Here is a 57,671-nt window from a genome sequence, read left to right as displayed (position 1 = left end):
TTACTTCGTAGTTACCTTCTGCGTTTTTCACGATGGTACCCGTTAGCAACGAATCAACACCAATGGATGTCCACGCTTCAAAGTTAATGTCTGACGCATCGTATGGCGTTTGCGGCATTTTACTGGTTGCTACAGGACTAAACTTACCACTTCGTTGTAAGTCTGATGCAATCACGGCCGAAACATCATGAGGAAGTTTTCCCTCACCTTCCCATTTAAATGGGACAATAGCGATAGGTCTTGCGGAATCAATACCGTCGGTAATGACAAGTTCTAAAGCGGCATTTGCAGTCTGAGCAGCGAAGCTCAGCACTAATGCCATTCCTAATAGTATTCGCTTAATCACGAGGTCTTCCTTTTTACTCTGGAACTACGGTCAGATTAATATTTTTAAGTTGTTGGTTCACATCCGCTTCTTTTGAAAGCGGGAAGGTCCCAACCTGAGCTATCGCACGCTTAGTCGCGGCACAAAGTCTGCTATCTCCATCGAGTACTGCAACTTGACCAGCGATAGCGCCGTTACCCGCAGGTATCAGTTTCAAGTTAACTCGACATTGCTTTCCCCGAAAGCTGTCCTCTAGAAGCAGCTTTTGTTGAATCAGCTGAGTGTAGATGGCGCCCATACGTTGTACTTCTGATGCAACGTGTTTTGAGCGCGCACTAGTATTCAGAGCTGCTTCACTTTCAAGGCCAGAGAAAATGTTATCTAGAGCGGCTTCTTGCTCCTTGCGCTCACGCTCAAGTTGCTGCAAACGCTCCTTCTCAATTCTGGCTTTTTCTGCTGCTTCTTTGGCGGCTTTCTCTTTAGCAATACGGTCTTTTTCGGCACGCTCAGCGGCTTCTTTCTCACGCTGGGCTTTTTCTTGTGCTTCTTTGATCGCTCGTTCTTTTTCTAAACGTTCTTTCTCTGCCTTAGCTATCGCCGCTTCTTTAGCGACTCGTTGTTGCTCAGCAACACGAACAGCTTCTTCTTTGGCTTTACGTTCAGCTTCAGCTTTTGCAGCGCGTTTCCTTTCCACTTCGCGGCGTTTCTCTGCCTCACGTGCTGCTTGAGCATCTTTCGCTTGTTGCTGTTTCAACTTGCGAATGCGCTCTTCTTCCGCTTTGCGATTACGCTCCAGTTGCTCACTTTCACGGCGTAACTTATCAAGGCGGTCTTGTTCTTTTTTAGCTGCGGTTTCGCGCTGCTTGCGAATCTCTTGCGCTTGTTGGCGCACTCTAGCAGGGTCGATGACCACCGCTTGCACCATGCCTGTTGGCTCCGCTTTATTCATCGTGAAGTCTGTCCCCCACAATAAAGCAACAACCAGCATCAAGTGAGCAAACAAAGAGATCGCTATTGGCTTTCCGTAGCTAGAGTTATTCTTCTTATTGCTTTTCATACCGTTGCGATGACTATTCCCTGATATCGGTTAGTAGGCCCACTTTTGGAATACCGGCCTGACTTAACTCATCTAACAACAACACTACCTCTGCGTAAGGGGTAGCTGCATCACCGCCTACTGCCACTGGCGAGTTTGGATTGATCGACAGTTCAGCTCGAACGCGAACAATAATGTCTTGTAAGCTAAGGCCTCTTTGCATGTCTTCGTTATTAACGCTCAAACCAAAATTCCCATCACGGTCGACTTCAACAATGATAAAACTTGCGTCGCTGTCACCGGCTAGCTCTGTTGCTGGCTTGGCGTTGGACGTTTTTGGTAGTTCTACATCCACACCTTGAGTGACGAAGGGTGATGTCACCATAAAAATGATAAGTAGAACTAGCATAACGTCGATATAAGGAACGACGTTGATTTCACATGTCAGCTTGCGTTTCTTTGGTTGGTAGCCAGCCATTACTGCTCCCTACCCGCCATTGCTTGTCTATGCAGGATACTGTGGAACTCTTCTGAGAAGGTCGCATAGTTGTGCTCCAACTTGCCTACTTTATTGCTGAGTCGGTTGTACGCCATTACTGCTGGGATAGCTGCAAATAAGCCCATTGCTGTTGCGATCAGTGCTTCTGCGATACCAGGTGCTACCATCGCTAGTGTGGCTTGCTTTACTTCACCCAATGCGATGAACGCATGCATTATGCCCCAAACGGTACCAAAGAGACCGATATATGGAGAGATAGAACCAACGGTTGCTAAAAATGGTAGGTTTGTCTCTAGATCTTCTACTTCGCGAGAAACCGCAACACGCATCGAGCGCCCCGTTCCTTCCATAATGAAAGCCGGTGATTCAGCGTTGGATTTACGAAGTCTCAAAAACTCAGTAAAGCCGCTATAGAAAATCTCTTCCGTACCAGAAAGGTCGTCTTTTCTTTTCTTCACATCTTGGTAGATCTGTGAAAGATCAGCACCTGACCAGAACTTATCTTCAAACTCGTCTGAGTCTTTAGTAGCCTGTTTCAGCACCTTGCTGCGTTTGATGATCATCGCCCAAGATACGACTGACATCCCAAGCAGAATCAACATTACCAATTGAACCAGTAGACTTGCCTCTAGAATGAGGTCCACAAACGAAATATCAGCCGTCACTGTTTTTTTAACTCCAATAAGATAGTCGAAGGGATAGCCTTCGGCTTCATTTTTATATTATCGATACATGCCACTTTAACGAGAGCCTTTGCAATTGTCACATTTTGCTCATCAACAATTTCTTGTTGAAATGTTAATGACGCTCGTTTGAATTCAGAAATATGTGTCTTCACTGTGAGGTGGTCGTCTAGCCGTGCACCGCGGATAAAATCAATATCGATATGACGTACGACAAAACCTACTTGTTGGTCAAGCAACTGACGTTGGTGTACGTTTCTGCTACGAAGCAACTCGGTTCTGGCGCGTTCAAAGAAATTGAGATAATTCGAATGGTAGACCACACCGCCTGCGTCGGTGTCTTCATAATAGACAGTGATGGGGAATTCGAAATACGGTGATAACTGAGACAAACTGGTAACTTCCTAATGAATACTGCGCTCTAATATAACGCAAGTGATTGTGTTTGTTATAAGAGCTGACAAAAAATTTTGAATAAAGTGCCAAAATTTACACTCAACTGATGAAGTTATTAGCAGTTTCGAAAGTTTGTTTGTTTCAAAAGGTAAAAAACCCGAGCATAGCTCGGGTTTTCTTTAGATAACGTACATTAACGTTAAGTAACTCAACACAGTTAGTGACAAGTACGGACTGAACACCGCTTGCCAGAGCCAGAACCTCGGTCGGAATCCGACTCCAAACACCATGCTGGCACAAACAGACAATACAAATAACAATCCTAAGAATGGCGAGAAGCCACCAATGGCGTCAGCGTATTGGTCTGGACTCCACATAAACAAACCGACATTAACAAAGCCGAGTATCAGAGATAAGACGCGCAATAGCGTCTTATCTACAGGTTTGTGGAGTTGCTCTAACTGTTGGTTAAGATTACTCACTGTCTTCGTCCATCATCTCACTGTGCTCTAACCAAAGAGCGTTGATGATGCCGAATGCACACGCAAGTAATACACCTAAAATCCAAGCGAAATACCACATATCAAATGCTCCCTAGTAAAGTGAATTTTTGTTTTCTTCGATGAACTTGTCATCAAGACGACCAAACATCTTGTAGTAAGTCCAAGCTGTGTAGCTAAGAATTACTGGAACCATTACGAACGCTACTGCTGTCATTAAGTTCAGAGTCAACTCACTTGAAGTCGCATCCCACATAGTCAAGCTATGGTTAGGGTTTAGGCTACTTGGCATTACGAATGGGAACATTGCAAAACCAGCCGTAAAGATGATGCCGCCGTTCGCTAGAGAAGAAGCAATGAACGACACTGCACATTTCTCTAGACGCGAAGCCAGTACCGCTAGAAGTGGCATCACCACACCTAGTGCTGGAGCAATCCAAAGTAGTGGGTACTTCTCAAAGTTCGCCATCCACGCACCTGCTTCACGAACCACTTCTTTATTAAGTGGGTTCGATGCTGCATTGCCGTCAATTGCGCTTACGATTGAGTAGCCATCGATGTTTTGAATCCAGAAACCTGCTGCTACGAAAGCCGCAACAACCAATAGGCCCATTAGCTGTGCTGTGTTGCGAGCACGAGTATGGATATCACCTGTTGTCTTCATTTGTAGCCAAGTTGAGCCTTGTAGCAAGATCATGAACAAGCTTACTAGACCGCAAAGTAGCGCAAATGGGTTTAGTAGACCAAAGAACGAACCATGATACGTTGGCATCATGAATTCACTCAGTTGGAACGGTACACCTTGTAGCAAGTTACCAAACGCCACACCAAAGATGATTGGTGGAACAAAACCACTGATTGAAATAGCGATATCCCAAACGTTACGCCATTTGGTGTCTTCTAGCTTTGAACGGTAGTCCAAACCGATTGGACGTAGCCATAGCGCTGCTAGCGTCACAATCATTGCAAAGTAGAAACCGGAGAACGACGTTGCATAAACAAGTGGCCATGCAGCGAATAACGCACCACCAGCAGTGATCAACCATACTTGGTTACCATCCCAGTGAGGGGCAATCGAGTTGATCATTACACGGCGTTGGCTGTCCGTTTTACCTAGGATAGGCACTAGAGCACCTACCCCCATATCAAATCCATCGGTGATTGCGAAACCAGCCAATAGTACGCCGATCAGAATCCACCAGATGAGTCGTAAGACTTCGTAATCAAACATTCTTTTTCTCCTTGCTTACGCTTCTACTTGGCGACTAACTTTGTTCTCTACCGTTTCGTCATTTTGTTCGAAATGGTAACGACCAGTCTTCAAGCTACTTGGACCTTTACGTGCGAATTTCACCATCAAGTAAACTTCAGCAATTAGGAACACAGTATAGAGGGCGATGATTGCGAACAGTGAAGACCATAACTGGCCTACCGTTAACGCTGACGCGGCTACGTGAGTCGGTAGAATTTCACCAACAGCCCACGGTTGACGTCCGTATTCAGCAACAAACCAACCTGCCTCGATAGCGATCCAAGGTAGTGGGATACTGAATAGCGTTGCTTTGAGAATCCATCTCTTCTGTTCGATTTTTTGACGACATGTTTGTACAAACGCTGCGCCGAATACGAATAGCATGATAAAGCCACAGGCAACCATGATACGGAATGACCAGAATAGTGGCCAAACTTTAGGGATAGAGTCATCCGCTGCTGCTTGGATTTGGTCTTCAGTCGCATCAACAACTTTGTCTGTGTAGCGTTTAAGTAGTAGACCGTAACCTAGGTCATCTTTCACTTCATCAAACGCGGCAACGTTAGCTTCGCTGCGGTCACCTGCACGAAGTTTTTCTAGCAGCTCGTACGCATACATACCGTTACGAATACGATCGACGTGCTCTTCTCGTAGGTCACGAAGACCAGTTACTGGAGTATCTAGAGAACGCGTTGCGATAATACCCATTACATATGGGATCTTAACCGCGAAGTCGGTGTGCATTTCTTCTTGGTTTGGTAAGCCAAACAGAGTAAATGCTGCTGGTGCTGGCTCAGTGTGCCACTCTGCTTCAATAGCTGCGAGTTTCACTTTTTGAACATCACCCAGCTCGTAACCTGATTCATCACCAAGTACGATTACCGATAGGATAGATGCCATACCGAACGAGGCTGCGATAGCAAACGAACGACGAGCAAATGCAACATCACGACCTTTAAGTAGGTAGTAAGAGCTGATACCTAGGATGAACATTGCACCCGTTGTATAGCCTGATGCTACTGTGTGAACAAACTTAACCTGAGCTACTGGGTTGAGTACTACCTCAGCAAAGCTCACCATTTCCATACGCATGGTTTCAAAGTTGAACTCAGCGCCTACTGGGTGTTGCATCCAACCGTTCGCAACAAGGATCCAGAGTGCAGAGAAGTTCGAACCAAGTGCAACTAACCATGTAACGGCTAAGTGCTGACGTTTTGAGAGCCTATCCCATCCGAAGAAGAAAAGTCCGACAAAAGTGGATTCGAGGAAGAAGGCTACGAGGGCTTCGATAGCAAGCGGGGCACCGAATATGTCGCCAACATAATGGGAATAGTAAGACCAGTTGGTACCAAACTGGAATTCCATAGTAAGACCGGTGGCAACACCTAGAGCGAAGTTAATACCAAATAGCTTACCCCAGAACTTTGTCATGTCCTTGTAGATTTGCTTATTGGTCATTACGTAGAGGGACTCCATGATGGCTAGCAGGAATGCCATACCGAGAGTCAATGGAACGAACAAGAAGTGATACATTGCCGTGAGTGCAAATTGCAGTCTCGACAGATCAACAACGTCTATCATGGTAACTCCTTTTGTGTCAGCTGAACGACACTTTCTACATTTAGCTTCAAGGACTTTGTTTAATAGACATTAAACTTGTTGAGCAAATCATCATCCTTGTTGCAAAAATGTACCTCAATGGTTAGTTAATTGTTAAGCTTGCGCTAATATAGCTGGCGCTAATATTACTGGTAAATTGAGTCGGTTTCAAAAGGTTTATTTGTAGAGTTGCTTTGATTTACATCAATAAACACAAAGAGTTGATTGTACGATCTTTAATCACATTGATGCAGATCAATTTCAATGAATTTATGTAAGCAAATTAAGGGAAGTGTGAAGGGAAGGAAGAATTGGGAATACCCCTTTAGTAGCAAGGGATTATAGCGTGAAGTGTTAGCTATATGAAACAAAATTGGACTTCAAATCACACAAAACCATAGGTATGGCAAATAAAACAAAGCCGCATATTTGCAATATAAATTTACAATAATGCGGCTTAATAATTATTCACAAAAAGGAACTATTTGGATGAAATCTGACAATTATCAATGTTTGTCGATACCGAAGTGTAAATAAGCTCGGTCAGACGCGATACGACCACGTGGTGTACGTTGCAAATAGCCTTGCTGTATCAAATACGGCTCAATCACATCTTCGATGGTGTCTTTCTCTTCACCAATGGCTGCAGCTAGGTTATCGAGGCCTACAGGACCACCTGCGAACTTCTCCATAATTGCTAGCAAAAGCTTTCTATCCATGTAGTCAAAACCTTGATGGTCGACATCAAGCATGTTCAGTGCTTTGTCTGCGATGTCTGCACAAATATGTCCATTGCCTTTCACTTCCGCATAATCTCGAACGCGACGTAGTAGACGGTTGGCAATACGAGGTGTACCACGAGCACGACGAGCAATCTCCAACGCGCCCTCTGGTTCCATTGACAAGCCAAGGCAAGACGCGCTGCGTTGCACGATCTTTTGCAGATCAGCAATTTTGTAATATTCCAAGCGCTGAACAATACCGAAACGGTCGCGAAGTGGTGAAGTTAATGAACCTGCTCTGGTTGTCGCGCCAATCAAAGTGAACGGAGGCAAATCAATCTTAATAGAGCGTGCAGCAGGACCCTCGCCAATCATGATATCCAGTTGGTAGTCTTCCATCGCGGGATACAAAACTTCTTCAACCATTGGACTTAGACGGTGAATCTCGTCAATGAACAAGACGTCATTTTCTTCGAGGTTGGTCAACAGCGCAGCCAAGTCCCCTGCTTTCTCAAGCACCGGACCGGACGTGGTGCGAATGTTCACTTCCATTTCATTGGCGACGATATTGGCTAAGGTTGTCTTACCCAGACCCGGAGGACCAAATATCAACAGGTGATCAAGCGCCTCATTACGCAGTTGTGCCGCTTTGATGAAAATTTCCATCTGGTCACTAACATGCTCTTGGCCTTCATAATCGGCCAGTTTTTTAGGACGTATTGCTCGGTCAATCACGTCCTCATCTTTGAAAACAGGATTTTCAGGCGCTATTAAGCGATCGGCTTCAATCATGTCACGCTGTCTCTTTGCTATTCATTCAGCTTATTTAATAAAGGTGAGATTTGAATTCCCACTACTTAAACCATAGCACGCAGTGCTTCACGAATCAGCGCTTCGCTGGTCATATCTGGTTTCGCAACTTGAGAAACTACTTTTGATGCCTGAGTAGGTTTATAGCCCAACGCAAGCAGTGCACTGACCGCTTCTTCTTCCGCGTTGTCAGCATTCATAGCACCAACACTATCAACTGGTGCAGCGTCAGTCGCAGGCGTAAACAAGTCACCCGCACCCCAACCTTTCAAACGATCTTTCATTTCAACAACTAGACGCTCAGCTGTCTTTTTGCCGACACCAGGTAGCTTAACCAGAGTAGAAATGTCTTCACGCTCTACACACGCAACAAACTGAGTAGCCGACATGCCGGATAGGATACCAAGACCAAGTTTTGGACCAACACCATTGGCTTTGATGACCTCTCTGAACAGTGCACGTTCACGGACGGTATTAAAGCCATAAAGTAATTGCGCATCTTCACGTACTACAAAGTGAGTGTAAATGATCGCCTCTTGGCCAATTTCAGGTAGTTCGTAGAAACAGCTCATCGGCATTTGAATTTCGTAGCCAACGCCGCCCACTTCAATTAACAGTTCTGGCGGTTGCTTTTCGATTAGAGTTCCACGTAATCGTCCTATCACAGTTCAATGTCTCATGTTAGTTGCAATAGGGCTTAGGATATAGAATAACTGGATAGGTATCCAGTTATTCTAAGTAAAATTTAAGGCATGACAGAGCGTAGGCGCTCGGAGAGTTCTGTGCCCTCATGGATTTGCTGACCAAGCTGATCACTAATCGTCTGAATGTCTTCGGCAATCGCTTTACTGCCGACAACAGACTCCGCCACATCACTGCTTGCTTGGTCTAATTCGCCAATGGCTAAATTCTGCTGAGTGACCAACTCACTGAGCTCGGTAATTTCTGAAGAGATGGTTTGCACCTGTTCTATCATCATACTCAACTCAGAGACTGTGGTTTGAATGGTTTTTTGTCCGGAGTTGATTTCTTGCTGACTGTTGTTGATAAGAGTGCGAATCTCATCCACTGAATTGCTAGTTTTAGACGACAGTTCTCTGACCTGCTCAGCAACGACGGCGAAGCCACGACCGTGTTCACCTGCCCTTGCGGCTTCAATAGCAGCGTTTAACGCAAGCAAGTTGGTTTGTTCTGCCACGGAAGTAATCAGCTCAATAACCGACACCACTTTCTGATTACTGTTATCGATATTGGTGATGGCTTGCGTCGAAGCATTCAGCATTTCCGAGCTGCTCTCTGCTTGCTGCTTTATTGAATCGGTTTGGGTAATCACTTGCTCCATAAAGTTCACCGACTCTTGGGTGAACGACGACAACTGTTCCAATTGCTGACTCATTTCCTCTGCGGCACTGGCTTGAGAAGCGCTGTTAAGGCTCAGTGACTGTACGTTACTTGTCAGCTGTGTGGATTGCGTGTTCACTTGATGAATCACTTCATCTAACTCTTGAACACTTTCGTTAACAGCGAGTAGCATGCTATCGAGTTTCTTCTCTCCTTCTGAGGCTTTTTCTGCTTGTAACGCACTCTCTTTTTGCGCTTTTTCAGCGCGTGAAATCGCACTTTCTTTCTGTTTTGAAGTGAAGTTTTGTGCGAAGCAAATGACAAAGAGCGGCAGTAACATGCCAGACCAAATCTCTATATTCTGCTTAGATGCCGACAAGTTAATCGTTGGGAACTGATAGCCGGAAGTATGCAAATAGGTCATCACAGCGGATACCGCTAGAATCCCGACGCTCCACGTTAATGCCATAATACGAGATGCGGAAAGATAGAAGGCTACGATCAACAGCGGGGCCCAGAACGCCTGCGTCGAATCAACGATGCCACCGCTTTGGAAAATAATATTCACCGCATGCAACACCATACCAAAGAAACCGATATTCAGTGCAGGTGTGATCATCTTACTAAAACGAAGCACTGCTAAAGCAATAACTTCGACCAAGATCAACGCGATAGAGGTGAGAAATAGAGACGCATGACCATTGGATTGCCACTTAATCGCGCTGTATAAACCAACCACCAAAGCCACAACTGAGAAGACCGCGGTGATTTCCGCTTTACGAAGGGTGTTACGAGAAAGGCTATCCGAATTATTGATAAAATAATGCCACATGCCGTTGGAGTTCCTTGTTATTTGATTATTCGGACATTTGGTCCTTTGAATTGACTCATCGGACCAATATTAGGAAGTTAACAAATAATTAACAAGGCGAATTAGGCGAAAAGCTCTAAAAGTGTGGACTGGCTATCGTTAAAATTATCGGTATGGCGTTTATATCGCCACGCTTCCTTAATGGCTTCATGCGATTAATTTAATTAGCGATAACGCCCTTTTTTTGCGCCTGTTGCTTTACCCGCTAAAGCAACAAGTGTTTTGTTGGTGTTTGCATGACAGATTGCAACACCTAAGGCGTCAGCCGCATCAGCTTGAGGTTTGGACGGCAATTTCAGCATTGCCATAACCATGTGCTGAACCTGTGCTTTATCTGCTCCACCCGTGCCCACTACCGCTTGCTTGATTAAGCGTGCTGCGTATTCGTAGACAGGCAAGTCATTATTCACCGCGGCAACAATTGCGCTGCCTCTGGCTTGTCCTAACTTAAGCGCTGAATCAGCGTTTTTAGCCATAAACACCTGTTCAATAGCAAACACGTCTGGCTGAAATTGAGTAATGATCTCACTCACACCTGCGTAGATTTGTTTGAGTCTGCCCGGTAACTCTGCTTCTGATGTACGGATACACCCGCTACCGAGGTATTGCAAATGGCGACCCTGCTGACGAATTACACCATATCCGGTGATACGTGAGCCAGGGTCGATTCCTAGTATTATTGACATGATTTCTCGTTAATTACTCAAGGCTTGCTGCGACTTCGTCAGAGATATCACCGTTGTGATAGACCTCTTGCACATCGTCAAGGTCTTCCAGTGCGTCAATCAAGCGCAGTAATTTTGGTGCCGTCGTCTCATCAAGCTCCGCTTTGGTTGACGGCACAAGTGTCACTTCTGCATTGGCGGCTTGGTACCCAGCGCCATCTAGCGCATCTTTCACTGCACCAAAGTCAGCAGGTGTGGTGTAAACATCAATAGCGCCATCGTCTCCGGTTTCAATATCATCAGCACCACCTTCTAGTGCGACCTCCATCACTTCGTCTTCATCCAGACCTGGAGCATAAGAGATGACGCCCTTTTTATCGAATAGGTAGTTCACACTCCCGTCAGTACCAAGGTTGCCCCCTGCTTTAGAAAATGCGTGGCGTACGCCAGATACGGTTCGATTACGATTGTCGGTCATGCATTCCACCATGACTGCCGTTCCACCGGGACCGTAACCCTCGTAGATGACCGTTTCCATGTTGTCATCGCCTTCCCCACCAGCACCACGACTCACGGCACGATTTACCGTATCACGAGTCATATTGTTGGAGAGTGCTTTATCAATAGCGGCACGAAGACGAGGGTTGTTTTCAGGTTCACCACCACCTTCTTTAGCGGCAACGACAATTTCGCGAATCAATTTAGTGAAGATTTTGCCGCGCTTGGCATCTTGCGCTGCTTTACGGTGACGAATATTCGCCCATTTACTATGACCTGCCATAACAAATCCTTTGAGTTCTATGAAGTTGGATTACTTTTTATGTTGGTATAACTATACAGATTTTGGAAACAAAAACTCCCGCTGTTGCGGGAGTTTTGGGTATGTTGTGATCTTGGGTTTTAGTTTTGGTGCTCGCGGTTTGAAGATCCCTGCCTATGCAGGGATGACGATAGCTTGAGCACACCAAAGGTTGATGTGTCATTCCTGCGCAGGCAGGAATCTACCCAAGACATGCGACCTAACTAAAAAACCACGTCGTACCTTAAGAGTCTTTCTTCTCTTTCGCCGCCGTCACAGCAATCGCTAGCTCTTCAAGTGCTGCTGGGTTTGCTGCACTTGGTGCATCTGTAAGTAGACACGCTGCCGCGGTTGTTTTCGGGAATGCGATTACGTCACGGATGTTTTCCTTACCGCAAAGTAGCATCACGAGACGGTCAAGACCGAATGCAAGGCCTGCGTGTGGTGGTGTACCAAACTTAAGTGCATCTAGTAGGAAACCAAACTTCTCACGTTGCTCTTCTGCATCGATACCAAGGATCTCGAATACTGCTGCTTGCATTTCTGCGTTATGGATACGAACAGAACCACCACCTACTTCATAGCCGTTTAGAACCATGTCATACGCGTTTGAGTTTGCTGCCGCTGGTTTCGCTTTTAGCTCTTCCGCAGTCATGCCTAGAGGAGACGTAAATGGGTGGTGCATCGCGTGCAGGTTACCCTCGTCATCTTCTTCGAACATTGGGAAATCAACAACCCAAAGTGGTGCCCACTTAGACTCATCAGTAAGCTCAAGATCCTTACCAATCTTAAGACGAAGTGCGCCCATTGCTTCAGCAACCGTGTTCGCTTTGTCTGCACCAAATAGGATGATGTCGCCAGACTCAGCTTCAGTGCGCTCAAGAATACCGTTGATCACTTCTTCGTTTAGGAACTTCGCTACTGGAGACTGGAGACCTTCCATACCTGCGGCACGGTCGTTAACCTTCATCCACGCAAGACCTTTCGCGCCGTAAATACCAACGTACTCTGCGTAACCATCAATTTGCTTACGAGTTAGAGAAGCACCGCCTGGTACACGGATAACCGCTACGCGACCTTTTTCGTCGTTAGCTGGGCCTGAGAACACTTTGAATTCAACGTCTTTTACTAGATCAGCAACGTCTACTAACTCAAGCGGGTTACGTAGATCTGGCTTATCTGAACCAAAACGACGAATCGCTTCAGAGAAAGGCATAACTGGGAACTGACCTAAGTCTACGTTCAATAGCTCTTGCCACATATCGCGAACCATTTTTTCTGTCACTTCACGAACTTGATCCGCAGACATAAAAGAAGTTTCGATATCGATTTGAGTAAATTCAGGCTGACGGTCAGCACGCAAGTCTTCATCACGGAAGCACTTAACGATTTGGTAGTAACGGTCGAAACCAGACATCATCAGCAGCTGCTTAAATAGCTGTGGTGATTGAGGTAGTGCGTAGAACGAACCTTTATGAACACGGCTAGGCACTAAGTAGTCACGTGCACCTTCTGGTGTCGCTTTAGTTAGTACTGGTGTTTCGATGTCTAGGAAGCCATTGTCGTCAAGGAAACGACGAACAAAGCTTGATGCCTTAGCGCGCAGCTTAATACGATCGCTCATTTCTGGACGACGAAGATCGATGTAACGATACTTAAGGCGCTGCTCTTCAGTATTGGTTTGGTTGAAGTCTAGTGGCAATACATCACTGCGGTTGATAATTTCAAGGCCAGTTGCCAAGATTTCAACTTCGCCAGTTGCCATGTCTTTGTTAACTTGGCTTTCTGGACGAACACGAACTTCACCAGTCAGCTTGATGCAGAATTCGTTGCGAAGTTGGTTTGCCACTTCGTAAGCATCAGCCATGTCTGGATCAACAACTACCTGAACGATACCTTCACGATCTCGCATATCGATAAAGATAAGACCGCCTAAATCTCGGCGACGGTTTACCCAGCCGCACAGTTCTACAGTTTGTCCTGCAAGGGACTTGTTCAGGTGACCACAGTAATGGCTACGCATAGTGAATTTCCCAATTTCCAATAGTGATAATGAAACGTATAGTATGGGCGAGTGACTATTATCTAGCCAACTTACATTACACCCATAAAATCAAAGGTTCATTTATACTCGGAAAATCGTCTAAAATCGACCTAATTTGACAGAATTGTTGTGTTTAATTGCCAGTTGCGGCACTAGAACTCTTGAAATGGATAAAATATCAACAAATCCTGTTGATACGATCTAAGCCAGAACATTACAGTCAATACACGAGATGCCATAGATGAAAGCGAAAGCAAGGGAAGATGATGAGCGAGCTTAAGTTAAGATTGGGTTTAACCATGTGGTCACACAGTGATTGGCAGCACTCATTCTATGGTAAAGGTACCAAGCCAAATGAGCGCTTGGAGCGTTATGCATCTGTTTTTCATACTGTGGAAGGCAATACCACCTTTTACGCTACACCGAATAGTTCTACTGTCGATAGCTGGAATCGTGCGACTCCTGACGATTTCCGGTTTACCTTTAAGCTTCCAAAACAGATCACCCACGAGCAAATGCTCACTCAATGCCGAGCAGAACTAAACAACTTCCTCAAAGTTATGGAACCGCTGCACTCGAAAATTGGTATGTGGACGATTCAGCTTCCGAGCAGTTTTGCCCCCGAACACCTCGCATCACTGCAATCTTTTTGCCAGTGGTTCCCTAGCGACATGCCGTTGGGGGTTGAGGTTCGCCATTTGGAATTTTTCAATAAATCTGATGACGAAAGACGGTTTAACCAATGGTTAATGGAGCAAAATATCGACCGCATTATTATGGATAGTCGTCCTGTTTTCGCGGCCAAGCCGGATACCCCTGCCGTCATAGATGCTCATGAAAAGAAACCAAAAGTACCTGTTCATGCTATCGCAACCGCAGAACATCCAATGATTCGCTTTATTGGTCACCCCGATATGGAACAAAATCTTCGCTTCTTTAAGCCTTGGGAAAACAAACTTGCCGAGTGGGTTCAACAAGGTAAGCAGCCTTACGTTATGATTCATACTCCTGACAATGTCGAAGCGCCTGAGCTTGCCATTAAGCTTTATGAAGTGCTAAGCCAGCATATGGCGACGCTACAAACAACGCTTTCCCCACTCAACGCAATTCCAGCATTGCGCGACGACCATCAAATTTCCATGTTCTAATTCATTACTGTGTGTCTATCTCTCACTGATTTGACCTAACACAAGTTGCGATATAGCTACGTGGGATGACTTTTCTTGATGAATAACGTAAAATGCGCGCCTTTTTTATTGCCTCTGAACTTGTACTTAGCAAAGCGCTGAACCAAGTTTAGGACTGAGTGAGACCGCATGGGGAACAATGATATGCAGAACAAAGATACGATATTCTCTGCACCTATCGACAAAATTGGTGACTTTACCTTCGACGAACGCGTAGCGGAAGTCTTCCCTGATATGATTCAACGCAGTGTGCCGGGTTACAGCAATATTATTTCTGCTATTGGCATGCTGGCTGAACGCTTTGCCAAGCCTCATTCCACTATTTATGACTTAGGCTGTTCCTTGGGCGCTGCTACGCTATCTATGCGTCGTAACATTACTCAAGAAGGTTGCCAAATCATTGCGGTCGATAACTCTCCAGCTATGGTTGAGCGTTGCAAGCTTCATGTGAATGCTTACCGCTCTGATACTCCGGTTAGTGTCGTTGAAGCTGATATTCGTGACATTGATATCACCGATGCATCCGTTGTGGTGCTTAACTTTACGCTTCAATTTTTATCTCCAGAGGATCGCCGAACTCTTCTCGAAAAGATCTACGCCGGTTTGCGCCCAGGCGGTATTTTGATCTTATCTGAGAAATATGTGTTCGAAGACGAAAGCGCCAATGAACTATTGATAGATTTGCATCATGACTTCAAACGCGCCAATGGCTACAGCGAGCTAGAAATTAGCCAAAAGCGTAGCGCCATTGAGAACGTCATGCGCCCAGACTCAATTACAATGCACAAAGCACGCTTTGAAGAGATCGGTTTTAGTAGCTGTGAAGTTTGGTTCCAATGTTTCAACTTCGGCTCTATGTTTGCTATTAAATAGCGCATTACGACCATTACCTAGATATACCATTAGCGAGATATCGCTAAGTTTAAAAATTAGAGAATCCAATGTTTAATTTTGCAGACTTCTACCAACTTATTGCTCAAGATACACGCCTACAGCCATGGCTTAATGTGTTGCCTCAGCAGCTGACTGACTGGCAAAACGCTCAGCATGGCGATTTTGATCGTTGGTTAAGAGCCCTAGCAAAGATTGATGTGGGTCAGCCTGATAACGTAGAGCTGAAAGACAGTGTAACTATTTCAAACTCTGAGCCACTGCCCACTGGCGAAATGAGAAAGCTCGAGAGCTTACTGCGTACTTTCCACCCTTGGCGTAAGGGGCCGTACCATGTTCATGACATTCATATTGATACTGAGTGGCGCTCTGATTGGAAATGGGATCGCGTGCTTCCACATATCTCACCGTTAAAGAATCGCTCTGTGCTGGATGTCGGCTGTGGTAACGGCTATCACATGTGGCGCATGCTAGGTGAAGGTGCACGTCTATGCGTGGGCATTGACCCATCACACCTATTCTTGGTTCAATTTGAAGCGATTCGCAAAATGATGGGCAACGACCAACGCGCTCATTTACTGCCATTGGGTATTGAACAGCTTCCTGAACTGCAAGCGTTTGATACGGTATTCAGCATGGGTGTGTTATATCACCGCCGTTCGCCGCTCGATCATCTTATTCAACTAAAGAACCAGTTGGTACCGGGTGGCGAGCTGATTTTAGAAACCTTGGTGATTGAAGGTGATGAGAATGCAGTCCTAGTACCGCACGATCGCTACGCTCAAATGCGCAATGTTTACTTTTTCCCATCAGCACGTGCACTGAAAGTTTGGCTCGAGAAAGTTGGCTTTGAAAATGTACGTATCGTTGATGAGAACGTGACGACAATCGGTGAGCAACGAACCACTGAATGGATGACACATAACTCGTTACCTGAATATCTAGATCAGAACGATCCTAGCAAAACTGTCGAGGGCTACCCTGCTCCTCGTCGCGCTATCTTAATTGCTGATAATCCAAGCAATTAATCAATCGTAAGTGTTGTATACGTCTCACTTTATCGAGTTTTGACATGACGTTTATAACTCTAACGGAGCTCTGACAATAGGGAGTATCAAACTCCCTTATTGATCAGCTAAAATCCATACCACTTCCTGTTCCATTATTTACTGTTTTAGGGTTTAAGATGTACAAACGCTTGGCACCACTTGTCGCCATCGGTTTACTTTCCGGCTGTTCCACTATTAATCACCAAGAACTTCACCAAAGTACACTCACTGCAATCGAAAAATCTGAGCAGCGTCTCGAGAATAGACTCACCAATATCGACCTGCAGTTAAGCAACCAAACCGACTACATTGATAGTTTGGAATCTGAAATCATCGCACTTACCGAGCAAGTAAAAGTACTTGAAAGTAATCAAGCGGCAGGATTAGAAAAAATCGATGAGTCTAAGCCTCTACCTGCTATTGTCGCCGTACCTTCAATTTCTAACCCTGTCATTTTGGGCTCTGTTGAAAAAGTAAAACTCGATGTTTTAAAACAAACCTTCGATGCACGTGTCGACACAGGTGCAGCCACATCTTCATTAAATGCCGGTGATATTCAAGCATTTGAGAGAGATGGAAAGCAATGGGTGAAATTCCATCTCGTTAATGACAAAGTCAAAGAGCAGGAAAAACGTTGGATTGAAGCCCCTGTCCTCCGATACGTTAAAATACGCCAATCTACCAGCGATGAAATGGAGCGCAGAGCTGTAGTTGAATTGTGGATCCGTGTAGGAAAAATCCATGAAAAAGCGCAATTTACACTGGCGGATCGCTCGCAAATGACCCACCCTATACTACTGGGAAGAGAATTTATCAAAGATATTGCTTTAGTGGATGTAAGTCAGCAATATATACTTTCATCTAACAAATAAATCTCTTTTGAATAACACTTTCAGGGAAAGCAATTACAATAATAAGGTTGTTTATGACTTCACGTATTCCATTTTACCTATCAGTAGGCTTACTGATTGCCGCAGGTATTGCGCTTAGTGTCATCAGACACGAGACCTACGGCGTTCCATGGACTCCAGGTGAAACTCGCCAAGTCTGGGATATCGAAGCTAGAGTTGAATTTAACGCCATTGGCAAGCCCGCCAAAGTTTCTTTAGCGGCACCTTATACTCAAGAAGGCTTTACACTCATTGGAGAGTCAGCATCTTCACCAGGTTACGGTGTTTCGTATGTTGATTCTGATGCAGGACGCCGAGCAGAGTGGTCAATCCGCCAAGCGCAAGGTCCTCAAACCATCTACTACAAAACTCAATTTCTTGTTGATGACCAAGCGCTTGCTAACTCGACACCTCCTACTGAAGAAATCATTAAACCGACCTTTGATGGCCCAGAAGAAGCCGCCGCTATTGCACTCGTAGATCGCGCTACCTCTCGCTCTTCTGACAATATCACTTTCACTCGAGAGCTTATCAAGGCCCTGAATGATGGTGATAGCCAAAACTCGGCTCTTATTCTGAACAGCATGACTAAACTGCAAGCAGCTTCTAAGCTTCTTGCGTATGCTGATGTTCCAAGCAAAGTTGTCGGTGTTATTGAATTAGAAGATGGTCGTCGCCGTCAATCCAGCCAACAAATGTTGCAAGTGTGGGATGGTAAAAAGTGGCAAATTTTCTCTCCGGAAACAACCGAAGGTAAAAAGCAACAAAACCTATTGGTTTGGGATGAATCTAACGTCTCTTTGCTTGATGTCGTTGGTGGTAAAGACAGTAAAGTTCATTTCACCATGATTTCGCAAGAGGTATCCCCTCAAGAAGCGACAAACAGTAAAGTTGATGCTGACGGTCTTCTTAACTTCTCTATTCATAGCCTGCCTCTCGAAGAGCAAGCCATGTTTAAGACCATCATGCTAATACCAATTGGAGCCTTGATTGTTGTATTCCTGAGAATACTAATTGGCCTGAAGACTTCAGGTACTTTCATGCCAGTACTGATTGCCGTAGCCTTCGTTCAGACACAGTTAGTCACCGGTATTGTCGGCTTCTTGCTGATAGTGGGTACTGGTCTGGTGATCCGTAGCTATCTATCCAAACTCAACTTACTATTAGTTGCTAGGATATCAGCGGTTATCATCACCGTTATTTTGATTATTTCTGTCTTTACCGTCGTTGCCTTCAAGATTGGTCTCACCGAAGGTCTGTCGATTACCTTCTTCCCGATGATCATCCTGTCTTGGACAATCGAACGTATGTCGATTCTATGGGAAGAGGAAGGCGCGAAAGAGGTTGTACTGCAGGGTGGTGGCTCACTACTCACAGCGGTTCTGGTTTATCTTGCGATGACCAACCCATATGTACAGCATCTAACGTTTAACTTTATCGGTCTGCAATTGGTTATCCTTGGCGGTATCCTAATGCTAGGTACTTACACAGGCTACCGTCTGACTGAGCTACGCCGTTTCAAACCTCTAACGGAGGACTAATTTATGCTACGAAAGCTAACCAGTCCTTTTAAGTTACGTGAACGCGGTATCATGGGTATGAACCAGCGTAACCATAGTTACATTGGTCGCTACAATGATCGTTCTAAATACCCGTTGGTTGATGACAAACTTAAAACCAAGATCATCGCAGAGAAAGCTGGCGCAACCACGCCAGCCTTGATTGGCGTTATTCGAAGCCAAGTTGAAGTTAAAACCATCCATGAGATGGTCAAAGACTGGCCAGGATTCGTAATTAAGCCTGCTCAAGGTAGTGGTGGTAAAGGTATCTTAGTAGTCACAGAGCACAAAGATGGGGTCTACACCAAACCATCTGGCTCAACTATTAACAAAGAAGACGTTGAACGCCACATCAGTAACGCGCTAGCGGGACTGTTTTCATTAGGTGGTAAGAACGATGTAGCAGTGGTCGAAAACCTCATCAAGTTTGATGACTGCTTTGAAGGCTTCAGCTACGAAGGGGTTCCTGACGTTCGAATCATCGTGTTCCAAGGTTATCCAGTGATGGCGATGATGCGTCTTTCTACATCTGCATCCGACGGCAAGGCCAACCTTCACCAAGGTGCAGTAGGTGTTGGTATCGATATCGCTACCGGTAAAGCGGTTAGAGCGGTTCAGTTTGACCAACCTGTAACTCACCATCCAGACACAGGCAAAGAGCTTGCAACGCTCGCAGTACCTCACTGGGAACGACTCCTTACTCTTGCCTCTAGTGCTTATGAGATGACAGGCCTTGGCTATATGGGTACGGATATGGTGTTAGATAGGGAAGAAGGTCCAATGGTGTTGGAGCTTAATGCTCGTCCTGGTCTTGCGATTCAAATCGCCAATGGATGCGGTATCCTACCAAGACTACAGCACATCGAATCGTTAGGCGAACCAAACCCGTTCACCTATCCTTCTCCAGAAGAGCGCGTTGCCTATGCGGCTAAGATGTTTGGGCACGCTAATGAGGAGGAAGCGTCATAACGTTTCCTTGATGATGTCTTTCCTGCGTAGACTTCTTTCTTCGCGGAATTGTAGAAATAAAAACGCGACCCACTTGGTCGCGTTTTTGTTATTACCTTCATGTTCAGCTGGAGCGGTTACACCTTAAATTGGCTCATCAACCCTTGTTGCTCCCCAGAAAGCTGGTTAATTTCTTTACCCACTTTTTCTGAGTCTCCCGCCTTCTCTAAGATTTGAGCGCTTAAGTCACGTATGTTACTCACGTTTTGATTAACTTCCGCCGATACAGACTGCTGCTCTTCTGCTGCCTTAACAATCTGGCTGTTCATATCGTTAATCGCAGAGATAGATTCGAAGATGCTGCTCAGCGCTGCCACGGCTTGCTGAACATGCGTCGCCGTAGAATCTGCAAGTTGTGACCCTTCTTGAATCGCACTCACCACATCGCGTGTTCCCTTCTGTACACGCTCAATTACTTCTTGGATTTCACCGACCGAATCATGAGTACGACTTGCTAGACTTCTAACCTCATCTGCAACTACCGCGAACCCACGACCTTGTTCCCCTGCTCGCGCTGCTTCAATGGCGGCATTTAGTGCCAGTAAGTTAGTCTGCTCGGAAATGCCTTCAATGACCGCAAGGATCTCTGTGATATTAGTGTTGTTCTTCGCTAACTCTTCTACCACCGGAACGGTAGCTTTCATCTGTTCAACCAAACGAACCATTTCACTGGCTGACAGTTCAACCACTTCCTGACCTTGGCTAGCAGACTCATTTGCTGACGCCGCAGCTTGCACCGCAACCTCAGCATTTTGCACCACGAGTGACGCCGTTTGTGTCATCTCTTCTGACGCAGTGGCAACGAGGTCAACTTCTCTAAATTGAGCTTCACTGCTCTCTCGTGTCGCTACCGCTGTGGCATTGGCACTTTCAGCTGTACCAGCAATGCGTTCAGTGGTTACGGCAACTTGTTGGATTGTCGTTTGCAATTTTGCTAAAAATGCATTGAATTGCTCTGCAAGCTGACCTATCTCATCGCCCGATTTGACTTCCAAACGCTGCGTTAGGTCTCCCTCTCCACTGGCAATATCTTCGAGACGTGTAACTACCTCTCTAATTGGCTTAACTAGACGTAGCGACATTAAAGCAATGATGACGAGCCCTACAATAACAAAGCCAGCACCCACTAAGACTTCAAATACAATTCCTTCTTCTAACTGCTTAGAGATAATGCTATCAAGCTCAATAGCATCACTGAGAACGCTGCTACGAGGCATATCAAAGAACACGCCCCATGTTTGATTAGCAATAGTGACTGGATTAAACACCGTTAACCACTGACCATCTGCACTCCATTGAGCGCTGGCTTCTTCTCCAAACATCAGGTCTGTAATCTGCTCTGACGATAAAATGGCGCTTTGATAAGGAGAGCCAACTTTAATACTCGAATCATCACTGGCAATTACACTTTCATCGAGGCTGATGATGTTCACATGTCCACTGCCATTAAAGAGGCTGGCATCTGACTCCATAACAGTATTGGCAAGCTCAGTCAGTTTAAGGTCGATACCTAAAAAACCAATTAACATGTTATCGACTTCAATTGGAATTGATAGCGATGAAGTGAGATGTTGCTGAGCACCAATAGTACTGAGTCGTGGGGTACTGACACACGATGCTTCGGTAGCGAGAGGACAATAGAAGCGCTCTCCATCTTCTAAGGCGTCGAGCTTACGCTTAGTTAGAACCGTACGGACGGCATTTTCGCCCGTCTCGGTGATTTGCCAATACGTCGCAAATTGTCCAAGCTCATTAGAACCGACATAGTCGGCTCCTTCATAGTTTGAATCTTCTCCATCAAGCATGTTTGGCTTAAATACTAAGTATGCGCCTTGAATAGAGGGAAACTCGATAACGGCCTGTCGAATCATTTCATCTAGTGCCGTTCGCAGGTCTTCACTGGGGACGAAGTTTTCTTCCGCGTTATACTTTTGGAACTTAGCGTTAGCAATCAACATTTCTGCGCGGTAAATCGCTTCATTGAAGTAATCTTTGACTTCTCGTGCGTTAATATCCGCACGAGCCTCAAGTAACGCTTGTGATTTTTCAACCACCGATTCGGAACTGAGTGTCTGAATTGCTTTTTGGCTGTTGATGGCGTTATAGAGTGAAAAGCCTATCAAAGCTATGGAAGTAAATAGCAAGCAACAGCCTGCTAACACCGTGATTTTCCACTGCACGGAAAGAGTTCGCATAGTACATCCTTTTTGCAAACGTGAGCCAGTATGTTTTTTTATCGACGTATTGCCGTTTTTATTTAGCGATTTATTACATCATTTTTACATCTCCACCTCAACTGAAGCGTTGTACGTTCAGGATGCTCAATGCTAGTATTTTGACCCTGATATAAAAATCACAGGATTAGTGAGAAATGAAAGTCATCAGTTTTAATATCAATGGCCTACGCGCTCGACTTCATCAACTTCAAGCTTTGATTGATAAGCACCAGCCAGACGTCATTGGTTTACAAGAAATCAAAGTTCATGACGAGGCCTTCCCAGTAGAAGCGGTAGAGGCTATGGGCTATAAAGTCTATTTCCACGGCCAAAAGGCACACTATGGTGTTGCTATGCTTTGTAAGCAGGAACCTATCTCGGTCCAAAAAGGCTTCCCTACCGACAACGAAGATCATCAAAAACGTATGATCATGGCAACATTCGAAGATTCGAATGGCGACAAAGTGACCGTGTTAAATGGCTACTTCCCTCAAGGGGATAACATTAGCCATGAGACCAAGTTTCCTTATAAAGAAACTTTCTACAAAGATCTGATGACCTATTTGAATGACCACCATAGTAATGATGAGAAGCTTATCGTTATGGGTGACATCAATATCAGTCCAATCGACCTAGATATCGGCATCGGTGAACCAAATCGCAAGCGCTGGCTCAAGACTGGTAAGTGTTCCTTCCAGCCAATTGAACGTGAATGGTTACAAACCCTACTAGACTGGGGCTTCGTGGATACATTCCGTCAGCTGCATCCAAACGTCGATGATCAATTCTCATGGTTTGATTACCGCTCTCGCGGTTTCGATGATAATCGCGGCCTACGAATTGACGTGGTATTAGCAACGAAGAGTCTTGCTGAAACGTGTTCAGAAGCAGGTATTGATTACGAACTACGTGGCATTGAGAAGCCATCTGATCACGCGCCAATTTGGTCTGTGTTTGGCTAAGCCAAGCACTGGTTTGCGCTATTATAACGTCATTCCTGCCTAGAGCAGGAACCTGCCCAAAGCGCGCACCTAGTCCCAAAAAAGTCCACTACACCACAACGGTAGATCCCTGACATTTGCTAGCGCAAATTCAGGGATGACGTACGCCTTAGTTAACGCCTAATTTCCTGTCATTCCTGCCTCCGAGCAGGAATCTACCCAAAGCGCAGTGCAAAAACAAAATCCCCGATGATCACTTTTGCAACAATCGGGGATAATAATTCTAATTATTATTTCTTAAGGAATAACTACATCACTGTGACTCTAGTGGTCTCATATACGCTAGGAATCGCTTCTCTGCTTTCTTAAATACCCAAAGAATAATGAAGGTCAGTCCCATATAGAACAAACCTGCGGTCAGGAATGATTCAAATGGCGCATAGTAACGAGAGTTCACTAGGCGAGCAGCACCGGTCAAATCCATAATAGTGACGATACCAGCTACCGCCGAACCGTGAAGCATGAAGATAACTTCGTTACTGTATGCAGGTAAGGCTCTACGTAATGCGCTTGGCAAAATAATGCGACGATAGGTTTTCCAAGGACTCATTCCATAAGCTTTTGCAGCTTCGACTTCACCTTTTGGTAGGCCATTTATCGCACCGCGGATAATTTCTGCCGTATACGCTGATGTGTTAAGTACAAACGCGACTAACGCGCAGAACCATGCGTTTTCCCACAGCGTATCTTTGACAGGGAAGAATTGGTCCATGCCGTAGTAAATCAAATAAAGTTGAACCAACAGTGGCGTACCACGGAAGAAATAGATAAAACCCCACGATGGTAAACTGAATAGATAGTTTGTGCTGTTTCTAGCTACCGCTAAAGGTATTGCTACACACAAACCAATCACAAGAGCTAGCGACACCAACCATGCGGTAGTCCAAAGGCCGTCCAGATAGACTGGGAAACTTTCTACTATCAATGAAAAGTCCATATCTACCTCACATGAATACTAAATTTGCGCTCCACCAGCTTTAAGAAACCGGTTGAGATGCTGGTGAACAGTAAGAAGATAATCGCCACCGACATATAGAAGGTAAACGGCATCTTGGTTGAACCCGCCGCTAATGAACTCACGCGTACCATGTCTTCTAGTCCAATGATGGAGACAAGTGCAGTTGTCTTAAGAAGTACCAGCCAGTTATTACCAAAACCCGGTAAAGCATGTCGAATCATTTGAGGTAGAAGTATACGTCTAAATGCTAAGACAGAGCTCATACCATAGGCCTTCGCTGCTTCCATTTCACCTTTATCAACGGCCATGATTGCACCGCGGAAAGTTTCGGCCATGTAAGCACCAAAGATAAATCCGATAGTTAATACCCCTGCAACGAATGGAGATACATCAATATAGTCAGGTAAGTATGAAGTCCACTCATGGTTCGGGTCGCTGGACATAAACCAGTTGTTAAGCCATTCGTTGACGGCGTACAAACTGTTATTGAGCAGTATTTGTCCACCAAAGAAGATTAGCATCATTAAAACGAGATCTGGGATGCCTCGAATAATGGTAGTGTAAAGTGTCGCTATCGCACGTGCCCACTTATAGGGAGCAAGCTTAGCGAGCGCGCCTAACATACCTAAGAGCATAGCAAGCAATAGCGAAAGTATTGCCACTTCTATGGTCAGTACGGCCCCTTTTAATATTGAGGCTTCATATCCTTGTAAATCGAGCATAGTTCCTTCCAACAGCACAGCAAATTTGTTGGTAAGTCATACTAAAAAACACCTGTGACACGCTTTTTAGTAAAAGGGCCTGAGACTAGCTCAAGCCCTTATCGTTATTTAAGCTAAGTGATTAGTCGCCGTATACATCGTAATTGAAGTATTTAGCTGCAATCTCTTGATACTTACCTTTCTCACGTAGAGATTTGATAGCCGCATCAAGTTGCTTAGTTAGGTCTTTGTCTTGTTTACGAACTGCGATACCCATGCCTTCACCAAACCACTTAGGATCTGTCAAAGAAGGGCCAACGAACTCGTACGCGTCACCGCCATCTTTATTGATTACACCTTCTTCAAGTGCTGATGCATCACCAAGAACAGCAACGATACGACCGTTTGCTAGATCTAAGTACGCTTCATCGAAAGAGCCGTAACGAACGATTTCCACTTGGTCACCGTAGTTATCTGTTAGGTACTTGTCGTGCGTAGTTGCACGCTGTACACCAATTTTCGCACCATTTAGGTTATCAAAGTCCAAGCCAGCGCCTTTCTTAGCGATAAACTTGTTAGGGATTTGTGCGTATTTACCAGTAAAGTCAACTTTCTTCTTACGCTCTTCCGTAATAGACATTGCTGCGATGATTGCGTCATATTTACGCGCCAATAGTGAAGGAATGATGCCATCCCAATCTTGAGGAACGATCACACACTTCGCTTTAAGCTCTTCACATAATGCGTTTGCCATATCAACGTCAAAACCTTTTAGTGAACCGTCAGCTTCTGTCCAGCTAAATGGAGGGTAAGCACCTTCAATACCAAAGCGCACAGTTTTCCATTCCTTAGCTTGTGCTACCCCAGTTGCCGCCGTTGCAGCAAGTGCTGCTACCATTAACCACTTTTTCATTTCCATACTCCTGTGATTGAGATTTTTGTTATTAATGTTGTGTTTGTTTGATTTTTCTCGGAACCTAGGTTCCGACACGCCACCCTCTATATTAGTAGATGGATGAGATAAATTGTTGTAAACGTTCAGATTCAGGGTTAGTGAACAGTTTGGCGGGATCGCCCTGCTCTTCAACTAGACCTTGGTGTAAGAACATCACATGATTTGAAACGTCACGGGCAAACGCCATCTCGTGAGTCACTACCAACATGGTGCGACCTTCTTCCGCAAGATCTTGCATTACACCCAGTACTTCACCCACAAGTTCTGGGTCCAAAGCCGAAGTTGGCTCATCGAAAAGCATAACTTCAGGCTCAACCGCCAGTGCACGAGCGATAGCAGCACGTTGCTGCTGACCACCAGAAAGGTGTCCTGGGTAATAATCTTTGCGCTCATACAAACCTACTTTTTTCAAAAGCAGTTCTGCATTTTCAATAGCTTGAGCTTTAGGCACGCCCAGAACATGAACGGGTGCTTCAATAATATTTTCCAGCACCGTCATATGAGACCACAAGTTGAAACCTTGAAATACCATAGCCAAGCGAGAACGGATTCGCTGAACTTGTTTTTCATTGGCAGGAAGAGACTCACCCGAACGATTGCGCTTCATTTCGATTAACTCACCGTTAACCCAAATTTCGCCCTCTGTGGGTGTTTCAAGAAGGTTGATACAACGAAGAAATGTACTTTTTCCAGAACCAGATGAGCCAATAATCGAGATGACATCACCTTTGTGTGCAGAAAGGGAAATCCCCTTTAAAACTTCATTTTGACCAAAGGTCTTGTGCAGTTCTTTTATGTCCAGCGCTGGTACATCATTCATGCGCTTGTGCTCCCTGTATATTATTGACTGCTATGCCTATTGTTAGAGGCGAAAGGTACTCCGACCTTTTATTTGTTCGATACAAGCTAGCACTACAATGTACAGTTTGCAACAAACTATTAACCTGTTTTCATTCTTAACACAGCGATTGTATCTGACGATTTATGCAATTTAAAGAGTTTATAACTTATAATTGTGAATAATCTTTACTGGATGCTGCACATTTAGTCATTGATGATTTTTTATTCTTCTGGTGCTTTTATTGCGCAAATGTTACATAAATCAACTGTGATTTAGACCTTATCCCTACCAACAAGTTAAATGCCGGAATATAAGCCTATCTAATGGTACATTAGCAAAGATAATGAACTAGTTGAGTGTTTTGATAGTTAGATCAAAAAAGCCTCTCAGTGAGAGGCTTTGGTGGTTTATACGGTGGCTGACTTAATTATCGTAGCGGTGCAGATAAAACGACCGTGTTTGAGCAATGTTATTTACCGAGTATCTCAAATCTTGCAGGGACTTGACGATGCTCATATTATCTTTATCTACGTTACCGGAGCCTCCGTGACGGAAAGCTGTCATGAAATCTGCCAGTGGCATATCTTTGTCTTTTTCTGTAAACAAGTACGATTGAGAAATATGCGATGTTGAAGTGATTCTTAAGCTATCTGCAACACTGTTACTAAAGTCACTCAGGTCAAGCTGAGGTACTCTTACAGTCGGCGAAATATGCGTATATACCGCGTGCTTAACAACATATCCATTGTGTCCTTGTTCATACGCTGTTCTTTGGAGCCCCTTTTCTGAATCAACAGCAATACTTGGGCGAACATCAACTACCTCGTCCGAAACAGATGGCTTAGCATTGTTTGCGTTGTTGGACATAAATAAACTCTCGTCATCAATAGATATAGACCATGTAGTTCCAATTACATCCTGATAACTAGCCTCCCAACCCGATACTGCGATGGAACCGCTTATGTTATATGTCCAAGACTCACCAAGACGCTCTTCTGGGTGGTAATAATTAGCTTGAGTGCCGTTTAAAGGAAGTTCTGCGAGCTCATACATGAAGTTATTATGTATAGCATTCAGCTCAATTTTGCTAGAAACAATCTGCGAATTGGTTGCATAAGCAATGCTCGAAGTACCAGCAAACTGCATCACATTATTATTCCAACCGTTAAAGCCGTATTGAAATAGTTCACTACGATCTGTTGTTCTATATTGTGAGATCATCGTGCTCTCTCCACTGAGACCTTCTATGGAAGCAAGAGAGTTGTTTGTGCTCGTTTTGGTGTCCAATTGAGAATCGAAGTAAAATTGGAAATTTGGGTTTCCAGTCGCACTTTCATCATTATCGTAGGATAGATTAGAAATGGTTCTTGGAGAATCATTACCACCTGTCACACACGACCCTTGTACTACCGGATTAAGTACTGAGAGCTCAATGCTTCGCATACTTGCATCCGCGGTTAACACCTCTTTCGAAAAAGACTGAGCGAATATTTGGTTTCCATACTGCTCTTGAATCGTCACGAATCCGTCATCAGGAATATTTTCTAGTGCGATTCTCAAACTCCCTTTTGAACTGGATACAGCAGTTCCATATTGGTTGCCATTCGAATCCGAATAAATAGCTTTGACCAAAGCATCTAAAGACGTGCCAATAGACACATAATTCGTAGCTTTCGTTACGGGAGTGGCGCCGCTGTTATCTTCATATATGTCATAAACCCTACAACTGGAACTAGGGTTGTAGTTGACCTCCACTGGCTTAAGAAAATTAAACGTGTAGTAAGTTAAACTTGGGCTAGGTGGCGCATCCTCGCCGCCACCGCCGCCACCACAACCAACCATTGCACCCGAAATTGCTGCAACTAACGGCAACATTACTGCTTTTTTCATCGTTTGTTCCTAACCCGTACGTAAGCGGCAACAAGTTGCCGTCTCTATATCATTTTCATAGTTATCGCAATCTCCATGCCAACTCCGTTAACTAACCGAGCAACCAATACTTATTGATAAAAATGATGTTGTTCATAAAATTTTCATATTGAAAGTCGCTTACGCTCACTGTTAATAAAGTGCGCTGATTCAAACAACTGTTGTAGTTTTCTTTCACATTTTTTCTTAAAGTGATCAAGATCAATCAAGGTCTTAGTGTTGCTTGTTAGACTCGGCTCCATTGATATAGCACGAATTATTCACCCCATTTTTAGGAATCTCGTCTATTCTTAGCACGTTGTTAACGTGCAGCAGCCTAGCCAAGTCGGTGTGAACCAGTTCGTTTATCAAGCCAAACGACTAACTTTTTATATATATGAGGAATCTATGTCAGACGCAGTTAACAAAGCGCATTCTGATTCGGATATCGAGACTAAGAGCTATCAAGAGCTTCACCGTCCAGCATCTGAGTTTGCCAGCCGCTCTGAATACCTAGACCACGAACTTCAAATCATGAAACCGCGCCGCTTTGGTTTAAACCTACCGGGCCGTGACTTCCGCTTTGAACTAGAAGATTTAGTACCTGCTCTTGCTGGTACCATCGGCATTATTGCGATGTACTCTGCAGTAATGATGTCATGGGCTGACGGTCTAACCGCTGCTTGGGATCACGTAAACCTTGGGAAAGAGTTTGCGATCGAAGTTGCACGTGTAGAAATGCTAATCCCAGCACTTCTTTTCTGTGTTCTTGCATCAGGTTTCATCAACCCAAGAGCTAACCTTGCTGGTAACCACGGTCCGATGATCCCACTTATCGGTTCTATCGCGCTTGCTGGTGCTCACCCTCTTGCTCTTGCAATCCTTCTTGGTGTGTTCGGCCTTTTGCTAAGTTACTTCAAGGGTGGCTCGAAGCTTGTAAACCTAACCTCTCAAGGTACGGCGGGGGGCTTATTAATCTTCCTCGGCTTCACCGGTACGATGAGCCAAATCGGTTCCATTCAAGAATGGGCAGTAGGTTTGCAATCTGCGAGTGTTGAAGCAGGCAGCATGGGTTATGTTGGCTTGGTCGTACTTGGCATCAACATCGCAGTGTACGCCTACCTCGCTAAGATCAACATGCGTTGGCTTGCCATTCCGGTTTGTGCCGTTACGGGTCTTCTACTAGCCCTTGGTCTAGGTGCTGGTTTCGACTTAACGTTCGAAACTGAAATGGGTCTTCCTAACCTAAATCCAGTTTACTGGTGGGGCAGCACAGAAGAAGGTTGGATGCTAGGTCTTCCGAATCTACAGCACTTTATTGCTTCTCTACCATTTGCGATTCTAGCGGTTGCGATGTGGTCACCTGACTTCCTTGGTCACCGTATTTTCCAAGAACTTAACTACCCACGTAAGACTGAAAAAGTACTCATGGATGTAGATGACACAATGACTATGTGTTCAATCCGTCAAATGGTAGGTACTGCGGTTGGTGGTGGTAACATCACGTCTTCTTGGGGTACTTACATGATCCCAGCTGCAATCGCTAAGCGTCCAATTCCAGCAGGTGCGATTCTACTTGGCTCTCTATGTATCATTGTTGCTATTCTTGGTTTCCCAATGGACGTAGCAGTATGGCCTCCAGTAATGCGCGTTGCGCTACTAGTGGGTGTATTCCTTCCTCTACTTGAAGCTGGTATGCAGATGGTAAAAGAGACTAAGGATTCACAAGCGGCAGGTATTTGTATCTTTGCATCAGTCGTTGCTAACCCGGTGTTGGCATGGGCGCTGACCATGTTCCTAGATAATAATGGTCTAATTGGTGACAAAGAACGTGCTTCTCGTCTATCTTTTGTAGATAAGATTGTCATCCCTGTGGGTGTGTTCGTTATCTGCTTAGTAGCGATGCTAGCTGTAGGTATGTTAGAAGGCCAGTACGGCATTCCAGCTTTCCTATAATATCTAGTTGATTATTTGGGCAGTGACATTCACTGCCCAAATTTTTATCAAACTTTTTTAACTTTTATTGATTTAGTTTAAGTTTTACAAATTATTTTTAGTGTAAGCTTGATTTTAACGTAGGGAATGACAATATCTATATCCATACTAACCCTAAGTGGTTATAGATATTTTTATTCAAGTGTACTGGTTCATCCTCCGGTGAACATGCGTAATAGCGTACAGTACGTGTTTTTTCTACTAAAAAGGTAGGTATGTCATGGCAGAGCAATTTGCTAAAGCTTGGGAAGGTTTTGCTGCAGGTGAGTGGCAAAACGAAGTTAACGTTCGTGATTTCATCCAAAAGAACTACACTCCATACGAGGGTGACGAGTCTTTCCTAGTTTCTGAAGGTACTGAAGCAACTTACAAGCTTTGGGCTAAGGTAATGGAAGGTATCAAACTAGAAAACTCAACTCACGCACCAGTTGATTTTGATACTTCAGTTATCTCTACCATCACTGCTCACGATGCAGGTTACATCGAAAAAGATCTTGAAACTATCGTAGGTCTTCAAACTGAAGCGCCGCTTAAGCGTGCAATCATCCCTAACGGTGGTATCCGTATGGTTGAAGGTTCATGCAAAGCGTACAACCGCGAACTAGACCCACAAGTTAAGAAAATCTTCACTGAATATCGTAAAACTCACAACGCTGGTGTTTTCGATATCTACACTCCAGACATCATGAAATGCCGTAAGTCAGGCGTTCTAACTGGTCTTCCAGATGCATACGGTCGTGGTCGTATCATCGGTGACTACCGTCGTGTGGCTCTTTACGGTATTGACCGTCTAATGCAAGACAAGCTAGCTCAATTCGCTTCTCTACAAGAGCGTTTCGAGAACGGCGAAGATCTTCAAATGACTATGCAGCTTCGCGAAGAAATCGCAGAGCAACACCGTGCACTTGGCCAAATGAAAGTTATGGCTGAGAAATACGGTTGCGACATCTCTCGCCCAGCTGAAACAGCTCAAGAAGCTATTCAGTGGACTTACTTCGGCTACCTAGCTGCTGTTAAGTCTCAAAACGGTGCTGCAATGTCTCTAGGTCGTACTTCTACTTTCCTAGATATCTACATTGAGCGTGACATCGCTGAAGGTAAGATTACTGAAGTTGAAGCTCAGGAAATGATCGACCACTTCGTAATGAAGCTACGTATGGTTCGTTTCCTACGTACTCCTGAGTACGATGATCTGTTCTCTGGTGACCCAATCTGGGCTACTGAGTCTATGGGTGGTATGGGTCTTGACGGTCGTACGCTTGTTACGCGTTCAAACTTCCGTTTCCTAAACTCTCTATACACTATGGGTCCTTCTCCAGAGCCAAACATCACTGTACTTTGGTCTGAGCAGCTACCTGAAGGCTTCAAGAAGTTCTGTGCAAAAGTATCTATCGATACTTCTTCTATCCAGTACGAGAACGACGACCTAATGCGTCCAGACTTCGAGTCTGATGACTATGCAATCGCATGTTGTGTATCTCCAATGGTTATTGGTAAACACATGCAATTCTTCGGCGCTCGTGCGAACCTAGCTAAGACTCTTCTATACGTTATCAACGGCGGTGTGGACGAGAAGCTTAAGATTCAAGTTGGCCCACAAATGCCTAAGATCACTGACGAAGTTCTAGACTTCGACGATGTATGGGGCAAACTAGACCACTTCATGGATTGGCTAGCTAAGCAGTACGTAACTGCACTAAACAGCATCCACTTCATGCACGACAAGTACAGCTACGAAGCTGCACTAATGGCTCTACACGACCGTGACGTTCGTCGTACTATGGCTTGTGGTATCGCTGGTCTTTCTGTTGCTGCTGACTCTCTAGCTGCTATCAAGTACGCTAAAGTTAAGCCAGTACGTGACGAAGACGGTGTTGCAATCGACTTCGAAATCGAAGGCGACTATCCTAAGTTCGGTAACAACGATGCTCGCGTAGATGACATCGCTTGTGAACTAGTAGAAGTATTCATGAACAAGATCCGTTCACTGAAAACTTACCGTGACGCTGTGCCTACTCAGTCTATCCTAACTATCACTTCTAACGTGGTATATGGTAAGAAAACTGGTAACACTCCAGATGGTCGTCGCGCAGGCGCTCCTTTCGCACCAGGTGCTAACCCAATGCACGGCCGTGACGAGAAAGGTGCTGTAGCTTCACTTACTTCTGTAGGTAAACTACCGTTTGCACACGCTAAAGATGGTATCTCTTATACTTTCTCTATCGTTCCAAACGCTCTAGGTAAAGAAGAAGATAGCCAACGCGCTAACCTTGCAGGTCTAATGGATGGTTACTTCCACCACGAAGCTGGCATTGAAGGTGGTCAACACCTAAACGTGAACGTTCTTAACCGTGAAACTCTAGAAGACGCTGTTAAGCACCCTGAGAAATACCCTCAGCTGACAATCCGTGTATCTGGTTACGCTGTTCGCTTTAACTCGCTAACTGCAGAGCAACAAGCTGACGTAATCGCACGTACGTTCACTGAATCTCTATAATCTAAGATTATACTGATTGAGATAAAAACCTCGCTTCGGCGAGGTTTTTTTATTTTTGTCTAATTTTGATTCCTATCGACAAAAAAGTACTTAGTTCTCACTGGTTAAGGATTGTTTACAATTTAGCTACGATAGAGATACTTTTTCATCTATAGATCACTGACTAACCTTTTTCGTTCGTGTCACACTCAACTTAATAATAAAACATCTCTACTAGCCGTATTTGAAGAGAGTGATACATCATGAAAGCAGCCGCCATTTTACCTTTGATTTTTGTTAGCAGTGTTGCCTTAGCCTCTGAGCGCTCTACCGTCTCATTTTCACTCGATAATGACGGTATTTTTGGCACAGACGAAGACTATACTAACGGTATTTTTCTTTCTTATACCAGCAGCGCCATCACCCCTTGGGCTTTATTCAAACCGCTTAGTCTGTCGTATTGGGGAAGCTCTTCCCTTGATAAGTTTGAATTTCAGCTTGGACATAAGATGTGGACCCCTTCGGATATTGAGGCCACTGTACCTCTGGCTAATGACCGCCCCTATGCAGGTTATTTCCATGGCGAATTGAATTACATTAGTTTGCACCCTCAACAGGCACAGCGTTTCAATCTCACGTTAGGTAGCACTGGTGAAGGGTCATTTGCCGATAAAGCGCAGCAGTTGGTGCACTCGATTGTGGGTTCAGCAGACCCAAAAGGCTGGGAATATCAGATTGAGGATCAAGTCGCAGGCAGTATTGGTTACTTAACTCATCTAAATTGGAAGCGCGAGCCACTTTTTGGCAATACCGGATGGGAAGTCTCAAACGTCACCGAAGCAAACCTAGGGAATTTTAGAAGTGATGTTTCCACGGGGATGATGTTTCGCTTTGGTTCAGAACTTGGAGGTAACTTCGGTTCTGCAAACATCAGTACAGAAAACCCGTTCAAGGCTGGGATGATCGGCGCCTCTAATAAGGGTTGGTTTACTTATTTTGGCTTAAAAGCTCGCTACCGATTTAATGATCTTACTATTCAAGGAGAGAGACCTGGAATACCCGAGCCTAGTGATGCTTACGACGTCACTTTGCAGCCGTGGCAAGGTGAAGCAGTTCTTGGTGTGACGTGGTATAACGCCTATGTTGGTATCAGTGCCTTTGCCGGTTCTAAGTCAGCTGAATATAAAGAAGCGTCAAAGTCTATCTATGGCAATGGAGGACTTTCGCTTTTTGCTTTCTTCTAAAGTGAAATAGGCACCTTCCTAGGTGCCTATTTCATCGATATATATCTTTACCATAGCGTTTATTACGCCGTCTTAAATCTCTCACATTCTTGATAGAGCTCCGTGGAACGCTTATCTACCCCATCACTGGTTGCTTTCAAACTCTGACTACTCGCCTCAAGTTCACCCATAGAGTCACTGATTTGCGCCATGTTGCTGGCCATCGATTGCGAAGTTGTCGCTAGTTCCTTGACAGAGGCAAAAATCACTTCAGTTTGAGAGCTAGCTTCTTGTGCCTTATTCATGATCTCTTCAAGTGCGCTTTTTGCTTGATTACCTTGCTCTCGACCAGACTGCATGGAACTGTCAGATTGAGCAATAAACTGAATGACTTGCGTGCTTTCCTGTTTCATTGTGTCAATCCACCAGAGATTTCCTCTACCGCTTGTACTGTCCTTACTGCGAGACTTCGCACTTCATCTGCCACCACAGCAAAACCTCGACCTTGCTCTCCTGCCCTCGCCGCTTCAATCGCGGCATTCAGTGCCAATAAGTTGGTTTGCTCAGCGATACCATTAATGATTTCCATCACTGAGTCTATCTTTTGGGAAGCTTGCTCCAGCTGTTCGATATGAGTAGCGGCTTCTTCCAAAATAGTGCCAACTTGTTCAAAAGCAGCGATGGTATCTACAATAACTTCACCACCCGCTTGCGCAGACTCTGCTGAGGTTTTACTAATGGTTGCCACATACTCTAAAGAACCAGAAATTTCTTGCGTGGTAACACTCACCTCTTCAGTCGCAGACGCCAATAACTGCGTTTGTTCAATAACTTGACTTTGGTGCTGTCTTAGTTGATTGATTCCACTGTCTAGCTCACCAGAACTGTTCGATAGTTGCTGACTGTTGGTTTTCACACCGTCGACCAGAGTCCCTAGGTTTTCGCAACTCACATTGATGGCTTGCTTAAGTTGGTTGAACTCATCACGATGATTGTTACTCACGGCAAGACGCGTCGAAAGATCACCTTGTTCTACTAATTTAAGTGCCGACAGTGTTTGCTTTAACGAGCGAGCCAGAGAGATATTTAATGTGAGGAAGATAGCTGTAGTAAATAGCGCTAATAAAGCGCAAGCGATACCGACGGAAGCCTTAGTCATGCTCGATACATCGGCGGCTTGATTACCTAGTGAAAGTGCTTGTTGATTCAGTGCTAGAGCGGCTTTGTCAAAAGCCTTTAAAGTAATCGCCTGAGCTTGGTCTAACTTCTGCTCTAAACCAACTAAAGTACCTGACAGCTCAACCACTCGCGCGAAGCCGAGTTCCAATGCTTTGACTTCATTCTCATAGAGCTCCAACATGGCATAGGTATTTGATGCATTAACAAATCCTGCAAGAGCTCGCTTAAAACCTTTTTCGTTTTGTTCGTTGGGCTGAATTAAGTATTCCTGCAAACTGGTCACTACTTTCTGAAAATCTGAAGTCAGCGTCACCATACCTGTTTCTTTGATAGCTGCATCGATCTTGGCGTTATTCTGCTGTAGCTGCTGTAGCAATCCGTCATTCACGGAGAAACCCAACTCTGATTTGATGGTCAGCCAAGGGCTCAAATTAAAGATAAACGACTCTAAAGTATTGGAAACATTATCACTCTCAGTAGTCAAACCGGCTTGCTTTAAGAACGCTAGGTCTTGCTCCGCACTGGTTTCCAATCGGTCCATGCTATCTTCAAACGCATCCATGCCACCAGCCACTAATGTGGTTCGTCGATTAACGGTATCCATCAACAACACTTGAGTAGAGGCTAAATGTGCACTGGCTCGCTCCATTTCACTACTACTGGTGAATTTCTCGCTTAAACTGGAAAGTGAGTTAAAAATAAAAAACACCAAAATGATGAACCCAGACCAAAGAGTGAGCATCGAAAAGGCAGTTTTTTGTTTTTGTGATAAGGCTACTTCCATGTATTTCCCCTTGTGACGATAAGCATGTCGGTCTCCTGACCGATATTATCTGCAACAGACGCAACTAGTTGATACTGGTTTAAAGTAAGCAAACTAGCAATCTATGTACCATGTATTAATAATATAATTAACAACGCTATAACATTATTTCACTATGGGCAACAGAAGTCGGTTTTTGATCGATACAGACTATGAATGGGGTACCACTTTTCCTGTCGTAGGGGGCCATTTTGTAATAAAATGACGCGTAAAAATAAGTAAGTAGAGAAGAGCATATGTCAACAACTGGTCGCATTCACTCATTCGAATCCTGCGGTACGGTCGATGGACCTGGGATCCGTTTTATTGTCTTTCTTCAAGGCTGTCTCATGCGTTGTATGTATTGCCACAACCGTGATACTTGGGATACTCATGGCGGCAAAGAAGTGTCCGTCGACGAATTGATTGCAGAGGCAAAATCCTACCGTCACTTTATGAATGCATCTGGTGGTGGTATTACTTGTTCTGGCGGTGAGGCCATGCTTCAACCTGAGTTTGTCCGTGACTTCTTTCGCGCAGCTCAAGCGGAAGGCATTCATACCTGCTTGGACACTAACGGCTACATCCGTAAACATACAGATGTTATCGACGAGGTTTTGGATGCTACTGATCTAGTGATGCTCGATATCAAACACATGAAAGATGAAATTCACCAAGATTTCATCGGTGTATCTAATCGCCGCACATTAGATTTCGCTCGTTATCTACACAAGATTGGCCAAAAAACATGGATTCGCTATGTTGTCGTCCCGGGTTACACGGACGAACCAGAAGCCGCTCACATGCTTGGAGAGTTTATTAAAGATATGGACAACATCGAGAAGGTCGAACTGTTGCCATACCACAAGTTAGGCGCACATAAGTGGGAAGCGCTCGGTTTTGAGTACCCTCTCGAGGGAACGCAGCCGCCGACCAAAGAAGTCATGGATAACATCCAAAATATTCTTCTGCAATATACTGATACCGTTAAGTACTAACAGTAGATTCAGAAATCTTTTGACACGAAAAAAACGCGCTAGAAAGCGCGTTTTTTTGTAATAAATACGTGTTGAGATCATGTTACACAATATCGAGAAGCTGATAACCTGTCGGTATAGCGAATTCATTCGTAAACTTATAATGATGACTTTTTAGTGAGGCTTTTCACCATGGAAATGACAAATGCTCAACGTCTAATCCTATCTAATCAATATTATCTAATGGCTAAGCTTACGCCAGAAAACGCAGAAAAGTATAAGCGCCTGCAAACAATTGTAGAGCGTGGTTATGAACTGCAAATGCGTGAAATAAACAAAGAGTATGGCTGTTTAGTTGAAGACGAGTGTCGTGAAGTAATCGACATCATGGAAATGTACCACGCCATGCAAGAATCCAACAAAATGCTTTCAGATGAAGAACGTGACGATGTAGACCAACGTCGTTTACAGTTTTTAGGGTTTGATATCGCAACTGAAGCACAACTGGTTAATTATGTTCGCTTCCTAATCGATTCTGAGGGACTTTATCCACAATTCGACAAAGGCGATCATCACTTCAATAGCCATGTACCTATGCTTGAGAAATATCGTCGTATGTTGGTGACATGGAGAAATTGTCCACGTCAGTACCACTTGTCAGCAGCAGAATTCAGACAGATTTTTAACGCTTAACTTTAACGCATTAAAACAATCAGTTATCAAAAAGCCCTCTTCCTTCCTAGGCAGAGGGCTTTTTTTAAGCAACTTTTCTTACTCTCAACCGGTCTAATCTAATAATCGGGACTCACGTATAAAAGTTGAGACTGGGGGATAATCAGCGGACTAAATTGAGGAAGTTTTGTAAATAAATGCATAATTGATAAGCATAAATCTGAAAACCCTACTAGTCTTAAAAATGACATGGAGTCGCATTGTATATCTGTCAATGGTCAGCTTTGCAGGTTTAAGGGGAATCAGCTATGAGTATTTTCGATCATTATCAAGCGCGCTACGAAGCCGCAAAAGATGAAGAATTGTCTATCAAGGAATTCTTATCTCTATGTAAAGACGACAAGAGTGCTTACGCCAATGCAGCGGAACGTCTTTTACTCGCAATCGGTGAACCTGAGGTTATTGATACCGCTCAGGATCCTCGCTTAAGTCGTATTTTTTCAAATCGCATCATTTCTCGCTACAAAACGTTCGAAGATTTCTACGGCATGGAAGATGCCATCGAACAAATTGTGTCTTATCTCAAGCATGCCGCTCAAGGTCTAGAAGAAAGAAAACAAATACTATACCTTCTAGGCCCTGTAGGTGGCGGTAAATCTTCGCTTGCAGAGAAGCTTAAAGCATTAATGCAGAAAATGCCTATTTACGTGTTATCTGCCAACGGCGAGCGCAGTCCGGTCAACGATCACCCGTTCTGTTTGTTCGATGTTTCAGAAGACGGAGACCTACTGAAAAGTGAATATGGTATTGAGAAACGCTACCTACGCTCAATCATGTCACCTTGGGCAGCGAAACGCTTACACGAGTTTGGCGGCGACATTACTAAGTTTAAGGTTGTTAAAGTCAGACCATCTATTTTAGACCAAGTCGCGATCGCTAAGACTGAACCTGGTGATGAGAACAACCAAGACATTTCCGCTCTAGTAGGTAAAGTTGATATTCGCCAACTTGAGCACTTCTCACAAGACGATCCAGATGCGTATAGCTATTCAGGTGCGTTGTGCCGCGCAAACCAAGGTTTGATGGAATTCGTGGAAATGTTCAAGGCTCCGATTAAAGTCTTGCACCCACTCCTAACCGCAACTCAGGAAGGTAACTACAACGGTACTGAAGGACTCTCAGCTCTGCCATTCGACGGTATGATATTGGCTCACTCGAACGAATCAGAATGGCAAACCTTCCGCAATAACAAGAACAACGAAGCGTTCTTGGATCGTGTCTACATCGTTAAGGTGCCATACTGCTTGCGCGTCTCTGAAGAAGTTAAAATTTACCAGAAACTTCTTGATCATAGTGAGCTCTCAAAAGCACCTTGTTCACCAAGTACCCTAGAGCTTCTAGGTCAATTCAGCGTACTATCGCGCCTAAAAGAGCCAGAAAACTCATCTCTGTTCTCGAAAATGCGTGTTTATGACGGTGAAACATTGAAAGACACCGATCCTAAAGCGAAGAGCTATCAAGAATACCGCGACTATGCCGGTGTCGATGAGGGCATGTCTGGCCTATCTACTCGTTTCGCCTTTAAGATCCTGTCACGAGTCTTCAACTTCGACCAATCTGAAGTCGCAGCAAACCCAGTGCACCTGTTCTATGTCATTGAGCAGCAAATTGAACGTGAACAGTTCCCTCAAGAAGTGGGCGAGAAGTATTTAGAATTCCTTAAAGGTTATCTAGTACCTCGCTATGTGGAATTCATTGGTAAAGAAATTCAAACCGCTTACTTGGAGTCATACTCAGAGTACGGACAAAATATCTTCGACCGATACGTCACCTATGCGGACTTCTGGATTCAAGACCAAGAGTATCGTGACCCGGAAACCGGTCAGTTATTCGACCGAGCTTCACTTAACGAAGAGCTAGAAAAAATCGAAAAAACCGCGGGTATTAGTAATCCTAAAGATTTCCGAAACGAGATCGTTAACTTTGTGCTTCGTGCTCGTGCTAATAACAATGGTTCAAACCCCGTTTGGACAAGTTACGAAAAACTTCGCACGGTTATCGAGAAGAAAATGTTCTCCAATACGGAAGAGCTACTACCTGTTATTTCATTTAATGCGAAAACATCATCCGAAGACCAACGTAAGCACGACGACTTCGTTAATCGTATGATGGAGAAAGGCTACACCGAGAAACAAGTACGATTGCTGTCTGAGTGGTACTTGAGAGTTCGTAAATCCTCATAAGTACACCTGACTGTTTATCTCAGCCCCGAGCGAAAGCTCGGAGGCTGTTTGGTGAGAGGAATACAGGGAGTAACTCATGGCACAATTTATCGATAGACGCTTGAACGGCAAGAACAAAAGTGCCGTTAACAGGCAGCGTTTCATACGCAGGCATAAACAGAAAATCAAAGAATCGGTTACCGATGCCGTCAATCGCCGCTCCATTACCAATACTGAGACTGGCGAGGATGTTTCGATTCCTGCAAAAGATCTTAGTGAGCCGATTTTCCATCAAGGCCAAGGAGGCGTGAAAGAGCGCGTTCATCCTGGTAACGACCAATTCATCACAGGGGACAAAATTGAACGCCCACCAAAAGGCGGACAAGGTGGTGGCTCTGGTCAGGGGGAAGCAAGTCCTGACGGTGAAGCTGAAGACGAATTCGTGTTCCAGATTTCTAAAGACGAATACCTTGATATTCTGTTTGAAGATCTCGCACTACCGAACCTCAAAAAGAATCAAATCAACAAAATTAAAGAATGGAAAACGCATCGAGCAGGTTATCAAACTGCTGGTATGCCTTCTAACATTGCCATCGTTCGTTCCTTACAACAGTCGTTAGCACGACGCACCGCGATGACAGCGGGCAAACGACGTATGCTCGATGAGCTTTGTAAAGAGCTTGATGACGTCCAGATGAGCGAGCCAGCTAAACCAATTGAGGAAAACCGACTTAAAGAAGAGATAGCAGAGCTTCGCAAAAAAATCGATAGCGTACCTTTTATCGACACCTTCGATCTTCGTTTTAAAAACTATGAAAAACGTCCAGTTCCTTCAAGCCAAGCAGTGATGTTTTGTTTGATGGATGTATCTGGGTCAATGGACCAAGCAACCAAAGATATCGCTAAACGCTTCTATGTGTTGCTGTATTTATTCTTAACACGCACCTATGAGAACGTTGAAGTGGTGTTTATTCGACATCATACACAAGCGAAAGAAGTTGATGAGCACGAATTCTTCTATTCTCAAGAAACTGGTGGCACCATCGTTTCAAGTGCTCTCAAATTGATGAAGGAAATTGTAGAAGACCGTTATCCTCTTGGAGAATGGAACATCTATGCAGCGCAAGCTTCAGATGGCGATAACTGGGCTGACGATTCACCTCGTTGCCGTGAATTACTCGTCAATAAACTGTTACCAGCTTGCCAATATTACTCTTACATAGAAATTACTCGTAGGACACACCAAACACTGTGGCATGAATATGAAAAGTTAGAGAATGAATTCGACAACTTTGCAATGAAGAACATTCGTTCTGTTGAAGACATATTCCCAGTGTTTAGGGAGTTGTTTCAAAAAGAGACCGCATAGGGAGACGTGCATATGACGACAGATACTAAAGTTAAGTCAAAGGTACTTCCAGACGGTCCTGATTGGACTTTCGATATGTTGGAACGCTACCACAAAGAAATAAAGCGTGTCGCAGAGCACTACCGTCTCGACACCTACCCTAACCAAATCGAAGTCATTACGTCAGAACAGATGATGGATGCTTATTCGAGTATAGGGATGCCCATTAACTATAATCACTGGTCATTTGGTAAGAAATTCATCCAGACAGAACAGGGATACAAACATGGGCAAATGGGTTTAGCCTATGAAATCGTAATCAATTCCAACCCATGTATTGCGTACCTCATGGAGGAAAACTCAGTCACCATGCAGGCTCTGGTTATGGCACATGCCTGTTACGGTCACAATTCCTTCTTTAAAGGCAACTATCTATTCCAAACATGGACAGATGCCAGTTCTATTATTGATTACCTGCTTTTCGCTAAGAAATACATCGCTGACTGCGAGCAAAAGTATGGTGAAGAAGAGGTTGAGCAAATTCTGGACTCATGCCATGCCTTAATGAATTACGGCGTGGACCGCTATAAGCGTCCAGAGAAAATCTCAATTGCAGAAGAGAAGATTCGCCAAGAAGAACGTGAGGCCTATTTGCAATCTCAAGTTAATGACCTGTGGCGCACTGTACCTCAAAATCGAACACCAGAAGAGGACCAAAAGGTACGCTTCCCAAGTGAACCTCAGGAAAATATCCTCTATTTCATTGAAAAGAACGCGCCATTACTAGAGCCTTGGCAACGTGAAATCGTTAGGATCGTGCGCAAAGTAAGTCAATATTTCTATCCGCAGAAACAGACACAGGTAATGAATGAAGGTTGGGCAACCTTCTGGCACTACACAATTCTTAATCATTTGTATGATGAAGGTCTGGTGTCTGATAAGTTCATACTCGAGTTCTTGCACAGCCACACCAGTGTGGTTGCTCAACCCGCTTATAACAGCCCTTATTTTAGTGGTATAAACCCTTACGCTCTAGGCTTTGCAATGTTTAGGGATATTAAGCGCATCTGTGAAGAACCAACGGACGAGGATAGAGAATGGTTCCCAGAGTTGGCCGACAGTGATTGGCTCGATGCTATGCATTTTGCTATGCACAACTTCAAAGATGAGAGCTTTATTAGCCAATATTTATCTCCGCATTTAATGCGTGAGTTTAAGTTTTTCTCCATTCTCGATGATGACCGAAAGAACTTCGTCGAAGTCTCCGCTATTCATGATGAAATGGGATATCGTCAGATACGTGAAAAACTCGCAGCGCAGTACAACCTGAGTAATCTCGAGCCGAACATCCAAGTTTACAATGTGGATGTTCGAGGAGACCGCTCGCTTACATTACAACATGTTCCACATAATCGCATTCCTCTGGATAAAGGCCATGACGAAGTTTTGAAGCACCTTTATCGACTTTGGGGGTTCGATGTTATTTTAGAAGAAGTGAAGGAGTCTGGACGAAGGGAAATTCTTGGGACTTGCCCTAAACGGGAACCTTATAATTCTACTATCTAGCCTTTCTACTGGTCGTGGGTCCCTACCTGCGACCAGATAATTTTTCGCACTACCTTTCCTTCAATGGTAAGCTTGTCATTGGTTCTTTATCCTTCGTTTCAACTCGTATCTTATGAACAAATTACTCTTAGCTTTCGGTGTGGTCTTACTTGCCATCATCGCAACCCTCTCATGGGTGTTTATACCTACCCACGAAACAATGGGTAAACAAACTCTCAGCACCCCTTTGAGCGATGAATTCAAGCTCGTCGCGCACCGAATTCATTCTACCGACCCCGATTCTGGTCCCAAATACGCCTACTTTGTCTTGTCTGAGGCAAAACCAATAGATAACAGTGAGCCTTTTCTGGTCACTTCCGACCAATTCACAAAGTTAGAAAGTGTCAAAGACAATGGGTTCACCCTCACCGTAAATGGTCGCATCTACCAATATCATAATGATTTATGGATAGAGAAAACTAACGGACAACTGCATCGTTGGCACGTCAGCATCAATGCAAGGTACATTCGTTAAGCTGGATTATCTATCCAACGAGACAACTTTCTGGCCTGTAACAGCGCGTTGAAGTTCACTTGAACGCGCTCATGCGCTAATCGCCCCATCTTTACTCTTTGGCTAAAGCTGAGCTGAGAAAACTCCACAATGCTCGCCCTAAGCGCTGTGACATCTTTTTCATGGACAACGAAGCCCGTCTCTGGCGTCACAATTTCTTTGCACCCCATAATGTCTGTAGTGATAACAGGCGTACCTACCGCCATAGCTTCCTTAAGGACTAGAGGCCCCGTATCTACATTACCCGTAGAGGCCATACAAAATGGTGCGACTAAGCAATCATAATTTGGCAGGGACTTTTTCACCCAATCGTGGGGCTTTGCACCACAAAAGCTTACTCTATCGGACAAGCCAAGTCGTTGTACTTGTTGCTTTAGCTCGGCTTCTAACTCTCCAGTACCAACAATATCGAGGACAATATTGAGTTTCTCGGCTACCGGAGCCATCGCTTCCAACAAGTGCTGAACACCTTTCTGCTCCACTAGTCGGCCTAAAAAGACAAGTGAGATTTCGGGGCGAGGTAATTTAGGCGCGTACATAAACTGCTCGGTTTTCACTCCACAGTGTAACAATTTGATATTTTTACCTGCCATGTCTTTAAAGTCGTCCAGCATGTCACGACAAACAGCAACTGCGAAGTCACAGGCGGCAAGTTTCTCTCCGACGTCAAAAGGGGACTCATAAACGTCGTGGCCATGTGCAACAAAAGAGCAACTTATTCCAAGCAGCTTTGCTGCAACAATGGCGTGTGCCGTGGTGTGCTGGCAAAAGTGAGCATGAACGTGCTCAACATGATGTTCAGCGAGTTGAGTGGCTAACTTGGCACCATAAACGAATAATGAACGCTTAGGCAGTGAGTTCTGATTACGAACAAACTGCGCTGCCGCTAACAGATTTTTATACCTAAACTTCGACAGTGCCGACAACCAGAAATTTTCACCGATTTTGATAACGTCATAATCGAAAGTCGATCGCGTTTGTTCCAATTCAAAAGCAAACACACAGACGGGATGTCCACAAGCTCTAATCGAATCCACTTCTGTTTGAATAAAAGTCTCACTCAACACCGGGTATGTAGGCGCAATGAACGCGGTTTTCTTCATTCTTCCATCCCAAAAGCTAACTATGTCTTTTGTTCAAAGCAAGATACGCACCAAAGACACAAGACTTGTTAAGCAACCACTTATCACTTGAATATCGCTCTATTCGCAATTCGATAGTCAATTTGCCGAATCTGACACTTCTTAGCTAACTGAAAACAATCAATTTGCAATAAGTAATCCTAAGTACATGTTTTAAAACAATATCAGTCTTGGCATATATAGTGCTACTTGTCGTATACCGCTGCAGATATGAGAGCTAAGGGATATGGCTAAAATCTCGATTATCATTCCAACTTTCAATTGCGTTAAGTATTTGCCTAAAGCAATTGAAAGTGTGTTTTCCCAAACACATCAGGAACTAGAAATCATTGTTGTCGATGACAATAGTACTGACAGCACCTCACATTATCTTAGCAGCATCAATGATTCGCGAATGCAGACAATCACGACATCAGGCCTCGGGGCTTCGGGTGCTAGAAACTTAGGAATTAGCAGAGCTAGCGGCGAATACATTGCCTTTCTTGATGCTGACGATTTTTGGATGCCAACCAAGCTAGAAAGGCAACTCAACTTTCATCAAACTCACCCAGAGCTTGCGGCTACCTTTACTAACTACCAACACGTGACCGAACAATACGAAACCATCATCGACTGCTTTGGCTATTGGAATAAGTTTCAATCTGACAGTCGTCAACATATTGTGATGGACGATGCCTTGGAATTTGTCCTTCAAAACAACGTCATTGGTACTTCAACGGTAATGATTAAGACTGAGATCTTTCGAGACATCGCGCCTTTCGATTCCAGCTTAGAGTACGGAGAAGATCTCGATTTGTGGCTACGCATTTGTGAGCAACACCCCTTAGGTGTACTGAACTCTATTGAAGTAGGCTATGTCATGCGACAAGGGTCAACTACTCAGACTAACGATAATCGACTACGTAACTTAAAATCTTTAGAAGCCATCTTGCACAGGTACACATCCGCTCACCTCTACTGGAATATTTCTTCCTCTGCTTTAAGACGTTCAAAAGCACGCATTCTTGAAGGTTATGCAGACTATCACCGCTGTCTTAATCAACCTTTATCGGCGATCATACTTGACCTACGCTCACTATCCTTGGCTCCAGAAAAACGACGTTTACGCAGTCTACTAGGAGACTGTAAAAGTATCATTATCCAACCAGATAGGTCTGCATCATGAACTCGCTGAAGCAATCCGCTTACTACGCCGTCGGCATCTTGATGATGAAAGGGGTGTCACTCATCATGATTCCCTACATCACACATAAGTTGTCACTAGTCGAGTATGGTTCACTGGAGGCTTTAGTGTTACTCGCAGACATAGGTACTATTCTATTCAGTTTTGGCATAGTCGATGCCATGTATCGATATATTGGTACCTCAGAAGGTGCCGAGAAGCAGCAGCTTATCTCAAATTGCTTTACGTTAAGTATCATCGTTTGTATTGTTGGCGGTAGCCTCATTGGAATATCCCTCCCCTGGTTGATTCACGCTTTACCTGTTAACTTCGAAAGCTACCAAATTTTATTACTGCTCATCCCGACCATGATCGATGGTGCAATATCCATCCCGTTAACATTAATGCGTATGAATGCCATGGCGAAACGCTTCTGCATTCTTAATGTCATTAAAGCGCTCGTTCAAGCGATGATGACCTTTGTTCTACTCGAAGCAGGGTATGGTATCGATGGTGTATTAATATCAGCAGCCTGCTCTAGCTTGCTTCTGCTAATGTGCTTGCTCAAGTATCAATGGAGTCAAATGGGGAGTTTTGGTTATCTAGGCTCGTCACGTCTAATTTTGAGTTTTGGTTTGCCCGTGCTGGTGGGCGGTGCATCAGTTTATATGATTAACGGGCTTGATCGTTGGTTCCTTGCCAGTTTTGTTGGTGTGGAACAACTTGCTATCTATGCCGTCAGTGCTAAATTTGCTCTAATACTTGGGCTTGCTCTCCAGCCCTACGCGCTGTGGTGGTTTCCTAATCGAGTAGCGATACTAAACGGAGCCAATGGTAAACAAGAGTGTGCAAATAAGGCAGTTCTCGGTGTTAACATTGCAATCTTGCTTGCTACTGCAATGATTCTAACCGCACCGAGCTTCGTTACTTTGATACTACCAACCACCTATCAATCAGCAAGTACACTTCTGGTTGCACTCCTTGTCATAGGCGTAATTAAAAACGCCGGAGATTATTTAAATTTGGGATGTTACAGTGGCGATTCCAGTAAGGCACAAATGTGGATTCAAGGCATCTGTGCCGCAATTGCGGTTATTGGGTATTTTGTGTTGGTGCCTATTTGGGGATTATTGGGGGTTATTTTGGTGCTTACTATCGCTTATACAGCCCGGCTCATGATGCTCTACAAAGCAAGTCAATTTCTTGAGTTTCTGCCTTATTGCCACATAGCTTGGCTCTCTGCCCTTACGATCTCAGCATTGGCAATTTCGACTCACTGGCTAATAACCGAGTCTATGAGTGCAGCTTTTCAATTCGCAACAGGTATTATTTTCAGCATTCTCACTATGGCTGGCTTTGCAAAGTTTTCAATTATTCCACTACCTCTCGACGTACTTCGAAAATTTAAGTTAATTAGGCACTCGGCTATTTAGAAAGAAGCAAAAACAAAAAAAGCCAACAAGGTTAAACCCTGTTGGCTCATAAATTAGAGAGCGAGTTTTATTTATGGCGTTCTTTCAGCTTATTAACCACATCATTCATCGATAGACCTTGGTCCTGAAGTAAAACCATTAGGTGATAAATTAAGTCAGCTGATTCGCATATTAGCTCCGCCTTGTCACCCGACGTTGCCGCAAGCGCGACTTCAACGCCCTCTTCGCCCACTTTCTGCGAAATACGTTTGGTACCACGGGCATAGAGGCTCGCGGTATAAGAAGATTGCGGATCCGCATCTTTTCGAGCGGCAAGCAATTGCTCAAGCTGATGAAGCCACACCATTTGAGACTCTTCTTGTGGGTCACCATCAAAACACGTAGTCGTACCTGTGTGACACGTTGGTCCAATTGGGTCAACCTTCACGAGTACTGTATCGTTATCACAATCCAGAGCGATATTACGAAGTTGGAGTACGTTGCCTGACGTTTCTCCTTTCGTCCACAATCGGGATTTCGTGCGAGAGAAAAAGGTCACTTGCTCAGTTTCTAACGTCTTTTCCAACGCTTCAGGATTCATATATCCCATCATTAGAACTTGGCTAGATTGAAAGTCCTGAATAATAGCAGGTACAAGACCATCTACTTTTTCCCAGTCGATACGCTCGGTGAGCGCTACTGCTGCTTCACTCATAGTCTGATCTCCACACCTTGTTGTTTTAGATATTGCTTAAGCTCACCGATATTGATGATCTGCTTGTGGAATACGGAAGCGGCCAACGCACCATCAACATTGGTTTTGTTGTACGCCTCTGCAAAGTGCTCCATCGCACCCGCACCGCCAGAAGCAATGAGAGGCACCTTACACACTTCGCGAACCATATTAAGCTGCTCGATGTCATAGCCATTTCGCACCCCATCTTGGTTCATCATATTAAGTACGATTTCCCCTGCACCACGCTTTTGCACTTCTTGAACCCAATCACGGGTTTCCCATTTAGTGGCTTTAGTACGTGATTCGTCACCGGTGAATTGATACACCTGATACTTACCCGTTTCTTTATCAAAGTAGGAGTCGATACCGACGACAATACACTGAACACCAAACTTGTCGGCAAGCTCGGTAATTAATTCAGGGTTAGCCAAAGCTGGCGAGTTGATTGATACTTTATCAGCACCAAATTCTAAGATACGTGCCGCATCTTCAGCAGACTTAATACCACCAGCGACACAGAATGGAATATCAATCACTTCTGCCACTCGCGCTACCCAGCTTTTATCCACTACACGGCCATCGCTTGAGGCAGTGATATCATAAAAGACTAACTCATCTGCACCTTCTTCTGCATAACGTGCGGCTAACGGAACGATATCACCAATAATCTCGTGGTTCCGGAACTGAACGCCTTTCACCACTTGACCGTCACGGACATCTAAACAAGGAATTATTCGCTTTGCCAACATTGGAATGCCTCCTCTGCGGTAAATTTACTATCTAATAACGCTCGGCCAACAATCACGCCCGATACGCCTGTGCCTTTTAGTGCTTCAATATCTGCAAGGCTACCGATACCACCTGAAGACTGAAACTGCACTTGTGGGTACTGCTTGCACAAGTCTACATAGAGTTCGACATTACTGCCTGCTAACGTGCCGTCACGTGAAATATCAGTGCACAGCACATGCTTTAAGCCCACTGTTAGATAATCATTAATTAACGCTTCAATGGTGACGCCAGAGTCTTCTTGCCAACCTGAGATGGCAACTTTGCGTGTGCCTGTTTCATCGATGTTAATATCGAGTGCTAGCACAATTTTCTCTGCGCCATATTTTTCCATCCATCCTTTGACCAACTCTGGTTGTTTAACTGCGGTCGAACCAACGACAACACGTTGAGCCCCAGCCTCCAGAAGATCAACTACGTCTTGCTCAGTACGCACACCACCACCAATCTGGATGTTTGCTGGCGTTCCTGCTAGTAGTTTGGCAATTAAATCAAGCTGGCGCGCTGATGTGTCTTTCGCGCCAGTCAGATCGACAAGGTGTAGCCAATTTGCTCCGGCTTGATGGTAGAGGTTGAACTGCTCAACCGGATCTACTTTGTATTCAGTAACTTGACCATAATCGCCTTGATACAGACGAACCACTTGTCCTTCAATTAAATCTAATGCTGGAATAATCACAATCATTTCCTTCAAAGCCTCACGACCGTGTGAAGCTGATAAATTCTATCGATAACTTCTTGTTAGTCAGGAATTACACTAACTCTAGGAAGTTTTGAATCAGTTTTGAGCCTGCTTTGGACGAGCGCTCTGGGTGAAACTGTACGCCGTAGTAGTTGCCACTTTGTATCGCAGCACTAAACGGTTTGCCATACTCGCATTCAGCAATGGTATAGTCGCCGACGGGCATCCCAAAACTGTGCACGAAATAGAAGTATTCACCCTCTTCAATCCCTTGAAACAGCGGATTGCCAGCCACAGCCTTCACTGTATTCCACCCCATATGAGGAAGAGGTAAATCTCCTGTCTCTAAACGTTTTACTTCCCCTTCACAAAGGCCTAAGCACTCAACAAGTTCGTCCGCCTTTTGGCCTTTTTCTTGTGAAAGCTTGCCCAACAGCTGCATACCTAGGCAAATACCAAGTACTGGTTTCTCAACCTGCTTGACCAGTTCGATAAGATCGCGCTCTTGAAGGTTTTTCATCGCTTCACTTGCCGTACCTACACCTGGCAGAAACAGCTTGTCAGCACTAAGAACCACTTGAGGTTCCTTAGAAATAACGACATCGTAGCCAAGACGCTGAATAGCAAACTTGACTGACGAGACGTTAGCGCAACCGGTATCAATAATGACTACATTCTGTTTGCTGCTGGTCATTACAAGACTCCCTTACTACTTGGTAACTCGTTCCCCTCTACCTTAATGGCCTGACGCAGTGTACGGCCGAAAGCCTTAAACAAACTCTCAATGATGTGGTGATCATTATCGCCAGAAGAAGATAAGTGCAGTGTACATGCGAGCGTGTCGGTCAAAGATCGGAAGAAATGAACGACCATTTCTGTAGACAAGTCCCCCACCTGCTCACGAGAGAACTTGGCATCAAATTTAAGATATGGGCGACCAGATAGATCTAAGGCACATTGCGCCAAGCACTCATCCATTGGCAAGCTAAAGCCAAATCGACCGATACCGCGCTTATCGCCTAGCGCTTCTTTCAAAGCTTGCCCAAGAGCCAAAGCGGTATCTTCAATAGTGTGGTGGTCATCAATGTGCAGATCGCCATCCACAATGCACTTCATCTGGAAACCGCCATGAGTGGCAATTTGATCAAGCATGTGGTCGAAAAAGCCCATGCCTGTTGAGATTTCATTACCACCCGCCTCATCAAGGTTTACAAATACCTTGATATCCGTTTCTTTGGTGGTACGAATTACTTCCGCTGTACGTGCTTTTACCGTTAAGTCTTTTAAGATTCTTGGCCAACCCATGGTCTCCGGATTGTATTGAATTCCACGAATCGCCATATTTTCAGCTAGCTGAAGGTCAGTTTGTCGGTCACCAATCACAGCAGAGGTTTTGAAATCCACTTTGCCACTTTGAAGATACTCTTTAACCAAACCAAGTTTTGGTTTACGGCATGAACAGTTGTCTTCATCAAAGTGCGGGCAAATTAAAACATCATCAAATTTAACGCCTTGAGACTCAAAGATTTCCATCATCATGTTATGAGGAGCGTCAAAGTCTTCCTGAGGATAGCTAGCAGTACCTAAACCGTCTTGGTTAGTCACCATCACAAGGCGGTACCCTGCGTCTTGCAGAGCCAATAAACTTGGAATAACAAACGGCTCGAGTTTGAGTTTATCCAAACGGTCAACTTGAAAATCCACTGGAGGCTCAACAATTAACGTACCATCACGGTCTATAAATAATATTTTCTGTTGGGTGCTCACTTTATAAATCCTTTTCTTGATGGCTAGCTTATGCCGCTGTTTGTTCTAGTTGATTGCGAATAAATGACAATGTCTTCTCACATTCGTCACGATTACCAACACTGATTCTTACGCAGTTTTCAATCGGTGAATTTCTAAGAATAATTCCCGTATTCCACGCTGCTTTAAATAGCTCATCGCCATTAGCAAATTCAACAAGTAGATAATTACCCCAACCTTCATATACGGTAACACCTGGTAAGGTCGATAAACCTGCTTGTAGGTAGGCACGATTGGCATTGAGATCCAGCACCTGGAACTTAGCGCGCGCTAACCCTTGTTCCGACAAGGCTTGCACCGCGATTTCCGCGACAGGAATTGGTACCGGATATGGTGCAATCACTTTAAGCAGTACGTTGATTAGCTCTTCATTGGCAAGTGTAAATCCGCAGCGAAGACCAGCCAAAGCGAAGGCTTTTGATAATGTACGTAAGATAGCTAAGTTTGGATATTGGGCCAACAAATCAACGGTTGACGCTTCCGGACAAAAGTCGATATACGCTTCATCCATGACAACAATAGCTTTATCTTTGGTCATCTCCAATAAAGCGATAATGTCTTCGCGCTTAACCAAGTTACCCGTTGGGTTGTTTGGGCTACAAACGAACAGCACTTTGACGCCATCTAAATTGGCTTCGATTTCCGGCAAATTGAGTTGCCAATCAGAAGTTAAGGGTACCGTTTTACGGTTAACGCCAATGGTTTCAGCACTGATGGCATACATGCCATAGGTCGGCGGACAGAATAAGATGCTATCTTCACCCGGCTCACAAAAAGCACGAATAAGTAACTCAATGCCTTCGTCAGCACCACGAGAAGTCAGTGTTTGTTCTGGTTTAACACCAGCGTATGCCGCATAGGCTTCGATTAGCGCTTTAGGCTGACATTCGCTGTAGCGATTAAGACGTGCAAAATCTGTTTTATATTCATTATTAAATGGTGATTCATTAGCATTGAGCCAAATATCACCGCTACCGCCAATACGTCGCGCTGACATATATGGTGTTAGCTGTTGAACTTGTTTACGAGCGAGCTTTTCCATTAGTTACTCTCCTGCGCAAGCTTCTCGACACGAATGGTCACAGCACGTTTGTGCGCATCCAGCCCTTCTGCCTCGGCCATAGTGACAACCGTTGGAGCCAGATTTCGTAACCCATCGGCAGTTAATTCTTGTACCGTCATTCGCTTCGAAAAGTCAGCTAAGCCCAAGCTTGAATAAGTACGAGTGTAGCCATAAGTCGGCAGTACGTGGTTAGTACCTGAAGCGTAATCGCCCGCAGACTCTGGTGACCAATCGCCCAAGAAGATCGAACCTGCGTTATCAAGTAGCGGTAACAGTTCACGTGGTGCTTTGGTCTGGACAATTAAGTGCTCAGGGCCATAGTAGTTTGAAATAGACACACACTGAGTGATCGATTCAGCGATAATAATGAGACTTGAGCCTAATGCTTGCTGCGCGATATCAGCACGCGACAGTTGCTTGAGCTGTTTATTCACCGCCTCTGTTACTTGGTCTGCAATCACTGGAGATGGAGTGACAAGCACTACTTGAGAGTCTGGACCATGTTCAGCTTGGCTTAGTAGATCGGCCGCGACAAAGTCGGCATCCGCTGTTTCGTCAGCAATAACCAACACTTCAGATGGGCCAGCAGGCATATCGATCGCTGCTCCACGGAAATCATTACTCACTTGACGCTTGGCTTCGGTAACATAGGCATTGCCAGGACCGAAGATCTTATCTACTTTTGAAACGCTCTCTGTGCCATACGCCATCGCCGCTACGGCTTGACCACCACCGACGTTATATACTTCATCGATTTTACATAGCTTGGCAACATAGAGGATTTCATCCGCAATAGGCGGTGGGGAACATAGTACCACCTTACGACAACCAGCAATCTGAGCAGGAACCCCTAGCATGAGCACGGTTGATGGCAGTGGTGCGCTGCCGCCCGGTATATACAGTCCAACGGTATTAATAGGACGAGTCACTTGCTCGCAGACAACGCCTGGCTGAGTTTCTACTCGCAGTAGCTCAGGACGCTGAGCTTTGTGAAACTTAGCGATATTAGAATACGCTTGCTCGAGCGCTTGTTTCATTGTTTCAGAGAGGCGCGATGACGCAGCTTCAATCTCTTCGCTAGAGACTCGAATTGAATCAGGTCGAACTCGATCAAACTTTTCTGTTAGATCTAGCAGCGCTTTATCACCTTCGCTACGTACTTGCTCGATAACCGCCGATACCGCAGAAGTAATATTTGCGCCTTCAGTGATCGCAGGACGCTCAAGAATAGACTCTTGTTGCGACTGACTTAATGATTGCCAAACTACAGTTCTCATGGCCTTACCCCATCATTTTCTCAATCGGAAGCACAAGAATAGAACTCGCTCCAAGTTCTTTCAGCTGTTCCATAGTTTCCCAGAACAAGTTCTCTGTACTAACTAGGTGAACCGCCACACGCTCTTTATCTGAAGAGAGAGGTAATACTGTCGGATCTTCTGCACCCGGCAAAAGCGCTTTGATTTGCTCAAGTTTTGCGACTGGTGCGTGCAGCATGATGTATTTGGACTCTTTCGCTTGCTGAACGCCTTGCATGCGCGTTAGTAGCTTCTCGATAAGCGCCTCTTTATCAGCATCAAACTCGCCTTTACGCTGGATCAGTGTCGCTTTCGAACGGAAGATCACCTCTGCTTCTTTTAATCCATTCGCTTCCAGTGTCGCACCAGTAGAAACAAGGTCGGCAATAGCATCAGCTAGACCAGCTCGCGGTGCAACCTCGACCGATCCTGTCAGCATACAAGTACTGAAATCTACACCTTGCTCATCCATATAAGCTTTCAGTAATTGCGGGTAAGTGGTCGCAATTCGTTTGCCTGCTAGATCTTGTGGACCGTTGTACGTTTCATCTTTGTCGATGGCAATAGATAAACGGCAACCACCGAAGTCAAGACGGCGAAGCGTTACAAACTCATTGGGTTCACCAAGTGCTTTGCGGTCTAAACGAACTTCTTCTAGCTCGTTCTCACCAATAAAGCCAAGATCGACGACGCCATCCATGATCAAACCAGGGATATCATCATCACGAACCAACAGTAGATCAATTGGCATATTTAACGAGTGAACAACAAGACGCTCACCCATTACGTTGAACTTAACTCCGCATTTTTTTAGTAGGTCTTGGCTTTCTCTGCTAAGACGACCTTTCTTTTGTATTGCGATTCTTAGGCGTTGTGTTTGCATTGCTGTATCCCTGTGCAAGATATTGATTTTAAATTATAAAACGAAAAAACCCTCGGGAGCTTTGGTCTCCCGAGGGTTTAATTCTTTAAATCTTAAATCGAACCTCCGAGAGTTTTACCTATCTCTCGGGTATGCGTTCATCTCCCGAAAGATTAAGCTGGGTGATGATGGTGATGATGGTGATGATGAATGTTCATATCAAAATTTAGCATACTTATGTTTAGGTCCTTTGTGTCTGTACCTTCACACTAACGAAGCTCATTATGATTTTCAACCACTATTTTGCAGATCAGCGCTTTTTTTTTCGTACTCGCCAACAAGTATGATTTGTTATTACGAATATCGGCAGAAGTAAGCCAAAAGACATAAAAAAAGGAGCCTTGGTAGGCTCCTTGATATTAAAGCAATTTATTTACGCATTCGCTTCTTTAGCCATTCTTGCTTTAGATAAAGCAGAAAGAATGAAACAGACAAGTACAAACGTCACTGTTGCAGCACCGAATGAAAGTGCTACCGACGTTGTCATACCCAATGTGATAAAACCAACACAAGAAACAAATGCCACTGACAATGCATATGGCAGCTGCGTAGACACGTGGTCAATATGGTTACAGCGTGCACCTGTCGATGACAAGATGGTCGTATCTGAGATTGGTGAACAGTGATCACCAAATACTGAACCCGCTAATACCGCACCAAGCATTGGAAGCATCATTGCGATATCCGTTGCACCCGCCATATCACCTGCGATTGGTAACATAATTCCGAATGTGCCCCATGATGTACCGGTCGAAAATGCCATAAGACCAGAAAGCATAAACAGAATAACTGGTAGCCAATGGACATCAATATTACCCTGCACTGTTGACGATAGGTAAGCGCCTGTTTTCATGTCGCCAATGACAGAACCGATAGACCATGCAAAGAACAGAATCAAGATTGCGCCAAACATCGACTTAGCACCAATCCACATAGTTGTTGCAATATCAGCCGCAGAAAGCTTCTGTTTTACGACGGTATAGACCGCTGTTAATAAACCAGCAGAGCCACCGTAAATTAAAGAAGTACCAACATCCGTATTCTCAAATGCACCAAGAACATTAAATGCAACGCCATCTGCAGCCAGAGCTTGACCACCAGTAAAGATCATCGCAGCTACCATCGCTCCAATAAGGACAACAATAGGTAGAATCAGATCTGAAACTGAACCAAAGTCGCTTTCTTTAATATCCAACTCTTCATTCAGCTCATGAGCTTCAGCAGAATCGTTCTCTTTATCTTTATCAAAACCAAGACCTTGTTTTGCACGAAGCTCATGCTTACGCATTGGGCCCACATCTAATTGGAACCAAGCTACAGCGAACACCATTAACAGCGCAAATACTGCGTAAAAGTTCATTGGGATTAGGCGAACATACGCACCAATCGCTGAGTATTCAGTAATACCATGTGAGATAAGAATACCGCTAACGATAGTCATAATGTATGCACCCCAGCTCGAAGCTGGCATAAGCACACACATAGGAGCAGCCGTTGAATCTAAGATATAAGCAAGCTTAGCGCGCGATACGTAAAAGCGGTCAGTAACAGGACGAGAAATCGCGCCAACGGCTAAGCTATTGAAGTAATCATCAACAAAAATGAACACACCAAGGAATGCAGCAAGTAGCTTTGAGCCACGTTTGCTTTTGACGCGTGCTTGTGCCCACTCAGCAAACGCTTTGGTACCACCTGACAACGTTAATAACGCCGTCATCATACCAAGTAGCAATAGGAAGCCAACTATACTCATGTTCCAGGTGTTTAGACCACCATCTTCAATAACAACGCCAGATACTGTGTCATAGACATAGCCTGCAGCATTCATTACCGAGTAATCGTTAAGTAGAAAAGCGCCTAATACAATACCTACACCTAGGGAAAGCAAAACGCGACGTGTGATAATCGCCAAACTCAAAGCTACGATCGGCGGTAGCAGTGATAATGGTGACGAAGCAAAATCGATTAAATTCATGATCTTCAAAAACCAGTTTTAATTATGGTTAGAGATCTACTGCAGACATGCGTATCTATAAGTTCATACGCAAACGTTGAACTAAGCGAAAGGGAAGTGAACACTTCACCCAACCCTACAGTAGCGCTCCATAGTTTAACAATATAATAGACTATGGCAGTGTTGTTCGTTTCGGATACAACCCCAGCGAGAGCGCTTGATAATCAACTCTCACTTCGGCGACAGCGCCTTTTGTTGTCGTTCATTGGCATCACCCCAACGACAAGGACTTTTCGCAGTCGCGCCTCTACATCAAAAGAAAAATCATTCACTACTATGCGCTAGCATGTTGAAAGAATGTTCTTACTTTTGCATTAGGTGGACGTCATTGTACTTACCGAAGCATCAATTGCAACATGAATGTTGCTATCACCTTGTAAACAGTGTTGCAGCTTAGTTATAGCGCAAGGTTCAAATCGACCATTAACTACTCAGAGATAAACATTTTTTGAACGACCATCACTGACAACTTAATTTTATAGAAGTTCATTTATATCGATCTCAATCAATTCCTTAATACTTACAAATAAACTATAAGTCTGGCTAAGCATACTTAGTACAATATGCAACAAAATCCACTCAAAGTCCGTCTTTTGTGTAGTTCATACCAAGATTCAGTAATTATTAATGTTCTAATTTCATGCGCTATATACGCCACTATGTATTTCTATCGTCGTCTATTATCAGGTTTTTGTAAGAATTATTATATTTCTTCTCTTATCCACTAAGAAAATATTGTCAATTCAATATTTGCTGTTTATTATTAATCCGAACCAAATAATAATCTCATGGGAACTGTCATGTCTGAATTAACCAAAACTCTACTAAATATTCGTAGCCTACGTGCATTTGCTCGTGAGCTAACTATAGAACAACTAGAAGAAGCACTAGAAAAGCTAACTACTGTTGTTGGTGAAAGACAAGAAGCG

50 protein-coding genes, 1 pseudogene, 1 riboswitch and 1 other annotated feature (1 of these 53 only partly in view) are annotated in these 57,671 nt (G+C 44.4%); of the genes and pseudogenes, 19 read left to right on the top strand and 32 right to left on the bottom strand.

The window, feature by feature from the left end:
- From tolB to aspS, 15 genes are all read right to left on the bottom strand, one after another.
- On the bottom strand, positions 1–322 hold the 5' end (the start) of the coding sequence (tolB, locus tag HW45_RS23245) for a Tol-Pal system beta propeller repeat protein TolB (protein WP_443083047.1). 1,007 nt of this gene lie to the left of the window's left edge; only the first 322 of its 1,329 coding nucleotides appear in the window; it begins with the start codon at positions 320–322; the stop codon falls past the left edge of the window.
- 37 nt (positions 323–359) lie between these two features.
- Positions 360–1,382, bottom strand: a complete 1,023-nt coding sequence (gene tolA / locus HW45_RS23240) for a cell envelope integrity protein TolA (RefSeq protein WP_038230115.1) — start codon at positions 1,380–1,382, stop codon at positions 360–362.
- Between the two features lie 13 nt (positions 1,383–1,395).
- Positions 1,396–1,839, bottom strand: a complete 444-nt coding sequence (locus HW45_RS23235) for an ExbD/TolR family protein (RefSeq protein WP_038230113.1) — start codon at positions 1,837–1,839, stop codon at positions 1,396–1,398.
- On the bottom strand, positions 1,839–2,525 hold the full coding sequence (tolQ, locus tag HW45_RS23230; RefSeq protein WP_006075294.1) for a protein TolQ: 687 nt from the start codon (positions 2,523–2,525) through the stop codon (positions 1,839–1,841). Before tolQ ends, HW45_RS23235 begins: the two co-directional genes overlap by 1 nt.
- Complete coding sequence (ybgC, locus tag HW45_RS23225) at positions 2,522–2,935, bottom strand: tol-pal system-associated acyl-CoA thioesterase (protein ID WP_038230111.1); 414 nt, start codon at positions 2,933–2,935, stop codon at positions 2,522–2,524. The genes tolQ and ybgC overlap by 4 nt, the downstream gene beginning before the upstream one ends.
- Positions 2,936–3,118: 183 nt before the next feature.
- Positions 3,119–3,421 carry a cyd operon protein YbgE gene (gene ybgE, locus HW45_RS23220; protein ID WP_006075292.1) on the bottom strand — a complete coding sequence of 101 codons (303 nt, stop codon included), beginning with the start codon at positions 3,419–3,421 and terminating at the stop codon, positions 3,119–3,121.
- Positions 3,414–3,521 carry a cytochrome bd-I oxidase subunit CydX gene (cydX, locus tag HW45_RS29075; RefSeq protein WP_006075291.1) on the bottom strand — a complete coding sequence of 36 codons (108 nt, stop codon included), beginning with the start codon at positions 3,519–3,521 and terminating at the stop codon, positions 3,414–3,416. Before cydX ends, ybgE begins: the two co-directional genes overlap by 8 nt.
- A 12-nt stretch (positions 3,522–3,533) precedes the next feature.
- On the bottom strand, positions 3,534–4,670 hold the full coding sequence (cydB, locus tag HW45_RS23210; RefSeq protein WP_031495488.1) for a cytochrome d ubiquinol oxidase subunit II: 1,137 nt from the start codon (positions 4,668–4,670) through the stop codon (positions 3,534–3,536).
- Positions 4,671–4,685: 15 nt separating this feature from the next.
- The gene (gene cydA / locus HW45_RS23205; RefSeq protein ID WP_038230109.1) at positions 4,686–6,272 is read right to left on the bottom strand and encodes a cytochrome ubiquinol oxidase subunit I; all 1,587 of its coding nucleotides are present in this window, start codon (positions 6,270–6,272) and stop codon (positions 4,686–4,688) included.
- A 524-nt stretch (positions 6,273–6,796) separates the two neighbouring features.
- Entirely contained in the window at positions 6,797–7,804 is a 1,008-nt protein-coding gene (gene ruvB, locus HW45_RS23200; RefSeq protein ID WP_006075045.1) for a Holliday junction branch migration DNA helicase RuvB, read from the bottom strand.
- 65 nt (positions 7,805–7,869) lie between these two features.
- Positions 7,870–8,487 carry a Holliday junction branch migration protein RuvA gene (gene ruvA, locus HW45_RS23195; protein WP_006075044.1) on the bottom strand — a complete coding sequence of 206 codons (618 nt, stop codon included), beginning with the start codon at positions 8,485–8,487 and terminating at the stop codon, positions 7,870–7,872.
- A gap of 80 nt (positions 8,488–8,567) precedes the next feature.
- Positions 8,568–9,995: a methyl-accepting chemotaxis protein gene (locus HW45_RS23190; protein WP_051868306.1), complete on the bottom strand. Its 1,428-nt coding sequence runs from the start codon at positions 9,993–9,995 to the stop codon at positions 8,568–8,570.
- A gap of 203 nt (positions 9,996–10,198) precedes the next feature.
- Positions 10,199–10,720, bottom strand: coding sequence for a crossover junction endodeoxyribonuclease RuvC (ruvC, locus tag HW45_RS23185; RefSeq protein ID WP_006075042.1), 522 nt, complete (start codon positions 10,718–10,720; stop codon positions 10,199–10,201).
- Positions 10,721–10,733: 13 nt separating this feature from the next.
- Positions 10,734–11,480, bottom strand: a complete 747-nt coding sequence (locus HW45_RS23180; protein ID WP_038230107.1) for a YebC/PmpR family DNA-binding transcriptional regulator — start codon at positions 11,478–11,480, stop codon at positions 10,734–10,736.
- 262 nt (positions 11,481–11,742) lie between these two features.
- Entirely contained in the window at positions 11,743–13,521 is a 1,779-nt protein-coding gene (aspS, locus tag HW45_RS23175; protein WP_038230105.1) for an aspartate--tRNA ligase, read from the bottom strand.
- A 287-nt stretch (positions 13,522–13,808) separates the two neighbouring features.
- On the opposite strand from aspS, the gene HW45_RS23170 reads away from it, so the two are divergent.
- From HW45_RS23170 to HW45_RS23145, 6 genes are all read left to right on the top strand, one after another.
- Positions 13,809–14,690: a DUF72 domain-containing protein gene (locus HW45_RS23170; protein ID WP_038230103.1), complete on the top strand. Its 882-nt coding sequence runs from the start codon at positions 13,809–13,811 to the stop codon at positions 14,688–14,690.
- 183 nt (positions 14,691–14,873) lie between these two features.
- Positions 14,874–15,602: a carboxy-S-adenosyl-L-methionine synthase CmoA gene (gene cmoA, locus HW45_RS23165; protein ID WP_038230180.1), complete on the top strand. Its 729-nt coding sequence runs from the start codon at positions 14,874–14,876 to the stop codon at positions 15,600–15,602.
- Between the two features lie 68 nt (positions 15,603–15,670).
- Positions 15,671–16,648, top strand: coding sequence for a tRNA 5-methoxyuridine(34)/uridine 5-oxyacetic acid(34) synthase CmoB (gene cmoB, locus HW45_RS23160; RefSeq protein ID WP_038230101.1), 978 nt, complete (start codon positions 15,671–15,673; stop codon positions 16,646–16,648).
- 158 nt (positions 16,649–16,806) lie between these two features.
- Positions 16,807–17,541, top strand: coding sequence for an ATP-dependent zinc protease family protein (locus HW45_RS23155; RefSeq protein WP_038230100.1), 735 nt, complete (start codon positions 16,807–16,809; stop codon positions 17,539–17,541).
- Between the two features lie 53 nt (positions 17,542–17,594).
- On the top strand, positions 17,595–19,100 hold the full coding sequence (locus tag HW45_RS23150; protein WP_038230098.1) for an inactive transglutaminase family protein: 1,506 nt from the start codon (positions 17,595–17,597) through the stop codon (positions 19,098–19,100).
- Positions 19,101–19,103: 3 nt separating this feature from the next.
- Positions 19,104–20,087, top strand: coding sequence for an alpha-L-glutamate ligase-like protein (locus tag HW45_RS23145; RefSeq protein WP_038230096.1), 984 nt, complete (start codon positions 19,104–19,106; stop codon positions 20,085–20,087).
- A gap of 116 nt (positions 20,088–20,203) precedes the next feature.
- Here the strand turns inward: HW45_RS23145 and HW45_RS23140 are convergent, their stop codons facing one another.
- Positions 20,204–22,321 (bottom strand): methyl-accepting chemotaxis protein, encoded by a 2,118-nt coding sequence (locus tag HW45_RS23140; RefSeq protein WP_038230095.1) that lies wholly within the window; start codon positions 22,319–22,321, stop codon positions 20,204–20,206.
- Positions 22,322–22,497: 176 nt separating this feature from the next.
- Here HW45_RS23140 and xthA point away from each other — a divergent pair, with 176 nt between their 5' ends.
- Entirely contained in the window at positions 22,498–23,304 is an 807-nt protein-coding gene (gene xthA, locus HW45_RS23135; RefSeq protein ID WP_038230093.1) for an exodeoxyribonuclease III, read from the top strand.
- Positions 23,305–23,596: 292 nt separating this feature from the next.
- Here xthA and HW45_RS23130 read toward each other — a convergent pair whose 3' ends face one another.
- The 5 genes from HW45_RS23130 to HW45_RS23110 all read right to left on the bottom strand — a co-directional run bounded on the left by HW45_RS23130 (position 23,597) and on the right by HW45_RS23110 (position 28,688).
- Complete coding sequence (locus HW45_RS23130; RefSeq protein ID WP_006075030.1) at positions 23,597–24,280, bottom strand: ABC transporter permease; 684 nt, start codon at positions 24,278–24,280, stop codon at positions 23,597–23,599.
- A gap of 2 nt (positions 24,281–24,282) precedes the next feature.
- Positions 24,283–25,023: an ABC transporter permease gene (locus HW45_RS23125; RefSeq protein WP_038230091.1), complete on the bottom strand. Its 741-nt coding sequence runs from the start codon at positions 25,021–25,023 to the stop codon at positions 24,283–24,285.
- Between the two features lie 121 nt (positions 25,024–25,144).
- Positions 25,145–25,915: an ABC transporter substrate-binding protein gene (locus HW45_RS23120; protein ID WP_031494603.1), complete on the bottom strand. Its 771-nt coding sequence runs from the start codon at positions 25,913–25,915 to the stop codon at positions 25,145–25,147.
- Positions 25,916–26,006: 91 nt separating this feature from the next.
- Positions 26,007–26,777 carry an ABC transporter ATP-binding protein gene (locus tag HW45_RS23115; protein ID WP_006075027.1) on the bottom strand — a complete coding sequence of 257 codons (771 nt, stop codon included), beginning with the start codon at positions 26,775–26,777 and terminating at the stop codon, positions 26,007–26,009.
- Positions 26,778–27,221: 444 nt separating this feature from the next.
- The gene (locus HW45_RS23110) at positions 27,222–28,688 is read right to left on the bottom strand and encodes a hypothetical protein (protein ID WP_038230089.1); all 1,467 of its coding nucleotides are present in this window, start codon (positions 28,686–28,688) and stop codon (positions 27,222–27,224) included.
- A 426-nt stretch (positions 28,689–29,114) separates the two neighbouring features.
- Between HW45_RS23110 and HW45_RS23105 the strand changes: the two genes are divergently transcribed.
- The 3 genes from HW45_RS23105 to HW45_RS23095 all read left to right on the top strand — a co-directional run bounded on the left by HW45_RS23105 (position 29,115) and on the right by HW45_RS23095 (position 34,421).
- Complete coding sequence (locus HW45_RS23105) at positions 29,115–30,662, top strand: DUF3360 family protein (RefSeq protein ID WP_031494604.1); 1,548 nt, start codon at positions 29,115–29,117, stop codon at positions 30,660–30,662.
- Between the two features lie 259 nt (positions 30,663–30,921).
- Positions 30,922–33,198, top strand: coding sequence for a formate C-acetyltransferase (gene pflB, locus HW45_RS23100; protein WP_038230087.1), 2,277 nt, complete (start codon positions 30,922–30,924; stop codon positions 33,196–33,198).
- Between the two features lie 242 nt (positions 33,199–33,440).
- Positions 33,441–34,421: a lipid A deacylase LpxR family protein gene (locus tag HW45_RS23095; protein WP_038230085.1), complete on the top strand. Its 981-nt coding sequence runs from the start codon at positions 33,441–33,443 to the stop codon at positions 34,419–34,421.
- A gap of 62 nt (positions 34,422–34,483) precedes the next feature.
- Here HW45_RS23095 and HW45_RS23090 read toward each other — a convergent pair.
- Positions 34,484–36,363, bottom strand: a pseudogene (locus tag HW45_RS23090) (methyl-accepting chemotaxis protein).
- A 275-nt stretch (positions 36,364–36,638) separates the two neighbouring features.
- Here HW45_RS23090 and pflA point away from each other — a divergent pair.
- From pflA to HW45_RS23060, 6 genes are all read left to right on the top strand, one after another.
- The gene (gene pflA / locus HW45_RS23085) at positions 36,639–37,379 is read left to right on the top strand and encodes a pyruvate formate lyase 1-activating protein (protein ID WP_038230084.1); all 741 of its coding nucleotides are present in this window, start codon (positions 36,639–36,641) and stop codon (positions 37,377–37,379) included.
- A 171-nt stretch (positions 37,380–37,550) separates the two neighbouring features.
- A complete protein-coding gene (locus HW45_RS23080) occupies positions 37,551–38,051 on the top strand; it encodes a YfbU family protein (protein ID WP_038230082.1) in 501 nt (166 codons plus the stop codon).
- A gap of 287 nt (positions 38,052–38,338) precedes the next feature.
- Positions 38,339–40,273 (top strand): PrkA family serine protein kinase, encoded by a 1,935-nt coding sequence (locus tag HW45_RS23075; protein WP_006074135.1) that lies wholly within the window; start codon positions 38,339–38,341, stop codon positions 40,271–40,273.
- A 76-nt stretch (positions 40,274–40,349) separates the two neighbouring features.
- Entirely contained in the window at positions 40,350–41,621 is a 1,272-nt protein-coding gene (locus tag HW45_RS23070) for a YeaH/YhbH family protein (protein WP_038230080.1), read from the top strand.
- A gap of 12 nt (positions 41,622–41,633) precedes the next feature.
- The gene (locus HW45_RS23065) at positions 41,634–43,166 is read left to right on the top strand and encodes a SpoVR family protein (RefSeq protein WP_038230078.1); all 1,533 of its coding nucleotides are present in this window, start codon (positions 41,634–41,636) and stop codon (positions 43,164–43,166) included.
- 112 nt (positions 43,167–43,278) lie between these two features.
- Entirely contained in the window at positions 43,279–43,680 is a 402-nt protein-coding gene (locus HW45_RS23060; RefSeq protein WP_038230076.1) for a hypothetical protein, read from the top strand.
- On the opposite strand, the gene HW45_RS23055 is transcribed toward HW45_RS23060, so the two are convergent.
- On the bottom strand, positions 43,677–44,822 hold the full coding sequence (locus tag HW45_RS23055) for a glycosyltransferase (protein WP_038230075.1): 1,146 nt from the start codon (positions 44,820–44,822) through the stop codon (positions 43,677–43,679). The two genes, HW45_RS23060 and HW45_RS23055, sit on opposite strands and share 4 nt — an antisense overlap.
- A 265-nt stretch (positions 44,823–45,087) precedes the next feature.
- Here HW45_RS23055 and HW45_RS23050 point away from each other — a divergent pair, with 265 nt between their 5' ends.
- Both HW45_RS23050 and HW45_RS23045 read left to right on the top strand, forming a co-directional pair.
- Positions 45,088–46,026, top strand: a complete 939-nt coding sequence (locus HW45_RS23050) for a glycosyltransferase family 2 protein (RefSeq protein ID WP_038230073.1) — start codon at positions 45,088–45,090, stop codon at positions 46,024–46,026.
- Positions 46,023–47,456 (top strand): lipopolysaccharide biosynthesis protein, encoded by a 1,434-nt coding sequence (locus tag HW45_RS23045; RefSeq protein WP_038230071.1) that lies wholly within the window; start codon positions 46,023–46,025, stop codon positions 47,454–47,456. The genes HW45_RS23050 and HW45_RS23045 overlap by 4 nt, the downstream gene beginning before the upstream one ends.
- Positions 47,457–47,523: 67 nt before the next feature.
- Here HW45_RS23045 and hisIE read toward each other — a convergent pair whose 3' ends face one another.
- From hisIE to HW45_RS23000, 9 genes are all read right to left on the bottom strand, one after another.
- Entirely contained in the window at positions 47,524–48,150 is a 627-nt protein-coding gene (hisIE, locus tag HW45_RS23040) for a bifunctional phosphoribosyl-AMP cyclohydrolase/phosphoribosyl-ATP diphosphatase HisIE (protein ID WP_038230069.1), read from the bottom strand.
- On the bottom strand, positions 48,147–48,920 hold the full coding sequence (hisF, locus tag HW45_RS23035) for an imidazole glycerol phosphate synthase subunit HisF (protein WP_006074116.1): 774 nt from the start codon (positions 48,918–48,920) through the stop codon (positions 48,147–48,149). Before hisF ends, hisIE begins: the two co-directional genes overlap by 4 nt.
- The gene (gene hisA / locus HW45_RS23030) at positions 48,902–49,639 is read right to left on the bottom strand and encodes a 1-(5-phosphoribosyl)-5-[(5-phosphoribosylamino)methylideneamino]imidazole-4-carboxamide isomerase (protein WP_038230178.1); all 738 of its coding nucleotides are present in this window, start codon (positions 49,637–49,639) and stop codon (positions 48,902–48,904) included. The genes hisF and hisA overlap by 19 nt, the downstream gene beginning before the upstream one ends.
- Before the next feature lie 73 nt (positions 49,640–49,712).
- Entirely contained in the window at positions 49,713–50,336 is a 624-nt protein-coding gene (gene hisH, locus HW45_RS23025) for an imidazole glycerol phosphate synthase subunit HisH (protein ID WP_038230067.1), read from the bottom strand.
- Positions 50,336–51,409, bottom strand: a complete 1,074-nt coding sequence (hisB, locus tag HW45_RS23020) for a bifunctional histidinol-phosphatase/imidazoleglycerol-phosphate dehydratase HisB (RefSeq protein WP_038230065.1) — start codon at positions 51,407–51,409, stop codon at positions 50,336–50,338. Before hisB ends, hisH begins: the two co-directional genes overlap by 1 nt.
- 28 nt (positions 51,410–51,437) lie before the next feature.
- The gene (gene hisC / locus HW45_RS23015) at positions 51,438–52,490 is read right to left on the bottom strand and encodes a histidinol-phosphate transaminase (RefSeq protein ID WP_006074108.1); all 1,053 of its coding nucleotides are present in this window, start codon (positions 52,488–52,490) and stop codon (positions 51,438–51,440) included.
- Positions 52,490–53,788 carry a histidinol dehydrogenase gene (gene hisD / locus HW45_RS23010; RefSeq protein WP_038230064.1) on the bottom strand — a complete coding sequence of 433 codons (1,299 nt, stop codon included), beginning with the start codon at positions 53,786–53,788 and terminating at the stop codon, positions 52,490–52,492. The genes hisC and hisD overlap by 1 nt, the downstream gene beginning before the upstream one ends.
- A 4-nt stretch (positions 53,789–53,792) precedes the next feature.
- A complete protein-coding gene (hisG, locus tag HW45_RS23005) occupies positions 53,793–54,689 on the bottom strand; it encodes an ATP phosphoribosyltransferase (RefSeq protein ID WP_006074105.1) in 897 nt (298 codons plus the stop codon).
- A 40-nt stretch (positions 54,690–54,729) separates the two neighbouring features.
- Positions 54,730–54,866 (bottom strand) — a sequence feature (His leader region).
- Positions 54,867–55,101: 235 nt separating this feature from the next.
- Entirely contained in the window at positions 55,102–56,703 is a 1,602-nt protein-coding gene (locus HW45_RS23000) for a Na+/H+ antiporter NhaC family protein (RefSeq protein ID WP_038230062.1), read from the bottom strand.
- Between the two features lie 113 nt (positions 56,704–56,816).
- A riboswitch (Lysine riboswitch) is annotated at positions 56,817–57,000 on the bottom strand.
- Positions 57,001–57,542: 542 nt separating this feature from the next.
- Between HW45_RS23000 and HW45_RS22995 the strand changes: the two genes are divergently transcribed.
- Positions 57,543–57,671 (top strand): H-NS family histone-like protein (locus HW45_RS22995; RefSeq protein WP_038230060.1); only part of this gene is annotated, 129 nt, incomplete at its 3' end.

This window comes from Vibrio sp. ER1A (genome assembly GCF_000733315.1).
In the GTDB taxonomy this organism is placed as follows: domain Bacteria; phylum Pseudomonadota; class Gammaproteobacteria; order Enterobacterales; family Vibrionaceae; genus Vibrio; species Vibrio mediterranei.
The sequence above is the reverse complement of the archived record's forward strand: the minus strand, read 5'-3'. Positions and strand labels throughout refer to the sequence as shown.

Coding starts and splice junctions, on each gene's coding strand:
- tolA (WP_038230115.1), bottom strand. CDS start 1,382: ATGAAAAGCAATAAGAAGAATAACTCTAGCTACGGAAAGCCAATAGCG.
- HW45_RS23235 (WP_038230113.1), bottom strand. CDS start 1,839: ATGGCTGGCTACCAACCAAAGAAACGCAAGCTGACATGTGAAATCAAC.
- cydX (WP_006075291.1), bottom strand. CDS start 3,521: ATGTGGTATTTCGCTTGGATTTTAGGTGTATTACTTGCGTGTGCATTC.
- cydB (WP_031495488.1), bottom strand. CDS start 4,670: ATGTTTGATTACGAAGTCTTACGACTCATCTGGTGGATTCTGATCGGC.
- cydA (WP_038230109.1), bottom strand. CDS start 6,272: ATGATAGACGTTGTTGATCTGTCGAGACTGCAATTTGCACTCACGGCA.
- ruvB (WP_006075045.1), bottom strand. CDS start 7,804: ATGATTGAAGCCGATCGCTTAATAGCGCCTGAAAATCCTGTTTTCAAA.
- HW45_RS23190 (WP_051868306.1), bottom strand. CDS start 9,995: ATGTGGCATTATTTTATCAATAATTCGGATAGCCTTTCTCGTAACACC.
- ruvC (WP_006075042.1), bottom strand. CDS start 10,720: ATGTCAATAATACTAGGAATCGACCCTGGCTCACGTATCACCGGATAT.
- HW45_RS23180 (WP_038230107.1), bottom strand. CDS start 11,480: ATGGCAGGTCATAGTAAATGGGCGAATATTCGTCACCGTAAAGCAGCG.
- aspS (WP_038230105.1), bottom strand. CDS start 13,521: ATGCGTAGCCATTACTGTGGTCACCTGAACAAGTCCCTTGCAGGACAA.
- HW45_RS23170 (WP_038230103.1), top strand. CDS start 13,809: ATGAGCGAGCTTAAGTTAAGATTGGGTTTAACCATGTGGTCACACAGT.
- cmoA (WP_038230180.1), top strand. CDS start 14,874: ATGCAGAACAAAGATACGATATTCTCTGCACCTATCGACAAAATTGGT.
- cmoB (WP_038230101.1), top strand. CDS start 15,671: ATGTTTAATTTTGCAGACTTCTACCAACTTATTGCTCAAGATACACGC.
- HW45_RS23155 (WP_038230100.1), top strand. CDS start 16,807: ATGTACAAACGCTTGGCACCACTTGTCGCCATCGGTTTACTTTCCGGC.
- HW45_RS23150 (WP_038230098.1), top strand. CDS start 17,595: ATGACTTCACGTATTCCATTTTACCTATCAGTAGGCTTACTGATTGCC.
- HW45_RS23145 (WP_038230096.1), top strand. CDS start 19,104: ATGCTACGAAAGCTAACCAGTCCTTTTAAGTTACGTGAACGCGGTATC.
- HW45_RS23140 (WP_038230095.1), bottom strand. CDS start 22,321: ATGCGAACTCTTTCCGTGCAGTGGAAAATCACGGTGTTAGCAGGCTGT.
- xthA (WP_038230093.1), top strand. CDS start 22,498: ATGAAAGTCATCAGTTTTAATATCAATGGCCTACGCGCTCGACTTCAT.
- HW45_RS23130 (WP_006075030.1), bottom strand. CDS start 24,280: ATGGACTTTTCATTGATAGTAGAAAGTTTCCCAGTCTATCTGGACGGC.
- HW45_RS23125 (WP_038230091.1), bottom strand. CDS start 25,023: ATGCTCGATTTACAAGGATATGAAGCCTCAATATTAAAAGGGGCCGTA.
- HW45_RS23120 (WP_031494603.1), bottom strand. CDS start 25,915: ATGAAAAAGTGGTTAATGGTAGCAGCACTTGCTGCAACGGCGGCAACT.
- HW45_RS23115 (WP_006075027.1), bottom strand. CDS start 26,777: ATGAATGATGTACCAGCGCTGGACATAAAAGAACTGCACAAGACCTTT.
- HW45_RS23110 (WP_038230089.1), bottom strand. CDS start 28,688: ATGAAAAAAGCAGTAATGTTGCCGTTAGTTGCAGCAATTTCGGGTGCA.
- HW45_RS23105 (WP_031494604.1), top strand. CDS start 29,115: ATGTCAGACGCAGTTAACAAAGCGCATTCTGATTCGGATATCGAGACT.
- pflB (WP_038230087.1), top strand. CDS start 30,922: ATGGCAGAGCAATTTGCTAAAGCTTGGGAAGGTTTTGCTGCAGGTGAG.
- HW45_RS23095 (WP_038230085.1), top strand. CDS start 33,441: ATGAAAGCAGCCGCCATTTTACCTTTGATTTTTGTTAGCAGTGTTGCC.
- pflA (WP_038230084.1), top strand. CDS start 36,639: ATGTCAACAACTGGTCGCATTCACTCATTCGAATCCTGCGGTACGGTC.
- HW45_RS23080 (WP_038230082.1), top strand. CDS start 37,551: ATGGAAATGACAAATGCTCAACGTCTAATCCTATCTAATCAATATTAT.
- HW45_RS23075 (WP_006074135.1), top strand. CDS start 38,339: ATGAGTATTTTCGATCATTATCAAGCGCGCTACGAAGCCGCAAAAGAT.
- HW45_RS23070 (WP_038230080.1), top strand. CDS start 40,350: ATGGCACAATTTATCGATAGACGCTTGAACGGCAAGAACAAAAGTGCC.
- HW45_RS23065 (WP_038230078.1), top strand. CDS start 41,634: ATGACGACAGATACTAAAGTTAAGTCAAAGGTACTTCCAGACGGTCCT.
- HW45_RS23060 (WP_038230076.1), top strand. CDS start 43,279: ATGAACAAATTACTCTTAGCTTTCGGTGTGGTCTTACTTGCCATCATC.
- HW45_RS23055 (WP_038230075.1), bottom strand. CDS start 44,822: ATGAAGAAAACCGCGTTCATTGCGCCTACATACCCGGTGTTGAGTGAG.
- HW45_RS23050 (WP_038230073.1), top strand. CDS start 45,088: ATGGCTAAAATCTCGATTATCATTCCAACTTTCAATTGCGTTAAGTAT.
- HW45_RS23045 (WP_038230071.1), top strand. CDS start 46,023: ATGAACTCGCTGAAGCAATCCGCTTACTACGCCGTCGGCATCTTGATG.
- hisIE (WP_038230069.1), bottom strand. CDS start 48,150: ATGAGTGAAGCAGCAGTAGCGCTCACCGAGCGTATCGACTGGGAAAAA.
- hisF (WP_006074116.1), bottom strand. CDS start 48,920: ATGTTGGCAAAGCGAATAATTCCTTGTTTAGATGTCCGTGACGGTCAA.
- hisH (WP_038230067.1), bottom strand. CDS start 50,336: ATGACCAGCAGCAAACAGAATGTAGTCATTATTGATACCGGTTGCGCT.
- hisC (WP_006074108.1), bottom strand. CDS start 52,490: ATGGAAAAGCTCGCTCGTAAACAAGTTCAACAGCTAACACCATATATG.
- hisD (WP_038230064.1), bottom strand. CDS start 53,788: ATGAGAACTGTAGTTTGGCAATCATTAAGTCAGTCGCAACAAGAGTCT.
- hisG (WP_006074105.1), bottom strand. CDS start 54,689: ATGCAAACACAACGCCTAAGAATCGCAATACAAAAGAAAGGTCGTCTT.
- HW45_RS23000 (WP_038230062.1), bottom strand. CDS start 56,703: ATGAATTTAATCGATTTTGCTTCGTCACCATTATCACTGCTACCGCCG.